The 57671-nt window shown below is 42.5% G+C and carries 48 protein-coding genes, 1 tRNA gene and 1 pseudogene; 31 read left to right on the top strand and 19 right to left on the bottom strand.

What is annotated here, in order from left to right; translation table 11 throughout:
* Positions 1-212 precede the first annotated feature (212 nt).
* Positions 213-1352, top strand: a complete 1140-nt coding sequence (locus BSAG_RS00975) for a PCMD domain-containing protein (RefSeq protein WP_004317273.1) — start codon at positions 213-215, stop codon at positions 1350-1352.
* A 17-nt stretch (positions 1353-1369) separates the two neighbouring features.
* Positions 1370-2155, top strand: a complete 786-nt coding sequence (locus BSAG_RS00980) for a porin family protein (protein WP_004317272.1) — start codon at positions 1370-1372, stop codon at positions 2153-2155.
* 108 nt (positions 2156-2263) lie between these two features.
* On the opposite strand, the gene BSAG_RS00985 is transcribed toward BSAG_RS00980, so the two are convergent.
* The 3 genes from BSAG_RS00985 to BSAG_RS00995 all read right to left on the bottom strand — a co-directional run bounded on the left by BSAG_RS00985 (position 2264) and on the right by BSAG_RS00995 (position 8045).
* The gene (locus BSAG_RS00985) at positions 2264-3313 is read right to left on the bottom strand and encodes a DUF4925 domain-containing protein (RefSeq protein ID WP_008770753.1); all 1050 of its coding nucleotides are present in this window, start codon (positions 3311-3313) and stop codon (positions 2264-2266) included.
* 360 nt (positions 3314-3673) lie between these two features.
* On the bottom strand, positions 3674-4663 hold the full coding sequence (locus BSAG_RS00990) for a DUF4925 domain-containing protein (protein WP_229096982.1): 990 nt from the start codon (positions 4661-4663) through the stop codon (positions 3674-3676).
* A 412-nt stretch (positions 4664-5075) separates the two neighbouring features.
* Positions 5076-8045 carry a PEP/pyruvate-binding domain-containing protein gene (locus BSAG_RS00995; RefSeq protein ID WP_004317269.1) on the bottom strand — a complete coding sequence of 990 codons (2970 nt, stop codon included), beginning with the start codon at positions 8043-8045 and terminating at the stop codon, positions 5076-5078.
* A 171-nt stretch (positions 8046-8216) separates the two neighbouring features.
* Here BSAG_RS00995 and BSAG_RS01000 point away from each other — a divergent pair, with 171 nt between their 5' ends.
* The 4 genes from BSAG_RS01000 (at position 8217) to BSAG_RS01015 (ending at position 14908) form a co-directional block, all read left to right on the top strand.
* Positions 8217-10328, top strand: a complete 2112-nt coding sequence (locus BSAG_RS01000; protein ID WP_004317268.1) for a prolyl oligopeptidase family serine peptidase — start codon at positions 8217-8219, stop codon at positions 10326-10328.
* Between the two features lie 216 nt (positions 10329-10544).
* Positions 10545-11882, top strand: a complete 1338-nt coding sequence (gene gdhA / locus BSAG_RS01005; protein ID WP_004317267.1) for an NADP-specific glutamate dehydrogenase — start codon at positions 10545-10547, stop codon at positions 11880-11882.
* 232 nt (positions 11883-12114) lie between these two features.
* The gene (locus BSAG_RS01010) at positions 12115-13278 is read left to right on the top strand and encodes a M24 family metallopeptidase (protein WP_004317266.1); all 1164 of its coding nucleotides are present in this window, start codon (positions 12115-12117) and stop codon (positions 13276-13278) included.
* A gap of 82 nt (positions 13279-13360) precedes the next feature.
* Positions 13361-14908 (top strand): arylsulfatase, encoded by a 1548-nt coding sequence (locus BSAG_RS01015; protein WP_004317265.1) that lies wholly within the window; start codon positions 13361-13363, stop codon positions 14906-14908.
* Positions 14909-15345: 437 nt separating this feature from the next.
* Here BSAG_RS01015 and BSAG_RS01020 read toward each other — a convergent pair whose 3' ends face one another.
* Positions 15346-16779 carry a CCA tRNA nucleotidyltransferase gene (locus BSAG_RS01020; RefSeq protein WP_008641195.1) on the bottom strand — a complete coding sequence of 478 codons (1434 nt, stop codon included), beginning with the start codon at positions 16777-16779 and terminating at the stop codon, positions 15346-15348.
* 163 nt (positions 16780-16942) lie between these two features.
* Here BSAG_RS01020 and BSAG_RS01025 point away from each other — a divergent pair, with 163 nt between their 5' ends.
* Positions 16943-17779: a hypothetical protein gene (locus tag BSAG_RS01025; protein ID WP_004314152.1), complete on the top strand. Its 837-nt coding sequence runs from the start codon at positions 16943-16945 to the stop codon at positions 17777-17779.
* A gap of 607 nt (positions 17780-18386) precedes the next feature.
* Here the strand turns inward: BSAG_RS01025 and BSAG_RS01030 are convergent.
* Together BSAG_RS01030 and ruvA are read right to left on the bottom strand one after the other, a co-directional pair.
* The gene (locus tag BSAG_RS01030) at positions 18387-19379 is read right to left on the bottom strand and encodes a DUF3843 family protein (protein WP_008770749.1); all 993 of its coding nucleotides are present in this window, start codon (positions 19377-19379) and stop codon (positions 18387-18389) included.
* Position 19380: 1 nt separating this feature from the next.
* Positions 19381-19983, bottom strand: a complete 603-nt coding sequence (ruvA, locus tag BSAG_RS01035; protein WP_004314150.1) for a Holliday junction branch migration protein RuvA — start codon at positions 19981-19983, stop codon at positions 19381-19383.
* A 187-nt stretch (positions 19984-20170) separates the two neighbouring features.
* On the opposite strand from ruvA, the gene BSAG_RS01040 reads away from it, so the two are divergent.
* The 3 genes from BSAG_RS01040 to rpiA all read left to right on the top strand — a co-directional run bounded on the left by BSAG_RS01040 (position 20171) and on the right by rpiA (position 23084).
* Positions 20171-21070 carry a diaminopimelate dehydrogenase gene (locus BSAG_RS01040; protein WP_008641193.1) on the top strand — a complete coding sequence of 300 codons (900 nt, stop codon included), beginning with the start codon at positions 20171-20173 and terminating at the stop codon, positions 21068-21070.
* Between the two features lie 299 nt (positions 21071-21369).
* Complete coding sequence (gene trhA, locus BSAG_RS01045) at positions 21370-22020, top strand: PAQR family membrane homeostasis protein TrhA (protein ID WP_004314148.1); 651 nt, start codon at positions 21370-21372, stop codon at positions 22018-22020.
* Positions 22021-22382: 362 nt separating this feature from the next.
* Positions 22383-23084 (top strand): ribose 5-phosphate isomerase A, encoded by a 702-nt coding sequence (rpiA, locus tag BSAG_RS01050; RefSeq protein WP_004314147.1) that lies wholly within the window; start codon positions 22383-22385, stop codon positions 23082-23084.
* Between the two features lie 526 nt (positions 23085-23610).
* Here the strand turns inward: rpiA and BSAG_RS01055 are convergent.
* Positions 23611-23832, bottom strand: coding sequence for a carboxypeptidase-like regulatory domain-containing protein (locus BSAG_RS01055; protein WP_008024747.1), 222 nt, complete (start codon positions 23830-23832; stop codon positions 23611-23613).
* 342 nt (positions 23833-24174) lie between these two features.
* On the opposite strand from BSAG_RS01055, the pseudogene BSAG_RS01060 reads away from it, so the two are divergent.
* A pseudogene (locus tag BSAG_RS01060) lies at positions 24175-27144 on the top strand (SusC/RagA family TonB-linked outer membrane protein); the annotation flags it as partial.
* A gap of 11 nt (positions 27145-27155) precedes the next feature.
* Positions 27156-28769, top strand: a complete 1614-nt coding sequence (locus BSAG_RS01065; protein WP_004314144.1) for a SusD/RagB family nutrient-binding outer membrane lipoprotein — start codon at positions 27156-27158, stop codon at positions 28767-28769.
* Between the two features lie 282 nt (positions 28770-29051).
* Here BSAG_RS01065 and BSAG_RS01070 read toward each other — a convergent pair whose 3' ends face one another.
* The gene (locus BSAG_RS01070) at positions 29052-29450 is read right to left on the bottom strand and encodes a response regulator (RefSeq protein ID WP_004314143.1); all 399 of its coding nucleotides are present in this window, start codon (positions 29448-29450) and stop codon (positions 29052-29054) included.
* A gap of 118 nt (positions 29451-29568) precedes the next feature.
* Between BSAG_RS01070 and BSAG_RS01075 the strand changes: the two genes are divergently transcribed.
* From BSAG_RS01075 to BSAG_RS01110, 8 genes are all read left to right on the top strand, one after another.
* A complete protein-coding gene (locus BSAG_RS01075; protein ID WP_004314142.1) occupies positions 29569-31206 on the top strand; it encodes an ABC-F family ATP-binding cassette domain-containing protein in 1638 nt (545 codons plus the stop codon).
* A gap of 88 nt (positions 31207-31294) precedes the next feature.
* Positions 31295-31876 carry a zeta toxin family protein gene (locus BSAG_RS01080; RefSeq protein WP_004314141.1) on the top strand — a complete coding sequence of 194 codons (582 nt, stop codon included), beginning with the start codon at positions 31295-31297 and terminating at the stop codon, positions 31874-31876.
* Positions 31866-32066 (top strand): hypothetical protein, encoded by a 201-nt coding sequence (locus BSAG_RS01085; RefSeq protein WP_004314140.1) that lies wholly within the window; start codon positions 31866-31868, stop codon positions 32064-32066. The genes BSAG_RS01080 and BSAG_RS01085 overlap by 11 nt, the downstream gene beginning before the upstream one ends.
* Before the next feature lie 17 nt (positions 32067-32083).
* On the top strand, positions 32084-32494 hold the full coding sequence (locus tag BSAG_RS01090) for a DUF6769 family protein (protein WP_008024755.1): 411 nt from the start codon (positions 32084-32086) through the stop codon (positions 32492-32494).
* A gap of 85 nt (positions 32495-32579) precedes the next feature.
* Positions 32580-33815, top strand: coding sequence for an efflux RND transporter periplasmic adaptor subunit (locus BSAG_RS01095; RefSeq protein WP_004314138.1), 1236 nt, complete (start codon positions 32580-32582; stop codon positions 33813-33815).
* A 143-nt stretch (positions 33816-33958) separates the two neighbouring features.
* Entirely contained in the window at positions 33959-37057 is a 3099-nt protein-coding gene (locus BSAG_RS01100) for an efflux RND transporter permease subunit (protein ID WP_004314137.1), read from the top strand.
* A 157-nt stretch (positions 37058-37214) separates the two neighbouring features.
* Positions 37215-38399: a TolC family protein gene (locus BSAG_RS01105; RefSeq protein ID WP_004314136.1), complete on the top strand. Its 1185-nt coding sequence runs from the start codon at positions 37215-37217 to the stop codon at positions 38397-38399.
* 258 nt (positions 38400-38657) lie between these two features.
* Positions 38658-39485, top strand: coding sequence for a hypothetical protein (locus tag BSAG_RS01110; protein ID WP_004314135.1), 828 nt, complete (start codon positions 38658-38660; stop codon positions 39483-39485).
* 15 nt (positions 39486-39500) lie between these two features.
* On the opposite strand, the gene BSAG_RS01115 is transcribed toward BSAG_RS01110, so the two are convergent.
* Positions 39501-41033, bottom strand: a complete 1533-nt coding sequence (locus tag BSAG_RS01115; protein ID WP_004314134.1) for a methyltransferase RsmF C-terminal domain-like protein — start codon at positions 41031-41033, stop codon at positions 39501-39503.
* Positions 41034-41141: 108 nt separating this feature from the next.
* Between BSAG_RS01115 and BSAG_RS01120 the strand changes: the two genes are divergently transcribed.
* The 6 genes from BSAG_RS01120 (at position 41142) to BSAG_RS01145 (ending at position 45577) form a co-directional block, all read left to right on the top strand.
* A complete protein-coding gene (locus tag BSAG_RS01120; protein WP_004314133.1) occupies positions 41142-41927 on the top strand; it encodes a DUF6249 domain-containing protein in 786 nt (261 codons plus the stop codon).
* A complete protein-coding gene (locus BSAG_RS01125; RefSeq protein WP_004314132.1) occupies positions 41924-42475 on the top strand; it encodes an RNA polymerase sigma factor in 552 nt (183 codons plus the stop codon). The genes BSAG_RS01120 and BSAG_RS01125 overlap by 4 nt, the downstream gene beginning before the upstream one ends.
* Positions 42456-42785 carry a DUF5056 domain-containing protein gene (locus BSAG_RS01130; protein ID WP_008024769.1) on the top strand — a complete coding sequence of 110 codons (330 nt, stop codon included), beginning with the start codon at positions 42456-42458 and terminating at the stop codon, positions 42783-42785. The genes BSAG_RS01125 and BSAG_RS01130 overlap by 20 nt, the downstream gene beginning before the upstream one ends.
* Positions 42786-42971: 186 nt before the next feature.
* Positions 42972-44243: a cardiolipin synthase gene (gene cls / locus BSAG_RS01135; protein ID WP_004314130.1), complete on the top strand. Its 1272-nt coding sequence runs from the start codon at positions 42972-42974 to the stop codon at positions 44241-44243.
* A 39-nt stretch (positions 44244-44282) separates the two neighbouring features.
* Positions 44283-45077, top strand: coding sequence for a thymidylate synthase (locus BSAG_RS01140; protein WP_008019458.1), 795 nt, complete (start codon positions 44283-44285; stop codon positions 45075-45077).
* Positions 45078-45082: 5 nt separating this feature from the next.
* Positions 45083-45577 (top strand): dihydrofolate reductase, encoded by a 495-nt coding sequence (locus BSAG_RS01145; protein WP_004315768.1) that lies wholly within the window; start codon positions 45083-45085, stop codon positions 45575-45577.
* 46 nt (positions 45578-45623) lie between these two features.
* Here the strand turns inward: BSAG_RS01145 and BSAG_RS01150 are convergent, their stop codons facing one another.
* On the bottom strand, positions 45624-46103 hold the full coding sequence (locus tag BSAG_RS01150; RefSeq protein WP_004315769.1) for an Lrp/AsnC family transcriptional regulator: 480 nt from the start codon (positions 46101-46103) through the stop codon (positions 45624-45626).
* Between the two features lie 152 nt (positions 46104-46255).
* Here BSAG_RS01150 and BSAG_RS01155 point away from each other — a divergent pair, with 152 nt between their 5' ends.
* Together BSAG_RS01155 and BSAG_RS01160 are read left to right on the top strand one after the other, a co-directional pair.
* Entirely contained in the window at positions 46256-47533 is a 1278-nt protein-coding gene (locus tag BSAG_RS01155) for an IgA Peptidase M64 (protein ID WP_004315770.1), read from the top strand.
* Between the two features lie 98 nt (positions 47534-47631).
* Positions 47632-48171 (top strand): GNAT family N-acetyltransferase, encoded by a 540-nt coding sequence (locus BSAG_RS01160; protein ID WP_008024780.1) that lies wholly within the window; start codon positions 47632-47634, stop codon positions 48169-48171.
* A gap of 112 nt (positions 48172-48283) precedes the next feature.
* Here BSAG_RS01160 and BSAG_RS01165 read toward each other — a convergent pair whose 3' ends face one another.
* The 9 genes from BSAG_RS01165 to BSAG_RS01205 form a co-directional block, all read right to left on the bottom strand.
* The gene (locus BSAG_RS01165) at positions 48284-48754 is read right to left on the bottom strand and encodes an ExbD/TolR family protein (protein ID WP_004315772.1); all 471 of its coding nucleotides are present in this window, start codon (positions 48752-48754) and stop codon (positions 48284-48286) included.
* Positions 48755-48757: 3 nt separating this feature from the next.
* Entirely contained in the window at positions 48758-49351 is a 594-nt protein-coding gene (locus BSAG_RS01170; protein WP_004315773.1) for an ExbD/TolR family protein, read from the bottom strand.
* A gap of 36 nt (positions 49352-49387) precedes the next feature.
* Positions 49388-49873 carry a hypothetical protein gene (locus BSAG_RS01175; RefSeq protein ID WP_008019454.1) on the bottom strand — a complete coding sequence of 162 codons (486 nt, stop codon included), beginning with the start codon at positions 49871-49873 and terminating at the stop codon, positions 49388-49390.
* Between the two features lie 6 nt (positions 49874-49879).
* On the bottom strand, positions 49880-50680 hold the full coding sequence (locus BSAG_RS01180) for a MotA/TolQ/ExbB proton channel family protein (RefSeq protein ID WP_004315775.1): 801 nt from the start codon (positions 50678-50680) through the stop codon (positions 49880-49882).
* Positions 50681-50754: 74 nt separating this feature from the next.
* Positions 50755-50842, bottom strand: a tRNA-Ser gene (locus BSAG_RS01185).
* Between the two features lie 120 nt (positions 50843-50962).
* Positions 50963-51739, bottom strand: a complete 777-nt coding sequence (locus tag BSAG_RS01190) for a TatD family hydrolase (protein ID WP_004315776.1) — start codon at positions 51737-51739, stop codon at positions 50963-50965.
* Positions 51733-52449, bottom strand: a complete 717-nt coding sequence (locus BSAG_RS01195) for a hypothetical protein (protein WP_008641167.1) — start codon at positions 52447-52449, stop codon at positions 51733-51735. Before BSAG_RS01195 ends, BSAG_RS01190 begins: the two co-directional genes overlap by 7 nt.
* Positions 52450-52464: 15 nt before the next feature.
* Positions 52465-53439 carry a polyprenyl synthetase family protein gene (locus BSAG_RS01200; protein ID WP_004315778.1) on the bottom strand — a complete coding sequence of 325 codons (975 nt, stop codon included), beginning with the start codon at positions 53437-53439 and terminating at the stop codon, positions 52465-52467.
* 69 nt (positions 53440-53508) lie between these two features.
* The gene (locus BSAG_RS01205; RefSeq protein WP_004306792.1) at positions 53509-54192 is read right to left on the bottom strand and encodes an energy transducer TonB; all 684 of its coding nucleotides are present in this window, start codon (positions 54190-54192) and stop codon (positions 53509-53511) included.
* Positions 54193-54261: 69 nt separating this feature from the next.
* Here BSAG_RS01205 and cmk point away from each other — a divergent pair, with 69 nt between their 5' ends.
* The 3 genes from cmk to pfkA all read left to right on the top strand — a co-directional run bounded on the left by cmk (position 54262) and on the right by pfkA (position 57155).
* A complete protein-coding gene (gene cmk, locus BSAG_RS01210; protein WP_004315779.1) occupies positions 54262-55095 on the top strand; it encodes a (d)CMP kinase in 834 nt (277 codons plus the stop codon).
* 8 nt (positions 55096-55103) lie between these two features.
* The gene (locus BSAG_RS01215) at positions 55104-55973 is read left to right on the top strand and encodes a 4-hydroxy-3-methylbut-2-enyl diphosphate reductase (RefSeq protein WP_004315780.1); all 870 of its coding nucleotides are present in this window, start codon (positions 55104-55106) and stop codon (positions 55971-55973) included.
* A 201-nt stretch (positions 55974-56174) separates the two neighbouring features.
* Positions 56175-57155 (top strand): 6-phosphofructokinase, encoded by a 981-nt coding sequence (gene pfkA / locus BSAG_RS01220; RefSeq protein ID WP_004297914.1) that lies wholly within the window; start codon positions 56175-56177, stop codon positions 57153-57155.
* Positions 57156-57671 lie beyond the last annotated feature (516 nt).

Below are 57671 nucleotides of genomic sequence, written 5' to 3'. Positions count from 1 at the left end.
CTTCTCCCAGTTGATTCATCTACTTCAAAAAACCAAATACAAGCCAAATACTATGAAAAGATACGAAACTTGAGCCTATTAATTGAATATTTAATCATTCCTTTCCTCTCCTTCCGAAAGGAAGTGCGGGAGTTTTTTATCAAAAATCACCTGAAGTTCATTCAAAATCCGTATCTTTGCTCCTCATAATTTACTAATTCATAATATATAAGATGAAATTTACAAATGTATTAGCCACAACCCTGTTATCTTTGTTGAGTACTGCATGCATACAAAACGAAGAACCGAATACCGAAGCAGACATTTTAAAATGTATTCTACCCAAAGAAATATTCGAATATGACAATACAAACTATTACGAACCTTACGATGAATCCATAAATGCTTATCCCCTTTATATCAGTGTAAATAGCAAAGCTACCCTTACACAATTGGCTCCAGAATTTGTATTAACAGAAGGTGCCACTATCGAACCTGCAAGTGGAAGTATCCAAGACTTCACTCATCCCGTACGTTATACCGTTACCTCAGCCGATGGTAAATGGCATCGCACCTATTCCGTCAGTATTTCAGATGATTTGCAAATTATCCCCGAGCAGTTTCATTTTGATAAACTGAGTTCCAAAAGCAGCAAATACCACATTTTCTATGAAGAGAACAAAGCAAAAGGTGAATTTATGGAATGGGCAAGTGCCAATCAAGGATATATGCTAGTATCCGGAAATAGTCCTGCTACAGAATACCCCACATCACAAGCCGACGGAGGAATTGAGAACAGTAAATGTGCCAAACTGGTAACTAAATCAACCGGAGGATTAGGAAGCCTTGTTGGCGCTCCCTTGGCAGCAGGAAATCTTTTCATCGGAACATTCAATTTCAATTCTTCTGTCAGCGATCCTTTAAAATCAACCGCTTTCGGAAGAATATTCCACAAAAAACCGCTCCGTCTAAAAGGATATTACAAATACAAGGCAGGTAGCACATATATGGATGGTACAAACGAAATACCAGAACAAAAAGACAATTTCATTGTGTATGGCATCTTTTACAAAACTGATGAAACACTTCGTACCATGGACGGATATCTAGCCATCAATGAATTCAAAGATCCACGCATGATAGCATTGGCACTTCTTCCAGAAAAAGAAAGAAAAGAAACTGATCAATGGACCGAGTTCAACATACCATTCGATTACAACAAATATGGAAAAGAAGTAGACATGGAAGCTTTATCACGCGGAGAGTATAAGATAAGCATCGTACTTTCTGCCAGTAAAGACGGAGATCGTTTCAAAGGGGCAATAGGGAGCACTCTTTATGTAGATGACCTAGAATTAGTTTGTGAAGAATAACCTAAAAACAGAAAAATATGACACAAAGAAACCTATATATAGCTTTTATATTTACAATTATTAGCGTGTATTCTGTCTCTGCACAGACCAACCGGACCAAAACCTTAATTAATGCAGCACTTCACGGTTGGGAGTATGAAGTTAGAGCCGGATTCAGTATCGGCGGAACTTCTCCTATTCCTTTGCCAGCAGAAATACGATCTATCAACTCTTATAATCCTTCATTAGCCATCAGTTTGGAAGGAAATATGACTAAATGGATAGAGCCAACGAAGAAGTGGGGTATCGTTACCGGAATTCGCTTGGAAAGCCGCAAGATGAAGACAGATGCTACAGTAAAGAATTATAATATGGAAATCATTGCTAGCGATGGCGGACGTTTAAAAGGGAATTGGACAGGAAAAGTTAGTACGAATGTAAATAATTCATATCTCACATTGCCAGTATTAGCCGCTTACAAAATAAACGACCGTTGGCACATGAAAGCTGGTGTATATGCATCATACATATTGGAAAGAGAATTTTCAGGAAATGTGTACGACGGATATCTGCGTGAAGAAAATCCCACTGGTGACAAAGTATCAATTGAGGGCGATAAAAGCGCAAAGTATGATTTCTCGGAAGAGCTTCGCCACTTTCAATGGGGAGTTCAGGCAGGAGCGGATTGGTTGGCTTTCAAGCATCTAAAAGTGTATGCCGATCTCACGTGGGGATTGAATGACATTTTCAAAAAAGACTTCACAACGATAAGCTTCGCTATGTATCCTATTTATCTGAATATAGGATTTGCGTATGCATTCTAACGAAAAATATCATCCTGTTTTATAGCACCATGAGAAAGGGCAGTCCATTTTTGAGGACTGCCCTTTTTATGATGCTATTTTTGTACAAAAGAAATTATTATTATATCTTTATTTCAAGATATTTGTTTCTGCTGATGGTTGCAGAGCGGTAAACATTATTCCAAACTTAACTTCTGTTGTACCATCTATTACCTTCGGAAGACTTTTTAATACTGGCTTCAAAGCTTTAACTAAAGATGCCATATCACCAGCTTGAGCCTCTAGCATTTCCAATAGTCCGTTTACAAACTCTTCATCCTCAAACAACGGTTTTACAGCTTTCAATAGAGGCAATAACACGTCTTCTCCAACATAGACTTTCATACCTCCATTTCCATCTTGCTCATAATAAAGAGGAATTCCTTCACTCAACATCGGAATCAATTTCAGTAACTCTTTAATGTCTACAGAAGATATTCCCGATGCTCGACTTAAAGTTGTAACTGACATAGCCGTATCCATTATTTGCGACAGATTTAAAAAGAGTTTAATCTGATTCTCCTGTTCTCCCATTCTATACATAGCCAAATTCAAATCTGAATCATTCCATTCCGCATCAGCAATACCATTTTTATAAACTGCCTGTATATTTCCATCGGGCAGGAAACGTACTTCCTTCAATATAGCTGATAACAATTGGGGGATTGATTTATTATCAACCACTTTAGCGGTAAAAATAGCTCTAACCAAAATACTCCCCCATATCGGATTTGCTGAAGTCTTCCAAACATAATATACAGGTTCGACACTCTTCTGTGGCACCAGATTCCATGAAGTATCAGCAAAGCCATTTTCAGGCAATGCCACGTTCAAGTCCAATTTCAAAAAGCTCTTTGTCGCTGAACCGTTATACCGAATAATACCTCCGTTCTGCTCCTCTTCTCCGGAAAAAGTCACCATGTCACCATCTATATTCAGAGTAACATGAAGTTCAGTTGTCTTTTCTCCCGGGATAACTCCCGGACTCGCAAACTTCAACAGATCTGTTATACCGGCTCTGCTATTCATAGCCACTGAACCTAAAATATCAGATAAATCCACCAAGGCTCCTGACAATATCAATCGGGCTTTGGTTGCATCTGCTGCATCCGGAATAAATTCTACCTTCTTCCCTAACATAGGCTTCCCACTATAAGTCAAAGCCAAACCACTTACATCTGTAAATGTGAAATTCTTTATTGGACACACTATAGTTTCGTCTTTATCGCTACAAGATACAAAACATATTGCCACGCATAAAAGAAAAGTCAAATAGCAAAATAATTCTTTTTTCATTTATTTCTATCTTACTAAAGGATTAATAATAAACAATTTTCCTCACCAAACATTCATTTTACAAAGTAACTAATTTTAATTTACCTACACAAATCTTATTTTTATCAATAGTTGTCAATACATTCCATAATATACCTAAAAACGAAAAAGGTTGGAAGACTAATGGCGTTTCCAACCTTTTTAATTATCACATAAATCCTACTATTATTGTTTCACCAAATCCAAACCAATATCAAAGGTCTTTGTCTCACTCCAGTAACCTGAAATTATTTGTATCAGTATAACCGCTTGAGCAGCCTCTGCTGGAATCAAATTAGCACTAACCAACGCCTCCCATACATAAAGCAAATCATTTTTCATAATTGGGGCTCCATAATCATCTTTTTCTCCTGTGTCACGGAGTATCATAAAAGTATCAAAAGCCGATTTATCCAAATACAAATAAGTTTTTCCACTTTCTTCTTTCTTATTCATCGGAATACCATTTAATGCCCATCCCTGCAACTGACGAATAGAAGCATCAGTTACATTCGCCAAATCAATCTGAAACAAACTTTTCAATAATTCTTTCAACACAGCAGGTTCTCCTGTCAGTACCTGATTGATGATGGTTTCCAAACTGCTTGCATCCTGACCTCCAAGAGCAGCACCCAAAATATTAGTAATATTTAGTTTTACTACTACTTTACCATTACTTTCAGACCATGTAGCAAGTCCGGCAGGTGAATTCACAAATCCCGAAGTGGCAGCCAATGAAGTAATCTCAGATTTTTCTGGAAACATTCCACCCATTAGTCCCGCCATAGCCCAATTCATCAATTTATCTGTACCCTGCAAAGTCGGTTTATCCACATAGGAAGCAATAATATTTCCGTCCTCACTCATCTCAATCGTATTCAACACCTGAGGAAGCATAGTCGCCCCCATCATACGAAACATTCCACTTGCTGCTACTGTAAACGGATCTTCTTTCTTTGCATCCCATTTTGCATACAAAGGACCTGCCTTCGGAAAATTTTTAATAGGGTCATCTCCTTCTGCCACCACAAAATCTGCTGTTTCATAATCACTCAAGCTATACACACCTACCAAAGGATTTACAGGATTGGGAGTGTCCTCATCATCACTACAAGAAATAAACAAAGTTGCTGTACACAATACGGTAAATAAGTAATAAAATAAATTCTTTCTCATTTCTATTCTGCTTTTAATTAATAAACACATCTGTGTGATATTCCCATCACACAGATAATAATATTTAAACGGTTGCAAAATAACTATTATTTTCAGATATCCACAAGGTCTATATTTCATGTTTCTGTTCTATTTTTAAGGAAATACATCTAACATCAACCATGAAAAACAAAACTTTCCGCTGATTATATTCTGTTTTTAATAATCAGCGGAAAGTTACCATTCAAATTTCACATATAAATATATCAATAGAGTCTATTCGTAAGCAATAGTTAGTTTTTCTTAATAGGTAGGAACATGTAAGGATATCACTTTCATTCTAACACCATATATTATAAAATTGTTATCAAGGGAAATGCAGTTGCTACACCCCAAATCTCTCTCACGATTTACAACTGGCCCCTATTCCACCTTAAGCCTCCGGCATCAAAACCACACCCTGCTTCTTCTTTCCATCCATCTTGACCACCATCGGTTTCTCAAAGCGGACATGACGAAGATATTTCGTTTCTTCCACCGCAGGTTGCGCATTGAGGAAGTCCTGATTATACACACCATCATTCATAAAGGCATTGATAGTGAAATATCCAACCCCGAACGAAGTCAGATTCTGAAAGAAATGTGTTCCTTGACTGGGATCTACCCGATAGTTGGTCAGTCCGGCTTCCACAATCACACGGGCAGCCGAGATATGAGGCCACTTCACAGGAATACCGAGCCATGTATCACTGCTTCCCCAACGTCCCGGACCGACAAGCACATAATTCTTTCCTTCATTCAAGAACTGTTGGTTGATCTTTTCTATCTCCCAAGCAATTGCCTGATTGTTAGAGGCACTATAATTATCGGTTTTTACATAGACCACATCATAAATATCATTCATGATACCGTGTCCCAACGAATTATATGAGCGGAGAATCACATCTTCATCCGGTATCTCGTTCAAATCTTCGTCCAGCATTTCTTTACTGTCTACGATAGGACGTATCTGTAACAGATAGAAGGTTCCGGATTTATCATGTTCGCGACTTAACGTTGCTGCAAATTCAATTTCAACCGGACGGCGCATCTCCTGTTCACCATATTTCAAGACCAACTGCAGAATACGAGCCAACGGGAAAACATCATGTTGCAGGATATTGGCAAAAGTAATCACCTTGCGCCCCCCAGGATACAGACCATCTCGGATAATCTGATCGTACGGATCATACGTAGAGGCAATATAACGCAGGGCACCATCGTTTTCCGCCTCTTTGACATGGAGTTTCAGTAAATTGAAACCATCGTCAATAGAAAAATCATGTCCGGCATTTTTTAAATCCAAAGCATAGAAACGGGTCTGGGTCTCTTTCAGAGCGATTTCCATTTCACTGGTTTGCAACACCTGATTGGGATGATAGGGAGAAAAACGAAGGGTCATACCACCGTCTACAATATATTTCCCTAATCCCAAAGCCAGATTAACCGTTCCTTCTTCGGCTTTTTCATCTCCTAAAGGATAATAATTCAGTGAACGAGCCACACCCGACATAGACGGATAATAACGGTCGCCATATTGATTGCCAACTACCTCCTGCAAGATAACAGCCATCTTTTCCTGATCGATCACATTCGAAGTAGCCTGCATATACGCTTTGCTGTCACGGAAATAGACTGATGCATACACCCCTTTGATGGCATCCGAAAGCATGCGCAACATTTCATACCGATCATCCAGATAAGGAATCATGTATGTGTTATAGATTCCTGCAAACGGCTGATAATGAGAATCTTCAAGCAAAGATGAGGAACGGATGGCAATCGGAGATTTCACTACATCGAAGAAAGTAAAGAAGTCCTCCACCAAGCGGTCAGGCAACTTTGCCTTCAGAAAGTATTTCAGAATCGTAGCATCATCCGCATCTGACAGCGCAATCTGATACAGATTATTAGTGTCCATAAATTCATCAAACACATCCGTACAAAGCACCACCGTTTTAGGAATAGCAATACGTGCGTTCTCAAACTCTTCAAACTCCGGATGACGCTTCACCATATTATCAATAAACGCCAGTCCACGCCCTTTTCCGCCCAAAGAACCATCCCCGATACGGGCAAAGTTAGAATAACGGTCGAAACGGTCTCGCTTAAACACAGCCACGACTCCCTGGTTCTTCATCTTACGATACTTCACAATCGCCTCAAAGATGATTTTCCGGTGAGCATCCACATCTTGAAGACTATTCCAGGTAATCGGTTTCAAAAACTCGGCTACCGGGAACATGGCACGAGAATAGAACCAACGCGACACGTGATTCCGGCTGATATGATATAAGAAAGACTCCGCAGGCACGGCAAAAAGAATGTTTTGCAATTCTTTCAGATTCCGGACACGGGCTATCTCTTCCCCGGTATCCGGATTCCGGAATATAAAATCACCAAAACCAAAATTATCGGAGACAATACGACGCAAATCAACGTCCATCTTTTTTGAGTTCTTATCAATAAAGCTGGCACCATACTTAGCGGCATAAGAAGAGTTTTCCGATTCGGACGACTGGATAATCAACGGAACAAACGGATCGTTCTTGCGTATCTCGGCACACAGCTTGATACCTGCCAGACCGTCTTTCTCCCCCCGCTCCACTTTCGGGAAACGGACATCGGTGATTACTCCTAATATATTATTCTGATACTTATGATAAATTTCCATTGCCTCCTGATACGTACGTGCCAGTACAATCTTAGGACGCCCGCGCATACGAAGCGTACGCTGGTGAGCATTCAAGGCCTCAGTAGAGAACTCCTGACTCTGCTTCAACACGAACTTATACAGATTCGGCAAAATAGAAGAATAGAAACGAATGCCATCCTCCACCAAAAGAATCAACTGCACACCGACTTCCTGCACATCGTGTTCCAGGTTCATCTTGTCCTCTATCAATTTGATAATAGACACCAACAGGTCGGTATTGCCTAACCAACAGAACACATATTCAAACGCACTTAAATCTTCATTGATAATCCGTTTGGTAATACCATGGCTAAAAGGAGTCAGAATGACGATAGGAATATGCTCATATTTCTCTTTGATATGACGACCAATATCAAAACTGTCATTATCTCCTGTGCTCGGCATACAAATCACCAGGTCGAACGACATATTTTCCAACTGCGCCAATGCTTCCTCCTCTGTGGATACCTGCGAGAAACGAGGCGGATAACGCAAAGATAAAGAGGTGTATTCATTGAAAATCTTCTCATCAATGCGCCCGTCATCTTCCAGCATAAAAGCGTCATAAGGGTTGGCGATTAACAACACGTTAAAAATTCGCCTTGTCATCAGGTTGGCGAACTGTGTATCTTTGAAGTAAAGCTGGTTTAATTTATATTTACTAAGCATAAAGTCATTCTCCTTTCTTATTTCAAATCGTCTATCTGCAGAATCACATTTTGCAAAGTTAATTCTTTAAATCTCATTTTCCATCATCTTCTTTATAAAGTTTACTTGTTTATCTCTTATTATTTTGTAGATTTGTAACTTTAAGTTTATTCAAAAAGACTTTTTATTCACATGAAAAAAGCAACTTTATTAATGAGTGGAATCATGGTGATGTCATGCGCTCCCCAACAAAAAAAGCTGGTCTACCCCGAGACGGCAAAGGTAGACACTGTAGATGTGTACTTCGGCACACAAGTTCCCGACCCTTACAGATGGTTGGAAAATGACACCAGCGCAGCCACTACTGCCTGGGTAGAAGCACAAAACAAAGTAACGAATGAGTATCTTAGCCAGATCCCGTTCCGCGAAAACCTGCTGAAACGATTGACAACACTGGCCGATTACGAGAAAATCAGTGCTCCGATCAAGAAACATGGAAAGTATTATTTCAGTAAAAATGACGGTCTGCAGAACCAGAGTGTATTCTATGTGCAGGACTCATTGGACGGCGAACCGCGTGTTTTCCTCGATCCCAACAAACTATCGGACGACGGAACAGTGGCACTGACCGGTCTTTATTTCTCAAACGACGGCAAGTACACCGCTTACAGTATTTCACGCAGCGGTTCGGACTGGTCTGAAATTTATGTAATGGATACCGAAAGCGGAAAACTACTGGAAGACCACATCGAATGGGCCAAGTTCACCGGTGCTGCCTGGCAGGGAGACGGTTTCTATTACAGTGCCTATGATGCACCGTCCAAAGGAAAAGAGTTCTCCAACGTGAACGAGAATCACAAAATCTATTATCACAAAATCGGTGAGCCACAGTCAAAAGATAAACTGATTTATCAGAATCCTGCTTATCCGAAACGTTTCTATACATCGAGCACCAGTGAAGACGAACGGATTCTCTTCCTAACGGAATCCGGCGCCGGAAGAGGTAACAACCTGTTTATACGGGATTTGAAAAAGCCGAATTCACCCTTCATCCAGCTGACTTCAGACCTCGACTACCAATATTACCCAATCGAAGTTATCGGCGACCAGATTTATATTTATACCAACTACGGTGCACCGAAAAACCGGATCATGGTAGCCGACATCAACCGTCCGAAGCTGGAGGACTGGAAAGAACTCGTACCCGAATCGGAAGCTGTTCTTTCAAATGCGGAAGTGATCGGTGGCAAACTGTTCCTTACTTATGACAAAGATGCCTCGAACCACGCATACGTTTACGGTCTCGACGGTAAACAAATTCAGGAAATCCAACTGCCGTCACTCGGTTCCGTAGGCTTTAGCGGCAACAAAGACGACAAAGAATGTTTCTTCGGATTCACTTCATTCACCATTCCGGGTGCTACATACAAATACGACATGGATCAGAATACCTACGAACTATATCGTGCCCCGAAAGTACAGTTCAACTCGGACGATTTTGTGACCGAACAAGTATTCTTCGCCAGCAAAGACGGCGTAAAAATTCCGATGTTCCTTACTTATAAGAAAGATTTGAAGAAAGACGGCAAAAACCCTGTATTCCTCTACGGATATGGCGGCTTCGGCATCAGCCTCAACCCGGGCTTCAGTGCCACACGTATTCCATTCCTCGAAAATGGGGGTATCTACGCACAAGTAAACCTGCGCGGTGGTAGTGAATACGGTGAAGACTGGCACGTAGCCGGAACTAAAATGCAGAAGCAGAACGTATTCGACGATTTCATCTCTGCTGCCGAATATCTGATCGATCAGAAATATACGAATAAAGATAAAATCGCCATTGTAGGAGGTTCCAACGGTGGTCTGTTGGTAGGCGCCTGCATGACACAGCGTCCTGACCTGTTCCGTGTAGCGATCCCGCAAGTAGGTGTGATGGATATGCTCCGCTACCATAAATTCACTATCGGCTGGAACTGGGCAAGCGATTACGGCACAAGCGAAGACAGCAAAGAGATGTTTGAATACCTCAAAGGCTACTCTCCACTGCACAACCTAAAACCGGGCACGAAATATCCGGCAACACTGGTCACTACCGCCGACCATGACGACCGTGTAGTCCCTGCCCACTCATTCAAGTTTGCCGCTACCCTGCAAGCCGACAACGACGGTACCAATCCGACACTGATCCGTATTGACAGCAAAGCCGGGCATGGCGCTGGCAAACCAATGGCCAAAGTACTGGAAGAACAAGCTGATATTTACGGATTCATCATGTATAATCTAGGAATGAAGCCAAAATTCTAAAGCGCCACTTCCTATTTGTAAACACATAGAAGCCCCGTAGCCTGTATTTTACATTACAGGCTGCGGGGCTTTGTGTTTTTCAGCAGAAGAATTTGACATTTTATCATTATTTAATCAAAATATCCGCATTAAAACAAGCAACCTTGAAAAATTTTCCTATATTTGCAGTGAGTTAGTTGACATTTTATCAGAATTAACCTTTTAAAACATAGTATCATGAACATCCAGAAAATCATGTCCTCTTTGGAGGCTAAGCATCCCGGTGAATCTGAATATCTTCAAGCAGTGAAGGAAGTTCTTCTTTCTATCGAAGATATATACAATCAACATCCTGAATTTGAAAAAGCTAAAATCATAGAAAGATTGGTAGAACCCGACCGTATCTTCACTTTCCGTGTGACGTGGGTGGATGACAAAGGCGAGGTGCAGACCAACCTCGGTTATCGTGTACAATTCAATAATGCGATCGGTCCTTATAAAGGCGGTATTCGTTTCCATGCTTCCGTCAATCTCTCCATTCTGAAGTTCCTCGGTTTCGAACAGACATTCAAAAATGCACTGACCACGCTGCCTATGGGTGGTGGAAAAGGTGGTTCCGATTTCTCTCCGCGCGGTAAGAGTGATGCTGAAATCATGCGTTTCTGCCAGGCCTTCATGTTGGAGTTATGGCGTCACCTCGGACCGGATATGGATGTACCAGCCGGTGATATCGGTGTAGGCGGACGTGAAGTAGGTTATATGTTCGGTATGTATAAGAAACTGACTCGCGAATTTACAGGCACATTCACCGGCAAGGGATTAGAATTCGGAGGCTCGTTGATTCGCCCGGAAGCTACCGGTTTCGGTGGTCTGTATTTTGTAAATCAGATGCTACAAGCAAAAGGTATTGACATAAAAGGTAAGACAGTCGCTATTTCCGGTTTTGGCAACGTCGCCTGGGGAGCAGCTACCAAAGCTACCGAACTGGGTGCCAAAGTGATTACAATTTCCGGTCCGGACGGATATATCTACGATCCGGATGGTATCAGCGGCGAAAAGATAGACTATATGCTCGAACTTCGTTCGTCGGGTAATGACATTGTTGCCCCTTATGCAGAACAGTATCCGAATGCTACCTTTGTAGAAGGCAAGCGCCCGTGGGAAGTGAAAGCAGACATCGCGCTTCCTTGTGCTACCCAGAATGAATTAAATGGAGAAGATGCTCAAAATCTCATAAAAAATGACGTACTTTGCGTCGGAGAAATTTCCAACATGGGATGTACTCCCGAAGCAATCGACCTCTTTATTGAACATAAGACAATGTATGCTCCGGGTAAAGCGGTCAACGCAGGCGGTGTTGCCACTTCCGGTCTGGAAATGTCTCAAAACGCAATGCACCTAAGCTGGAGTGCTGCCGAAGTGGACGAAAAGCTCCATGCAATCATGCACGGCATCCATGCACAATGCGTGAAGTACGGCACGGAACCCGACGGATACATTAATTATGTGAAGGGTGCCAACATTGCCGGGTTTATGAAAGTAGCTCACGCAATGATGGGACAAGGCGTTATTTAGAAGACTTTGTTTAGTTGTATTTGTATTTGTGGTTTGCGCTGCTCGCCTCCTGTGACAGGACGCGGGTAGCGCTATTTTTTTGAGATTAACAATATTTTCGCTGGAATTAATTATCTTTGTGGCATGATAGGTTAAATAATGGTTTGTGAATTTGTTATATCAGATAAATAACTCACAACTAATAATTTACCATTGATAGTTTTGTAATTAATAATCATGTAATAAATAAAAAATGCTACAACCCGAATTGAAATTTCGCCGTGACAAGATTCGCAGTCTGATGGTGTCACAGGGCATTGACGCCGCACTTATCACTTGTAATGCAAATTTAATTTACACGTATGGCTGTGTAGTCAGTGGCTATCTTTACCTCCCCCTTCATTCGCCTGCACTATTGTTTTTCAAACGCCCTAATAATATCACAGGAGAACATTCGTTCTCGATTCGCAAACCGGAACAAATCGTTGACCTGTTGAAAGAACAAGGATTGCCGATGCCAACCAAACTGATGTTAGAAGGTGACGAACTCCCTTATACGGAATATTGCCGTCTGGCCAGCCTGTTTCCGGAAGCAGAAGTTGTAAATGGCACCCCGTTGATTCGTCAGGCACGCAGCGTAAAAACACCTGTAGAAATCGAGATGTTCCGCCGTTCGGGCATTGCCCACGCCAAGGCATACGAGCAGATTCCAAGCGTATATCGCCCCGGTATGACGGACATTGAGTTTTCCATTGAAATAGAACGCCTGATGCGTCTGCAAGGTTGCCTCGGAATTTTCCGGGTATTCGGACGCAGCATGGAAATATTCATGGGTAGCGTACTGACCGGAGACAATGCCGGATACCCCTCGCCCTATGATTTTGCTTTAGGTGGACAGGGACTTGATCCTGCTTTGCCGGGAGGAGCAAATAAAACCCCGCTAAAGGAAGGTCAGAGCGTTATGGTGGACTTGGGAGGTAACTTCAACGGCTACATGAACGATATGAGCCGCGTATTCTCAATAGGAAAGCTGCCCGAAGAGGCTTACACCGCCCATCAGGTTTGTTTGGATATCCAAACAAAGATAGCTTCCATCGCCAAACCGGGCATTGCTTGTGAAGTGCTTTACGACATAGCTGTCGAAATAGCCAAAGAAGCCGGATTTGCCGACAAATTTATGGGAACAGGGCAACAAGCCAAGTTTATCGGCCACGGTATCGGACTCGAAATTAATGAAGCTCCGGTATTGGCTCCCCGCATGAAACAACAATTAGAACCGGGCATGGTCTTTGCCCTCGAACCGAAAATCGTTATTCCGAGTGTAGGCCCCGTAGGTATTGAAAACTCTTGGGTAGTAACCAATGAAGGAATAGAAAAGCTGACGAACTGCAATGAAGAAATCATTGAATTAAGTTAAACAGATGATGAAAAAGATGTGTCCGGCAAAGAACGGACACATCTTTTTCTACTAATAATAACACACTTACCCCCCAAAAACAATGAAACAACCTTTCATTCTAACCCTTATGTCCACTGTTGCCTGCGCTGCAACAGCCACTAACAAATCACCGGAAAACACTACACCGCCCCAATCAAATACTCCACCCAATATTCTTTTCATTCTCTGCGATGACATGGGATATGGAGATTTAGGCTGTTACGGTCAACCATTTATCCGCACCCCTCATATAGACACGATGGCGAATGAAGGTATGCGTTTTACACAGGCATACGCCGGCAGTCCCGTCAGCGCGCCTTCCAGAGCTTCATTCATGACAGGGCAACATTCAGGCCACTGCGAGGTGCGAGGCAACAAAGAATACTGGAAAAATGTACCGATCGTGTTGTATGGGCAAAACCAAGAATATTCGATAGTAGGACAACACCCTTATGATTCCGACCATGTAATCTTACCGGAAATAATGAAAGACAATGGCTATACCACGGGTATGTTCGGCAAATGGGCGGGAGGATATGAAGGCTCGCGTTCTACTCCCGACAAACGGGGAATAGATGAATACTACGGTTACATCTGTCAATTTCAGGCTCATCTCCACTATCCCAATTTCCTGAACCGTTATAGTAAAGCGTTGGGCGACACCGGAGTGGTGCGGGTGGTGATGGATGAAAACATCAAATATCCGATGTATGGTCCCGACTACCAGAAACGTCCGCAATACTCGGCCGACATGATTCATCAGAAAGCATTGGAGTGGCTGGACCAACAAGACGACCAACAACCGTTTTTCGGCATATTGACTTACACCTTGCCTCATGCGGAACTCGTTCAACCGGAAGATTCTATCCTGAATGAATACAAAGCCAAATTCAACCCGGACAAAGAGTTTAAAGGAAGCGAAGGCTCACGATACAATGCTATTACGCACACCCATGCTCAATTTGCAGGAATGATTACCCGTCTGGATTATTACGTGGGTGAAGTCCTGAAAAAGCTGAAAGAGAAAGGGCTGGACGAAAACACATTGGTTATTTTCTCCAGTGACAACGGCCCTCACGAAGAAGGCGGAGCCGACCCTACTTTCTTCGGCAGAGACGGAAAACTACGTGGATTAAAACGCCAGTGTCATGAAGGAGGAATACGTATTCCGTTTATCGCGCGTTGGCCGGGACACATACCGGCAGGTAAAGTGAACGATCATATCTGTGCTTTTTATGATTTAATGCCCACATTCTGCGAAGTGATCGGCATCAAGGACTACGAAAAGAAATATCGCAATAAAGAAAAAGAAGTCGATTATTTCGATGGGATTTCTTTTGCTCCCACACTGCTGGGTAAGAAAAAGCAAAAGAAACATGATTTCCTGTATTGGGAATTTGATGAAACAGACCAGATTGCCGTACGCATGGACGATTGGAAGATGGTGGTAAAAAAAGGAACACCGTTCCTCTACAACTTAAAAACGGACATTCACGAAGATACTGATATAGCACTCCAACATCCGGACGTTGTAGAAAAGATGAAAGCTATCATCTTCGAACAACATACGCCCAATCCATATTTCTCGGTGACGCTACCCAAACAGTAAACGTACGGATAAAGAAATAATGAGTAATCAGCAGTTAGAAAGCAAGGTTTCATTCATTTCAGTACAGTTTTTAATTAAATGGGAATTTATCGGTTAAATGAGAATTTATCGGTTAGGCTGAAAGCCTTACAATTATATATTTATTGGGATGCCCTGAAAGGGCTTAATTATATAGCGTAGGGCAACGCCCTACGAAAAAAACACACCAGCCACAAGCCCTGAAAGGGCGGAACTGTATACAATTATGCCCTTTCAGGGCGCAAATTCAGATTACCGTTTTTTCGTAGGGCGTTGCCCTACGCTATGTAATTAAGCCCTTTCAGGGCACTCCGCAAAATTATCATTTAGTTCATTTCAGTACAGTTTTACTCCAATTCAACTACTGATTCGTATAAACCCGTGTTTGAATACTATAATATATCTGTTCCGTCCTTCTATCAGCACACCGGCGTCAGCCCCATCTTCTTAGCCCGCTCCAGCATGAAAGCATGAGCAGCCTCATATTCGTTCGGAATCACTCCATCCAAGATAGCATCCTTTATAGCACTTTTCAAAACACCGACTTCACGACAAGGTTCCAAACCGAAAATCTCCATAATTTCTTCTCCGCTCACGGGTGGCTGGAAGTTACGGACACGGTCTTTCTCCTCCAAATCCTTCAGCTTTTGTCGAACCAACTGGAAGTTATTCAGGAAACGCTGCTTACGTTCCATATTCTTGGAAGTAATATCCGCTTCACAGAGCATCATCAAGTCGTCAATGTCATCTCCCGCTTCAAAGAGCAGACGGCGTACAGCCGAGTCTGTCACCACATCATCCGCGATAACAATCGGACGCATGTGCAGGCTAACCAGCTTCTGCACGTACTTCATCTTCTCATTCATCGGCAACTTCATCTTGCGGAAGATATGCGGAATCATCTTTTCACCGATAAAATTATGATTATGGAACGTCCATCCCGCTTTCGGTTCCCAACGTTTCGTGACAGGCTTGGCAATGTCATGCAGCAAAGCAGCCCAGCGTAACCAAAGATTATCAGTCTTCTTGCTGATATTATCCAGCACTTCCAATGTATGATAAAAATTATCCTTATGCGAACGTCCGTTCCGTGTTTCCACTCCCTGCAAGGCAGCAAATTCCGGGAAAATCAACGGCAGCAAACCGCTACGTTCCAAATCAATAAAACCTTTTGAGGGAATCGGAGACAGAATAATCTTATTCAGTTCGTCCGCAATACGTTCACGGGAGATAATTTCAATCCGTTCCTTATTCCGACAAAGCGATTCGAAAGTATCATCGTCAATGTAAAAGCCCAGTTGCGTAGCAAAACGGATGCAACGCATCATGCGTAAAGGATCATCGCTGAAAGTGATATCCGGGTCGAGCGGAGTGCGAATTGTCTTTTCCTTCATATCCTCCATGCCTCCGAACGGGTCTACCAGTTCGCCGAAACGTGCCTTATTGAGACATACAGCAAGAGCATTGATCGTGAAATCACGACGGTTCTGATCGTCTTCCAGCGTACCGTCTTCAACAATCGGTTTGCGCGAATCCCGTTGATAAGACTCCTTACGCGCACCTACAAACTCTACTTCCGTACCTCTGTATTTTACTTGTGCTGTCCCGAAATTCTTGAAAACAGAGACATGAGCACCACGTCCCAACCGTTTTCCAAGAGCTTCTGCCATTGCAATTCCACTTCCTACAACTACTACATCTATATCTTTAGAGGGACGTTGCAGAAAAATATCACGAACGTAGCCACCTACCACATAACACTCCATGCCGAGCGCATCGGCCGTTTCGGCTATCTGTCCGAAGATGGGTTCGCTAAAATGCTGCTTCAATTCCTCTTGAGTCAACTCTATCATTCTTTTTAGTTATAAGTTTTGAGGGGACAAAATTACAAAAATAAGGGATATATTTGTATTTTTGCCGCTAATAAAGTGAATGAAGAACAGAACGATGAACAGTGAATGACAAACGGACACTGCTTATTCATGTAAATAATAAAACTAGTAAATAGAATTTGTGATGAAAAAACTGATTATCCTCTTTTGTGGTACGCTGGCATTAGCTGCCTGCGGAAATGGCCTTGAGAAAAAAGCCAATGAAAAACTGATGGTTGCCAAGGCTGCCTACGAACGTGGCGACTATGAAGAAGCTAAGTTGCAAATTGACAGTATCAAGATTTTGTATCCCAAAGCGTTCGAAGCACGTAAGGCGGGACAGGCACTGATGCTTGATGTTGAAACAAAGACACAGCAAAAAACGCTTGCTTATCTGGATAGCGCCTTTCAGGCAAAAACGAAAGAATTCAACGCCATCAAAGACAAATTCACACTAGAAAAAGATGCCGAATATCAACAAGTAGGCAACTACCTCTGGCCTACACAAACCATTGAGAAAAACATGCACCGTTCGTACCTCCGCTTCCAAGTGAACGAGCAAGGCATCATGAGTATGACCTCTATCTATTGCGGTGCCGGCAATATCCACCACAACAAAGTGAAAGTGATTGCTCCTGACGGCAGTTTTGCCGAGACTCCAAGCTCCAAAGACAGCTACGAAACGACCGATATGAACGAGAAAATAGAAAAAGCTGATTACAAACTGGGAGAAGACGGTAATGTAATCGAATTCCTACATCTCAATAAAGACAAAAATATCCGTGTGGAATATATGGGCGACCGTACCTATAAAACAACGATGAGTCCCACCGACCGGCTAGCCGCAGCCAATGTTTATGAATTAGCGCAAATCCTCTCTGCGATGGAAAAGATTAATAAAGAACAAGAGGAAGCTAACCTGAAAATCGGATTTATCAATAAGAAAAAAGAACGGAAGGCACAGGAGGAAATTACCGATTAATAAAAAGGAAACTCCATTTGGCAAAAAGAAAACGATCTGTGCGAAAATGAGATAAATGATTTTTTTATTTTTAGACATAAGAACAAAAGAACATAAAGGCTGCGCTTTGAAAATTATTTTTGTTGCTTATTGAACTGCTATTTTATTTTTTGTTCTTTTGTTCTTCTGTCTGAATTATATTCCCATTTAACTAAAAACCGTCAAAAGAGAAGCTATTTAGCAGAAAAAAACATCGGTCAACAATAAAACTGACGGGAATAGTTGTTATTTTTCATAAACGACAACCATTCCCGTCAAATGTATAATAAGCCTCTTTATTCTCTGCATGGGAGAAAAGGCGTTTTCTGGTATGGAGAAAAGGCGTAGCCTGCCATCATAAAACGGCGTAGCCTGGTAAGCAAAAACGGCGTATCCTCCACATCCTTATTTAACTCTTCTATTCAACTGATTATTAGCCTTTTCCTGTTTTGATTTTCCAACCCGTTTTCCGGTTGTCTTCTTTTTACCGGCTGCGGACTTTGTCTTTCCGGCAAAGGGATTGTTATTTTTTTTGATTGGCATAGACAACACTTATATAAACAGTACTTATATCTGATTCTTGTTCCTCTTATTCTCCTTCGTAATATTCGCCCAGAAACCAGCGAGCCACAAAATCCCAGTTTTCCTGCAATAGTTCCTTTCCATTCTCAAATGGGAACTGTGCTTCTGGCAACAGTTCATGTTCCATTCCATATTTCAACAAATCAAACGGACACAAACCTTCTTCACAAAACAGCTCGTATGCTTCCTCTTCTGCCAGTTCAGCATTGTAGAGCGGGTTGCGTTTGTCCGCAAAATATGGGGCCACATCAGGCCCTATCAACAGACCTTTCGGATTGGCGAAAACCACGAAGTTATCAAATTCTCTTAAATCAGGCAATAGAGAATCTTCTTCATCCTCCCACTTCAATGATTGCACAAAGAAAAATTTCAGCGCATCGTAAGAGTTAAAGTACAAAAGCGGTTCACCTTTACTTGCTTCAAGGAAACGCTCAACGTTGGCAGGCATTTTTTCTCCCGGCAAAGCTATCGGCAGAGGCATTCGCTTCTTTTGCATCAATTCCGTTTCCAGCAGCCAGTCCGTCGCCAGGTAATCACTGATAGGAGCCAATTCGAACGCAGCATCCAAACGGTTGTATAATACATCTGCAAACTCCAGCAAATCTGCATCCATCGGGTTCTCCACTCCGTCAAAATCATCACCGACCGGTGAATTGATTGCCCACAAAAGGAAAACAACATCTTCACGGTTGATTTCGTCCGGCAGATATTCGTCCGTCAACGTGTAGAAAGGCAGGCAACGTCCGTAGTTTGCCTGATGCCAGTGGATAAATTGACGCCAGTTTCCTCCGTCTGCCACGCAATCTTCCAAGTACAAAGCACACGTCAGAGCCACTTGCTTCTGGTCTTCTTCCATCTCTTTCCCACCATATATATACGATTCGGCCACCAATGGCAATAGCTGATTAGCGAAATCCAGATACCATTCATCCGTATTCACTACCTTTGCACGACCGTGAGCGTCCAGCCATGCCTGCATATAAATTTTCTGTTGTTTCATACTACAAACGTTTCAAAGCCAGTTTGATAACCTTTTCTACCGGAGCATCCGGTTCTTCCTTCAAGATAGCCAGCACCACCTTCTGCGAAGGCGCGGCAGCAAAACCGAGCATTGTTAATGCAGACACCGCCTCTTCCTGCACTTCCGCATTGGCAGGTTGCAGCAACAGACCTGCGGAAGCACCTCCGCCGGCAGACCCACTCATCGTTTTTATCTTATCTTTCAGGTCGACAATCACCCGTTGCGCAGTCTTCAGCCCGATACCTTTCACCGTTTTCAGCATATTCGCGTTTTCGGTGCTGATTACGTTCACCAGTTCGGCAGGTGAGAGCGCCGAGAGAATCATACGTGCCGTGTTTCCCCCGATTCCGGAGACGGAAATCAACAACAGGAAAATCTCCCGCTCCTGCTTCTCGGCAAATCCGTAAAGCACATAAGCGTCTTCCCGAATCGCCTCGTGAATATATAGCTTACAGTTTTTCTTTCCCTGAATAGCCGAATAGGTATTCAAGGATATATTGGCGGCATATCCCACCCCGTTACAGTCAATCACTGCGGTTGCCGGACTTAGTTCGGCAAGTTCGCCTCTAATATATTCTATCATAACAGGGACAAAGATAAAACTTTCTCACCACAGATTACACTGATTTTCACAGATTATTCTTTTGTACATTAGATATGAAGAATATGAAAAAAATAAAAATATTAAAGCGGATGAACCAAAGTTAGTAGTAAATTGTTTACTTTTGCAAGCAAAAGAAAGAAATTTGTTCATTAAAACCAAGAAAAGAATGAAAAAAGTAAGAGCTGCCATCGTTGGTTATGGTAACATCGGACATTATGTACTGGAAGCGCTTCAGGCGGCACCTGATTTCGAAATAGCCGGAGTCGTTCGTCGTGCAGGAGCAGAGAACAAACCGGAAGAGTTGGCAAACTATGTAGTAGTAAAGGACATAAAAGAGTTGGGGAATGTAGACGTAGCTATTCTTTGCACGCCAACCCGCAGCGTTGAGAAATATGCAAAAGAATATCTGGCAATGGGGATTAATACGGTAGACAGTTTCGATATCCACACCGGTATCGTAGACTTACGCCGCACACTGGATGCTGCTGCCAAAGAACATAAAGCTGTATCGATCATCTCTGCCGGATGGGATCCGGGAAGCGACTCCATCGTACGCACCATGCTCGAAGCGATTGCTCCGAAAGGAATCACTTACACCAACTTCGGTCCGGGTATGAGCATGGGACACACAGTAGCCGTAAAAGCTATCGACGGAGTGAAAGCCGCTCTTTCCATGACTATTCCTACCGGCACGGGAATCCACCGCCGCATGGTGTACATCGAACTGAAAGACGGATATAAATTTGAAGAAGTAGCTGCTGCCATCAAAGCAGACCCTTACTTCGTGAATGATGAAACACACGTGAAACTCGTTCCGAGCGTGGACGCTCTATTGGATATGGGTCACGGTGTAAATCTCACTCGCAAAGGTGTATCCGGCAAAACACAGAATCAGTTGTTCGAATTTAATATGCGCATCAATAACCCCGCACTGACAGCACAAGTGCTAGTATGTGTGGCACGTGCTTCGATGAAGCAACAACCGGGATGCTACACAATGGTAGAAATTCCTGTTATCGACCTTCTTCCCGGCGACCGTGAAGAATGGATCGGACATTTGGTATAATATATTTTATACATAAAATAAAAATTAAATAGAGAAAGGTGTATCGCCTTTCTCTATTTTTTTTCTTTGTGAAGATACTACAAAAAACACAATTATGAGGAAACTGTTCATTCCATCAACCACGACGGTTTCCAACTGGACACCGAGCATTGGGTACGCATCAAAATTTTAAAACCGCAGGGAGTATCATACGCCGATATTTCTTTTAAAAAAGAATAAGGCGAAGAAACGCTTTACGGAAAATAAAGTATCTTTGCGACTCAATATTTTTTGTGACTTAACAATTCAAAAAAGGAACATTGAAGAACAAACGATACAATAATATAGAAGAATGGGCAAATACCCTTAGCCATGGAATAGGTATTCTGCTTGGAATCGTGGCCGGATATTTGTTATTGGAAAAGGCTTCCGAAAATATAGAGCCGCAGTGGGCAGTTGCTTGTGTATCTGTCTACTTGACGGGGATGCTTTCTTCTTATATCAGTTCTACGTGGTATCACGGCAGTCGTCCAGGAAAGCTGAAAGAGCTGCTCCGTAAATTCGATCATGGAGCTATCTATTTGCACATTGCCGGAACCTACACCCCTTTTACCCTGCTTGTTCTGCGGCATGCCGGCGGATGGGGATGGGGAATTTTTGCTTTCGTCTGGCTGTCGGCTATCGCCGGTTTCATTCTTAGCTTCAAAAAACTGAAAGAACATAGCAATCTCGAAACGGCTTGTTATGTAGGTATGGGCGCCTGTATATTGGTAGCCATGAAACCTTTGTTAGATCATCTGGGAGAACTGGGAGCCACTACCGCTTTCTGGTGGCTGATTGGCGGAGGAGTTTCGTATATCGTGGGAGCTGTTTTTTATTCGTTACGCAAACCATATATGCATGCCACTTTCCACTTGTTTTGCCTGGGAGGCAGCATCGGGCATATCATTGCCATCTGGCTGATTCTATAAGGAATAGTAGGGACAAAAAAAAGGCTATCTATCCCAGACAGCCAATCTTTGTTAACCTTAAATCTAATACTATGAAAAACACAGTACAAAGATACGAACTTTTCGGTTATCTCCAAATTTTCGGGGCAAAGCAGCCTAACTTATAACACGGTTTAATAAAAAGCAGAGGTTCGTTAACGTTTAACGCAACAAAGTTAAAAATTAACGAATCGTTTATTAACTATTTAAATAATTGAAGGCTGTTGAAGAGACTTTTCTCATCTAAAGAGACTCTTCCCATCCGAAATTGAAACGAACAAACAAACTGATTCGCTGATTCGTTATATATAGAGAAACTTAAAACAATTCTAGAGCGCAAACTTATGGACTGGGAAAATCATCTTATAAAGCACCTGCAATGGTCGGACTCCATTATCAACCGGGAAGCCAAAGAACACGTAGCCCGTGAAATTGCCGCCACGGCAAAAGACGGAGATGTGATAGGAGCCGGTTCCGGCTCTACAGTCTATCTAACTCTGTTCGAACTGGCGCGACGGATTCGTGAAGAGCACTTGCATATTGAAGTGATTCCCGCCTCTCAAGAAATCTCGATGACTTGCATACAGCTAGGCATCCCACAAACTATCCTTTGGAATAAGCGCCCCGACTGGACATTTGACGGAGCGGACGAAGTAGACCCGCAGCGAAACTTGATTAAAGGACGTGGCGGAGCTATGTTCAAAGAAAAACTGCTCATTAGAAGCAGCCGCAAAACGTTCATCATCATCGGCCCCAGCAAGCGCGTCAATCTGCTAGGAAATAAATTTCCCATTCCGGTAGAGGTCTTTCCGGACTCACTAACTTATGTAGACCATGAGCTGCAACGACTGGGTGCATCAGAAATCGTCCTGCGTCCAGCCCACGGCAAAGACGGGCCTGTCTTTACAGAAAATGGGAATTTCATCCTCGACACCCGTTTTAACTATATCGATTCTTCGCTCGAAGAACAACTCAAAACCATTACCGGTGTCATAGAGAGCGGTCTTTTCATAGGTTATGATGTCGAAGTTATCATGGCAGAGTAAAACAACGTAAACTGGAAAATCGCATTTTGTAGAGATATGAATTAAATTTGTTCTAGTACAAATAAATATAGTATAGCTCTGTATCTATTTCATTTAGCAGAATTGAGTTGTACGACACCCGGGTGTCGGTATGTATGAGACCCGGGTGTCGTACAAGTTATTATTACAGTATCTTGCATTCTTCTTTACTATAAGTCATAACTCCAATCACTGTCAGACTATAGCATTTAATTTATAACCCTTAAAACACAGATATTAAAACGTCATCAAACATATTTTTATTCAAAGCCGAAGATAATTGAAATAATAGGGAGAACACTGGGAAATTCATTAAAAATTCGGGTAGAATATTACCCCCCATCTCAAAATCAATGAGAAAAAGAGACTACTAAATAAACAAGAACAGATAAAGGAAATTTCAATAAAAGAAACCGGAAGAACCGGACAAATTGCGAAAATAGAAACAAAACAACTGAAAAACAATAAGATAGAAGAAGAAAACACGAAAAAACAGGAAGAAAAAAGATCAATAAGTCTTAGCAGAACTTGGTACATTTGCGATTGTAAACTTACCGTCAATATCAGTGATAGTACCAAGGGTAGTGCCATTCACCAATATTGAAGCACCTACGACAGGTTGTCCATCTTCTTCAGAAGTAACCAAACCGGTAACTCTGGATGTCTGCGCTGTCATCAGACCTATACCTATAAAAAGGAAGGTCATTAAGAACATCAATTTTCTTTTCATAAATTCTCTCTTAAATTTAACCTATAAACAGATTTTTTGTCTCTAACAGGTTGCAAAGATAATACTAATTATGACAAACCGGAAAAAGTGTTACGTATTTAACTAAAAAGTATTATTTTGCAAGCAGTTATCCAGCAAAAAGCAACAAACTATAACTATGAATATTCAATTTAATATATTTTAAAATAGAATTTCTATCATAAAGATATTGTCCAAAAAGATATTTTCAAGATAAAAAGAGCATTATTTCCTCCCAAATGGTATCTTTTTATCATTTTGCATCTCTCAAAAGACTAAAGAACTATTAACAATGATGAAAACTGAAACGACCATGCACCAAGTTCTGCTAAAACTTTGCGCATTTCTTATGTAGGAATGATTTCGCAGGACGTTTCCATCAAACCGGGAATAATAAAAGTCGTATTAAAAAGTGACGCGAAGGCACTGGATGAGGTTGTAGTGACAGCCATGGGTATCTCGCGTGAAAAGAAAGCACTGGGTTACGCCGTTCAGGACGTAAAATCAGATCAGCTGACGCAGGCTGCCAACTCCAATCTGGCAGGAGCGCTGCAAGGTAAAGTATCCGGTTTGGACGTTAAGCCTTCAAGTGGTATGCCAGGAGCTTCTTCACAGATCACCATCCGTGGTGCACGTTCCTTCTCGGGTGACAACACTCCGCTTTACGTTATCGACGGAATGCCAGTAACCAGTACGCCGGACGTTAGTACAGACATACAGAACAATGGTAGTGTGAGCGGAGCCGACTTCGCCAACCGTGCGGTAGATATCGACCCTAATGATATTGAAAGTATCAACATTTTGAAAGGACAGGCTGCTTCTGCACTTTATGGTATCCGTGCATCCAATGGTGTGATTATCATCACAACCAAAAGTGGTAAAGGACTGGAAAAAGGCAAACCGCAGGTTAGCTTCTCGTCTAATGTCAGCTTCGATGTAGTCGGTCGTCTGCCGGAGTTCCAGAAAACATACGCACAAGGTTCGGGTGGAGTATTCAGCACTACTTCGGGAACGTCTTGGGGACCTAAGATTTCCGAACTTCCAAACGACGCAACGTATGGAGGTAACACGGATAACGAATACACGCAGAAGTTCGGTAAGCAACAGGGAAAATATTATGTTCCCCAGCGTGCAGCAGCCGGTCTTGACCCGTGGGCTACTCCACAGGCGTATGACAATGCAAAAGACTTCTTCGACACAGGAATCACCTGGAGCAATTCATTGAATGTAGCGCAGATGCTCGACAAGAGCTCCTACTCTATCTCATTGGGAAATACACATCAGGACGGTATTATCTCAAGCACTGGTATGGACAGATATAATGTAAAGGTTAGTGCTGACACGAAACTGACCAACAACTGGAGTTCCGGATTTACAGCTAACTATATCACTACTTCTATCGACAAGGCAGTGACTTCCGGTAACGGTCTGTTAAGAACGGTTTACGCAGCTCCTCCCAGCTATGATCTTGCCGGTATTCCAAGTCACGTAGACGGTAACCCGTACACACAGAATTCTTTCCGTGGTAGCTTTGACAACGCTTATTGGGCGATGGAAAACAACAAATTCACAGAAGATACCAACCGTTTCTTCGGAAATGTATACGCAAGCTATCAGACTGATTTTGGTACAACCAACCACAAGTTGAACGCAAAATACATGGTCGGCGTGGATGCTTACACCACTCACTATGTAGACAGCTACGGATACGGTAGTAATACCGGTGGCGGTCGCGGACAGATCGAAAACTACGGCTGGACGAACGCTACATACAACTCTTTGCTGACCATCAACTATGACTGGCGCATCAACGAGGACTGGGGATTGAATGCTGTATTGGGTAACGAAATTATCCAAAGTAACAGAAAGAAGTATTATGAATATGGTACGAACTACAACTTCCCGGGATGGAACCACATCAACAACGCCACTACTCAACAGACAGAGGAAGAGACGTGGAAAAACCGTACAGTGGGATTCTTCGGTAACGTATCGGCTTCTTACAAAAATATGCTTTATCTGACCCTCACCGGACGTCAGGACTACGTATCTAATATGCCACGTAACAACCGTTCGTTCTTCTATCCTTCTATTTCGGCAGGCTTCATCCTGACGGAACTGGATGCATTGAAAAACAATGTTGTTAATCACGCTAAATTGAGAGTATCTTATGCGGAAGTAGGACAAGCAGGGGATTTCCTCGAAAACTACTACTCAACTCCGACATACGGAGGTGGTTTTTACACACTGACTCCGATCATGTATCCGATGAAAGGTACTACTGCCTATACTCCGTACTACACGATTTTCGACCCGAAACTGAAACCGCAGAACACACGTTCGTATGAAGTGGGTACTGACGTGAACTTCCTCGATAACTTAATCACATTCAGTTATACGTACTCACGCCAGAATGTAAAAGACCAGATTTTTGAAGTGCCTTTGGCTTCTTCTACCGGTGCCAGCAAACTGCTCACCAACGGTGGTAAGATTCATACCAACACGCACGAATTCACTCTCGGCTTCAACCCCATCCGGACGAAGAATATCAACTGGGATTTTGCATTCAACTGGACGAAAATCGATAACTACGTAGATGAACTGGCACCGGGTGTAGAAAATATCTCTCTGGGTGGTTATGTTACTCCGCAGGTACGTGCTTCGGCAGGTGAGAAATTCCCTGTAATCTATGGTGTAGGTTTCAAGAGAGATGAAAACGGTAATCGTCTGGTAGACGAAAACGGTCTTCCTATCGCTGGTGAAGCACAGGTAATCGGAAAGGTTTCTCCGGACTTCCTGATGGGTTTCAACACCACATTACGTTTATGGAAGTGTACAATCAGCGCAGTACTCGACTGGAAACAGGGTGGCCAGATGTACAGCAGAACAACCGGACTGGCAGACTACTACGGTGTCAGCAAGAGAACGGAAAACCGCGAAGGTACCATCATCTTCGACGGATACAAAACCGATGGAACTAAAAATGATATCGCTATCACAGGTGCAAACGCACAACAGGTATTTTACAGCCGCCTGAACGATATTGACGAATCTTCTGTATATGACAATTCTTTCATCAAACTGCGTGAAGTGGCTGTCAACTACAAAATTCTTCAAAAACGTTCGATAGAACTTTCTGTAAACGCATTTGCCAGAAATATCCTGATCTGGGCTCAATTGCCTGACCTCGATCCGGAAGCCAGTCAGGGTAACAACAACATGGCAGGAGCATTTGAAGATTATTCAATGCCGCAGACAGCTAGTTTCGGCTTTGGTTTCAACATTAAATTTTAATCTGCAAGACAATGAAAAAATATAAATCAATAGGAAAATTGCTGGCAGTTTCTTTCTTGACTGCTGCCATTGCTTCTGCTTGTACGGAAGACGCAATGGATAAAATCAATGAAAACCCTAACAATCCTCTGGATGCGCCTGCAAAATTTTTGATTACAGACTTAGGGGTAAGCACTGCATTCAGCACTGTGGGAGGGGATTTCTCGCTCTATTCTTCTGTTTACATTGAACACGAAACGGGTATATCCAACCAGCTTTACCGGGCGGAAGTACGTAGCGGAGAGCCTACAACGGCTACTACCTACAACAACGCATGGATCAACGTGTATTCAAATATCAAGAACGCTAAAATCGTTATCAAGAAGTGTGAAGAAGATCCTTCGGAAAAAGGAAACGTAGTGACGGAAGCAATTGCTAAAATCCTGCTCGCTTACAACGGAGCAGTGGCTGCCGATGTATTTGGAAATACACCGTACAGCCAGACTGGTATCCTCAATCCGGACGGCACACCAATGTATATGCAGCCCAAAATAGATACGCAGGAAAGCATTTATCAGGAAGTGATGCAGAATCTGGATGATGCCATCACTCTGCTGAATAACGGTACTGCCAAAGATGCAGGTCTGTCCGGCGCAGTCGGTTCTAAAGACTTGATCTACGGTTCAAACACCAGTACTCAAGCAAGTATGTGGCTCAAGACAGCTTATGCGTTAAAAGCACGCTATACAATGCGTCTGCTCAATAAAAGTGCCAATAAGACAACTGATCTTCAGAACATTCTTACTTATGTGAGCAAATCATTTGCTAATGCAAGTGAAGAATGTAAACTGGCTGTTTATGACGCTGATTCGCAGTTGAATCCGCTTTGGTCATTCAGCTATAGCCGTAACAGTTTGGCAGCCAGTGCCAGTCTGATTGAAAAGTTTGTTGAGCGCAATGACCCCAGAGCACCGCAAGCATTTCTGGAGCCCGATCCCACCGGCTATATTGCTTATGGATACGGAGGTACGCAAGCTACAGACATCGCAGGTATCAAAGCGGCTCCTAACGGAACTCCGCAAGAGTTGCAGAACAATTATGGTATGTCAATGATATCATGGGCAATGTCGGCTCCTACTCTTTTAATCAGTTATCACGAAGTGAAATTCCTCGAAGCAGAAGCATTATGCCGTTTGGGAGGCAGACTGAGTGAAGCTAAGAATGCTTTAAAAGCTGCAATCACTGCCGGATTCGAGAATCTGGAAAACTCAATTATAGATGCCGCCGACACTTGGGTATATGATGGTGACAGCGGTTTGGGGGCAGATGTAGCAGAAACCTATTTCACGGATGAAGTAGAACCGTTATTCGATGCCAACCCTCTGCAAGAGACAATGATACAGAAGTATCTCGCCTTCTTCGGTGCATCCGGCGAATCACTGGAAGCCTATAACGACTACCGTCGTTTGAAAGGTGCAGGAGAAAACTTCATTGTACTGAAGAACCCGCTGAACAACAATAAGTTCCCATTGCGCTTCGGTTATGGAGCAGACGACGTATTGGCAAATCCTGAAGTGAAAGCTGCTTTCGGTGATGGCCAGTATGTATATAGCGAAGCTGTCTGGTGGGCCGGCGGAAACAAATAATGAACTTAAAATCTCTCAAAGGAGAGACTTTACATAGAGTCGTTTCTGTACTCTAACAAATTAACAGAGGCGAACAAAAATAGGCCAACCGTGAGGTTCGCCTATTTTATTTTATCCAATTTCATCAGATGAATGCTCAAATATAATAGAGAAAAAGGAATATTCAACGGCATCTTTTACATACCATTTTTCTACCCAATCATACTCTTTTTCTACGCTATTCCGTATTTAACGTTTAAGCATCTTTTAAATAAATTAAAAAAATTCCCGTACCAATCAATTTCACCACTGCAAATCGGGTAGATATTTGCTTAAAGTAGTGCGGAGAATACTCAAAGTAATAGGTTTCACCAACACTTCAGTTGCTCCTGCGTTCATTGCGTTTTCCTTATCCGAGCTGAAAGCATAAGCTGTCTGCATGATAATAGGAATTTCGGTATTAGACTCACGAATTATCTTCGTTGCCTCCAACCCGTTCATCACCGGCATCTTGATATCCATCAGCATTGCTTTGGTTCTTTCCTGATGCTGTTGAAACAACTCCACCATTTCCTGCCCATTTTTAGCCCACTCGATATCACACTTTTTGCCTATGATAGCCTTGATTAATTTAAAGTTGCTGTCATCGTCTTCAGCTACTAAAATTAAGGGTCTGAATTCATTCATTTGTTCGCTTTCCATATCGCTTATATATTGTTTTTTTATCTGTTTTTTGAGATTAATCTCCCTTTTCAGCCCGCAAGTTATAAAAAAGATTCATATATTTCGCTATCTTTGCGCCTCAATTTAAAAGAATAGTATGATTTCTGTTGACGGACTAGCCGTAGAGTTTGGCGGCACTACTTTATTTAGTGATATTTCTTTCGTAATTAATGAAAAAGACCGCATCGCACTGATGGGTAAAAATGGGGCGGGAAAAAGTACGCTGCTGAAAATTTTGGCAGGCGCACGACAACCGACACGTGGAAAAGTTTCCGCGCCCAAAGATTGCGTAGTAGCCTATCTGCCTCAACATCTGATGACGGAAGACGGAAGAACAGTGTTTGACGAAACGGCACAAGCTTTTTCACATCTACATGAAATGGAAGCGCAGATTGAAAAACTGAACAAAGAGCTCGAGACACGGACGGATTACGAGAGCGACAGTTACATGGCGCTGATTGAAGAAGTGTCTGCCTTGAGCGAGAAGTTTTATTCGATTGACGCAACTAATTATGAAGAGGATGTGGAAAAGGCATTGCTCGGATTAGGGTTCACCCGGAGCGATTTTCAACGCCAGACGAGTGATTTCAGCGGTGGATGGCGGATGCGCATCGAGCTCGCTAAGTTGCTGTTGCAGAAACCGGACGTACTCTTGCTCGATGAGCCGACGAATCATCTGGATATTGAATCTATTCAATGGTTGGAAGATTTCCTTATTAATAACGGGAAAGCAGTTATCGTAATCAGCCACGACCGCAAATTCGTGGATAATATTACAACACGCACCATCGAAGTGACGATGGGACGTATTTATGATTATAAAGTGAACTATTCCCAATATCTGCAACTGCGTAAGGATCGCCGCGAACAGCAGCAGAAGGCATACGACGAGCAGCAGAAGTTTATTGCTGAAACGAAGGAGTTCATCGAACGATTCAAAGGAACATATTCAAAGACGTTGCAGGTACAGAGCCGCGTCAAAATGCTGGAAAAGCTGGAATTGCTCGAAGTCGATGAGGAGGATACTTCTGCATTGCGACTGAAATTCCCGCCTTCCCCCCGTTCGGGCAGTTATCCGGTTATCATGGAAGGTGTCGGAAAGGCATACGGAGAGAAAGTGGTGTTCCGCAACGCTAACCTGACGATTGAGCGTGGTGATAAAGTAGCTTTTGTCGGTAAAAACGGTGAAGGTAAATCTACACTCGTGAAATGTATCATGAAGGAAATCGAACATGACGGTACACTGACTTTAGGACATAATGTACAAATCGGATATTTCGCTCAAAATCAGGCTTCGTTGATGGATGAAAACCTGACGGTTTTCCAAACGATTGATGATGTAGCCAAGGGGGATATCCGGAACAAGATTCGTGATTTACTGGGTGCCTTCATGTTTGGTGGTCCCGAGGAATCAATGAAGAAGGTGAAAGTACTTTCGGGTGGGGAGCGTACCCGCCTTGCCATGATTAAATTGCTGTTGGAACCTGTCAACCTCCTGATCCTGGATGAGCCGACGAATCATCTGGACATGAAAACGAAAGATATCCTGAAACAGGCATTGCTGGATTTTGACGGCACGCTGATTGTTGTTTCACACGACCGTGACTTCCTCGACGGACTGGTGACCAAGGTATATGAGTTCGGTAATCAAAAGGTGACGGAACATCTTTGCGGCATCTACGAGTTCCTCGAAAAGAAAAAAATGGATTCGTTGCAAGAACTGGAAAAGAAATAATAAATAATAAAAAGAGGGTATCGGCTGCAGGCGGAATAAAAGTATTTGTATATTTGCAACATCATTTATAACAGGCAGTTAGAAAAAAATGGATGAAACAAGGCAGTTATACATTATAAGCGGATGTAACGGAGCTGGTAAAACAACAGCTTCCTACACTGTACTGCCTGAAATTTTATTATGCAAAGAGTTCGTTAATGCGGATGAAATCGCCAAAGGTTTATCACCGTTCAATCCGGAAAGTATGGCTATAGAAGCCGGCCGTCTGATGTTGAAACGTATTAATGAACTATTAGCTGCTAAAGTAAGTTTCTCTATTGAAACAACATTGGCAACCCGTTCATACACCCGGCTCATTCAAAGAGCACAAAATGCCGGATATAAAGTCAGCTTGATTTATTTCTGGCTGAATTCTCCGGAACTTGCCGTCAACCGTGTATTACAACGGGTCAATGAAGGGGGACATAATGTACCGATGGACGTTATCTACCGCCGATATCAGGCAGGCATTAACAATCTGTTTCAGATTTATATGCCGCGTGTAGACTATTGGCTGTTAGCCGATAACAGTATTTCTCCTCGAGTAATTGTAGCCGAAGGTTACCAACATGGCGAGGATCGAATATATGAACTTGAACTTTTTAAATGCATCAAGAATTATGTCAAATAATGAAATGCAAGAATTGAGCGATAAATTACGACGCGGTCTTCAGCTGGCAGAAAAGCGATTGCTGGAAAAAAATGCTCGCAATGGTAAACTCCTTAGTCAGGGAACACCAGATGGAAAAGTAATTTATGTATCAGCAACAGAATTGCTGGAACGTTTGCAAGAAAAAGAAAAGGAATCAATAAAAAAATAAATTCTCTAAAAGAAAGGATGAAAGGGAAGAAACGAATAATAGTAACTCTGCTATTTTTAATCAACATTATAATGTTGGTGGCAGCCGTTATTCCCCATCATCATCACCCCAACGGAATGATTTGCATGAAGCAGGACTTGCCTGTAGAACAACAATGTCCCACGCATCATCATCACCCGGGAAACGATTCATGTTGCAGCAGCGAATGTATGACTCGTTTCTACTCTCCCACTCCATCCGTACATACGGATAGCGGACCGGATTATGTATTCATCGCTACCCTGTTCACGGATGTAATCATCGAACATCTATTACGGCCACAAGAGAGACGGATTAAGAACTATTACGTCTACCGAGACTCTCTGCATGGCACGGATATACACCGTGCCACTCCTCTTCGTGCCCCTCCCTACTCTGTTTTTGCGTAAAAGCGTAAATGCAAATCAGTTGCATTTGCGTTACCTTATCTTTGTAGCGTAAAAAAACAGTAAAATTTAGTAGGAAAATATCATTATGAAAAAACTTATTTTCGTAGGAATCCTAGGCTTATTCGTGCTGGGTTCCTGTAATAATAGTACCGTCACACACACACACAATGAACACGATCATGCCACGGAAGGACATAATCACGAGGCAGAGGGTTCCGATCATTCTCATGAAGGCGAATGTAGCGGAGAACACAACCATGAAGCGACCGATGGACATAACGAGTCTGCCGAAGCGCACAGTGATGAAATCATCCTTCCGAAGGCAAAAGCTGAAGCAGCCGGTGTCAAGGTGAGCGTTATCGAACCTGCACCTTTCCAGCAAGTGATTAAAACCAGCGGACAGGTACTGGCTGCCCAAGGTGATGAATCGGTTGCCGTAGCTACAGTGGCCGGCGTTGTATCTTTCCGTGGAAAAGTAACGGAAGGAATGAGCGTCGGCAACGGCACGCCGCTAGTCACGATTTCTTCAAAAAATATCGCCGACGGTGATCCGGTACAACGTGCCCGCATTGCCTACGAGGTATCTAAGAAGGAGTACGAACGTATGAAAGAGCTTGTTAAAAACAAGATTGTATCTGACAAGGATTTTGCACAGGCAGAACAAAGTTATGAAAATGCCCGCCTTAGTTACGAAGCCCTTTCCAAGAATCATTCGGCTATCGGCCAAAGTATTACAGCTCCTATTGCAGGATATGTGAAAAGCATTCTTGTGAAAGAAGGCGACTACGTGACCATCGGACAACCGCTGGTGAGCGTGACGCAGAATCGTCGTCTTTTCCTCCGTGCCGAAGTGTCGGAAAAGTATTATCCATACCTCCGTACAATCAGTTCCGCCAATTTCCAGACTCCTTATAATAATCAGGTGTACGAGCTGAAAACATTGAACGGCAAACTTCTCTCTTTTGGAAAAGCTGCCGGAGACAACTCTTTTTATGTGCCTGTCACTTTTGAGTTCGACAATAAAGGGGAAGTGATCCCCGGATCATTCGTAGAGGTGTTCTTGCTTTCTTCAACGATGGAAAACGTACTGTCTCTCCCACGCACGGCACTGACAGAGGAACAAGGGATCTTCTTTATCTACCTGCAACTGGACGAAGAGGGTTATAAAAAACAGGAAGTAACGATAGGAGCCGACAACGGTAAAAGTGTTCAGATCCTGACCGGAGTGAAGGCTGGCGACCGTGTAGTGACCGAAGGTGCTTATCAGGTTCGACTGGCAAGCGCAAGCAATGCCATCCCGGCACATAGTCACGAACATTGATTAAATGAAGAATTAGAAATGAAGAATGAAGAATTTGGCTGCGCAATAATTGGTATATGTTTATTGCACGTGCTGCATAGTCATTCTTAATTCTTCATTTCTAATTCTTCATTCTTAATTCTTAATTCTTAATTCTTAAAGAAATGCTTAACAAAATTATACATTACTCCCTACACAACCGGTTGGTTGTAGTCTGCGCGGCCATCCTCCTGCTAATTGCGGGAACGTATACCGCCATGCATACGGAAGTAGACGTATTCCCCGACCTGAACGCACCTACGGTAGTCATCATGACCGAGGCCAACGGTATGGCTGCAGAAGAAGTTGAACAGCTCGTCACTTTTCCTGTTGAAACTGCCGTAAACGGAGCTACGGGTGTACGCCGTGTCCGCTCTTCTTCTACCAACGGATTTTCCGTTGTCTGGGTAGAATTTGATTGGGGAACCGATATTTATCTCGCTCGCCAGATTGTTAGCGAGAAGTTAGCAGTGGTCAGTGAATCACTGCCGGTCAACGTTGGTAAACCGACACTCGGCCCACAATCTTCCATCTTGGGCGAAATGCTCATCGTCGGTCTGACTGCCGACTCCACTTCGATGCTCGATCTTCGTACGATTGCGGACTGGACTATCCGTCCCCGTCTATTGTCTACCGGAGGAGTGGCACAGGTTGCCGTACTCGGAGGAGATATCAAAGAATATCAGATTCAGCTGGATCCCGAACGGATGCGTCATTACGGCATTTCGATGGGAGAAGTGATGGCTGTGACACAGGATATGAACCTGAACGCAAATGGAGGTGTGCTCTACGAATTTGGAAATGAATATATTGTACGCGGTGTACTTTCAACTTCTAAAACAGAGCAACTTGGCAAAGCGGTAGTAAAGACAGTGAACAACTTCCCTGTCACGCTGGAAGATATTGCGGACGTAACCATCGGACCAAAAGCCCCGAAACTGGGAACTGCTTCAGAGCGTGGAAAATCTGCCGTACTGATGACTATTACCAAACAGCCGGCTACCAGTACGCTGGAACTGACGGATAAATTGGAAGCATCTTTGAAAGACCTGCAAAAGAATCTGCCACCGGACGTAAAAGTTTCAACGGACATATTCCGTCAAAGCCGCTTTATCGAAAGTTCCATCGGCAATGTGAAGAAATCACTCTTTGAAGGAGGTATTTTTGTAGTAATCGTACTCTTCCTGTTCCTGGCAAATGTGCGCACTACATTGATTTCATTGGTAACGCTGCCTCTTTCCCTGCTTGTTTCGATTCTGACACTACACTACATGGGACTGACAATCAACACCATGAGCCTCGGAGGTATGGCGATAGCCATCGGATCATTGGTAGACGACGCCATCGTCGATGTGGAAAACGTGTATAAACGACTGCGGGAGAACCGTCAGAAAGCAAAAGCGGAAAGGTTAAGTACACTCGAGGTGGTATTCAATGCTTCGAAAGAGGTGCGGATGCCTATACTTAATTCTACGCTGATTATCGTTGTCAGCTTTGTACCGTTGTTCTTCCTTAGCGGAATGGAAGGCAGAATGTTGGTTCCGCTGGGCGTTGCCTTTATCGTAGCATTGTTCGCGTCGACAGTAGTTGCTCTGACGCTGACTCCGGTGCTCTGTTCTTATCTATTAGGAAGCAATAAGACAAACAAGAAACTGAAAGAAGCTCCCCTTGCCCGTTGGATGAAAGGGATTTATGAAAAGGCACTGACTTGGGTGCTGGCACACAAACGAGTGACACTTGGAAGTACAATCGCACTCTTTGTGGTTGCACTCGGAGTGTTCTTTACACTCGGACGCAGTTTCCTTCCTTCCTTTAATGAAGGATCGTTCACCATCAATATCAGTTCTCTACCGGGTATTTCACTGGAAGAAAGCAATAAAATGGGACATCGGGCAGAAGAGTTATTGATGACGATTCCCGAAATACAAACCGTAGCCCGGAAAACGGGACGTGCCGAACTGGACGAGCACGCGTTAGGGGTAAACGTTTCTGAAATAGAAGCTCCGTTTGAACTGAAAGATCGTTCGCGCAGTGAACTGGTAGCTGATGTACGTGAAAAGTTGGGTACTATCACCGGGGCAAATATAGAAATCGGACAACCAATCAGCCACCGTATCGACGCTATGTTATCGGGTACGAAAGCGAATATCGCTATCAAGCTGTTCGGAGACGATCTGAATAAAATGTTCTCACTCGGTAATCAAATTAAAGGAGCTATCAGTGATATTCCCGGTGTTGCCGACCTGAACGTGGAGCAACAGATTGAGCGTCCGCAGCTGAAAATACAGCCTAAACGGGAAATGCTGGCTAAGTTCGGTATTACTCTGCCGGAGTTCTCGGAATATGTGAACGTAGCCTTGGCTGGAAAAGTAATCTCGCAGGTTTATGAGCAAGGCAAGAGTTTCGATCTGATCGTGAAAGTGAAGGATGATGCCCGGGATGAAATAGAAAAAATCCGCAACTTGATGGTAGATACGAATGACGGCCGCAAAGTTCCTTTGAGCTATGTAGCAGAAGTGGTATCAGCCATGGGACCGAATACGATCAACCGCGAGAATGTAAAACGTAAAATTGTGATTTCTGCCAATGTGGCCGACCGCGATTTGCGTAGTGTTGTCAATGATATTCAGAAGCGCATCGACACATCGGTGCAACTACCCGAAGGCTATCACATCGAGTATGGCGGACAGTTTGAAAGTGAGCAGGCTGCCAGCCGGACACTGGCGTTGACTTCATTTATCAGCATTGTAGTAATCTTCTTGTTATTGTATAATGAGTTCCGCAGCGTGAAAGAGTCGGGCGTCATCTTGCTGAATCTTCCGCTGGCACTGATCGGTGGTGTATTTGCTTTGGTGATTACAACAGGAGAAGTCTGTATTCCGGCTATCATCGGTTTCATTTCCTTGTTCGGTATTGCAACGCGTAACGGTATGTTGCTCATCAGCCACTACAATCATTTGCAAAAGGAAGAAGGTTTGAATGTATACGATAGTGTGATCCGAGGTTCTCTCGACCGGCTGAATCCGATTTTGATGACGGCATTGTCTTCTGCACTGGCACTGATTCCATTGGCACTCGGCGGCGACTTGCCGGGTAACGAAATTCAAAGTCCGATGGCAAAAGTGATTTTAGGAGGGTTATTAACGTCTACTTTTTTGAACGGTTTTATCGTTCCGATTGTTTATCTGATGATGCATCGGAAAAAGGCCCAGGAAAGCCTGTAGCGGGTGATGTTTTTCCTCGGTGAGGAAACCATCGTTCCCCGGTGAGGAACCAAGTGTTTCTCGGTGAGAAACGGGTCGCTCCTCGGTGCCAAACAAATAGATGTCTTATCATAAAGTATCTATCAACAATAGCTTGTAATAAATAAAGAAATTAGAAATGAAACAAATCATGACCATAAGCGCTGCACTTCTTTTCTTAACCATAGGCGAAGTGCAAGCCCAAAACGGAATTGAACAGGTATTGAAGAATATCGAAACGAACAATAAGGAGTTGCAGGCAAACGAGCAACTGATTACTTCGCAGAAGCTGGAAGCTAAAACGGATAATAACCTGCCTGATCCTACTCTTTCTTACGCACATCTATGGGGAGCGAAAGATAAAAGCGAAACAATCGGCGAACTGGTTGTTTCACAGAGCTTTGATTTCCCTAGTTTATATGCTACACGCAACAAGTTGAATCGTCTGAAAGCCGGAGCTTTTGACAGTCAGTCGGATGTTTTCCGTCAAGAGAAGCTGTTACAGGCGAAAGAACTTTGCCTGGATATTATCATGCTTCGTCAGCAAAAGCATATTCTGGAAGAACGCCTCCGCAATGCGGAAGAACTTGCAAAGATGTATGCCAAGCGTCTTCAAACGGGAGATGCAAATGCTCTCGAAACCAACAAAATCAATCTAGAACTGTTGAATGTCAGAACAGAAGCGTCTCTGAACGAAACAGCACTCCGCAACAAACAGCAGGAACTGAATACGCTGAATGGTAATATTCCGGTAGTTTTCGAGGAAAACCAATATCCGGCTATACCTTTCCCTACTGATTATCAAATATTGAAGTCGGAAGTCATGGCAACTGACCGTACTCTTATGGCACTCGGCAACGAAAGTCTTGTTGCCCGTAAACAGATTGCTGTCAATAAATCACAATGGCTACCCAAACTGGAACTCGGCTACCGCCGGAACACAGAAACAGGCGTACCTTTCAACGGTGTAGTGGTAGGTTTCTCTTTCCCACTTTTCGAAAACCGGAATAAGGTAAAAATCGCTAAAGCACAGGCTCTTAACATTGACTTGCAAAAGGATAATGCTACCCTGCAAGTGGAGTCCGAATTGGCACAGCTTTACCGGGAAGCGAAAACACTGCATGCTTCGATGGAAGAATACAGCAAGACTTTCCAGTCGCAACAAGATCTGTCACTGCTGAAACAGGCTCTGACAGGTGGACAGATTAGTATGATTGAATATTTCATTGAAGTTTCTGTCATCTACCAAAGCCATCAGAATTATCTGCAACTGGAAAATCAGTACCAGAAAGCAATGGCACGGATTTACAAGAGTAAGCTGTAAATAGTACATAAAATCCTTTAGACATGGATTACGCAGAACATACTAATTTCTATTTTAAGTGATGTAAGTATGTTTATATAACAATTTCAGGCACGGATTACACAGATTTCACGTTTTTCAGCAATATGATTACCATAAAGCAACAGCGTAATCCGTGTAATCCGTGCCTGAATATATCTCCCCTCTCATTTTCTTCAAGTTCCAACTAAATATTTCAAAATAATATGTTACATTTGCAACGAACATAAAATACAGATTATGAGACCTAAACAATTCTATCTATTCATGTTATGTTGCATCCTTACACTATTCAGTGGATGTAAAGAGGATGAAGAAAATCCACTTCGTTTTTACAACAGTGAATATGAAGTGCCCATGGGTGGCAGACGTTACCTTGGACTGGAAAGCGGAAATGGTAATTACTCACTTGAAGTTAAAGACACACGCATCGCAAGCGCAGGAACCGAAACCGGCTGGACCGGAGTACCTGCCGGACGTATGATTTATGTTACCGGTATTCTCACCGGGCAAACTTATCTGACAGTAACGGACAACGCCACACAAGAAACCTGCACCCTGCCAATCAAGGTTGTCGACAATTACGAGGATATAAAGTTGCTCCGCAGCTACTTGTCTAACTTACCAAACGGAGACGCAAATCTTCTACCCGGCATTTCCGACATTTTTCTAATTAACAATCACGCACGGGATGCTTATTTTTTCAAACAGGGAGAACAAACAGCTTTTTCATCCGGACTAACCTTAATAACTCGAGGAAGTTACAAACTGGAAAAAGAAGAAGGAAATAATGAGAAAGCTATACTGACTCTCACTTTTTCGGAAGATGCAGCAACACCTATTCCCAATCATAAATTCATCTTGTGGGGAAACGCATACGTATTTCACCGCTTGGATAAAAGCTTAAATCTGAATTGGAATACTCCACCCATTGGAGAAACGCGGACATCACCTGCACCACCTCCTTCCTACACGCTGGAAGAAATCGCTGGAGGCGAACCAGGCGCAGGCAAACAAATTAGTTTTACCCTTTCCGAACAGGAAATACCTGCCGGAATACTGCCTTAATCAGCAGGGTCTTCTTTAATCAACTGTACTTTCCGATAATATGCGTATATTTTCCGGCAAGTATCCGCTACGAATACGCCACTCTTGCGGATAAAGATTATTGGCACGATTACCGATGTTCTTCACAAATCCGAGAGGAATATGCCGGTACGTAAGCAAAACATATCCACGAGGGGCTGTTACCGGCAAGGTAATGGCCTCTTTTCGTAAATAAGTGATAGCCTGTTTATAACTTATTTCTTCCGTAGCGAAAGCTTCCCGGCATAAAAGTGAACTACACATTGCCAATGCATGGTCAGGTATCAAATCCTTTCCTTTCACTTCTCCTATCTCCACTCCTGCCGATACGATTTTCAAGCATTGTTTCATTGCCATTAATTCATCAGCATAATGCTTTGAAAAAGCCCGGATACTTGTTCCTTCTGCCGACAATATATACTTGTCCGAATTTTCATCATTCAGCCAGCTTTTTGCAATATTCAGCTGTTCTTTCGAAACAGGAGAAGATACTGCTCCTCCTTTCTTATCTTTCTTTTTAGAAGTCTTCTCCTTAGCGAAAGAAGATACCGGAATCCCGTCTCCTGTCTCGGGCTTCCGAAAAGCTGCCAGGAAAAAGCCTTCGCCTTTCGTCTTATGAGGGAAAAAATGATAGACAGGAATAGAAGATTTAGAACCATCACAATTATCCGGTAAAAGATCTCCTGTTATATTCCAGTTTTCCTGTACCTGCACAGTTAACGGCTCGGCTCCATACTCTTGTTGAATCCAACGTGCATTCTCTTCGTCCTCTTTTGTATTAAATGTACACGTACTATATATAAGAATTCCCCCAGGCTTCAACGTGTCCCAAATATCTCCAATAATCCGCCGCTGCCGCTGCCAACAGATTTCTACATTCTCGGGACTCCACTCTTCTACAGCGACAGGGTCTTTACGGAACATACCTTCACCGGAGCAAGGGACATCTGTAAGAATCACGTCAAAGAAAGACGGCAAAGCCGCAAAATCTGCCGGATCATTATTGGTTACTACTACATCCGGATGTCCCCACTTCATTAAATTCTCCGCAAGAATCTGCGAACGATTTCGGATGACTTCATTAGCCACCAGTAAACTCCCTTCAGGAAGCACACTACGGGCATGAGTAGACTTTCCACCGGGAGCCGCACAAAGATCCAGCATCTTTACCGGTCCGGTGACATACTGCCGGAGCACCTGTTCCACAAACATAGAAGAAGCCTCCTGAACATAATAACAACCTGCATGAAACAATGGATCAAACGTGAAAGTGAGACGCTCATCCAAGTAAAATCCTTCGGAAGACCAAGGGACTTGATTAAATTCAAAATTGAAAGCAGAAAGTTGAAAATCAGTAATACAGCCTGCTTGCGGTACAATTCTGCATTTTCCATTTTCAATTTTTAATTTCCCATCATTCAACCGGATGCTGACAGGTGGTTCTTGTTGGATGGCAACAGCTAATTTGTCGTATTCTTCATCGCCCAGCAGGGAACGGGTATAGTCTATAAAAGAAGCGGGTAATTCCATTTTTCGTTATTAATTTCCGCAAATATCAAAAATATTTCGTCTCTTTGCAACTTTCTATGATATTAACTACGTCTAACAGACAAAGAAATAAATAAAAAAACTATTGATATGAAAAATTTTCTATTAGCATTGATGGTTGTACTGACCACTTGCACACTGGCTATTGCCCAAAACCAAACTACTGTTGTCCGCGATTCCGTCGGAAAAGTAAAGGTAACTGTGACCAAAGACAATAAAGCAAAAACAAACAATACTGCTGTCACAGTCATCGGTGTAGATACAGCGGACACTGATTCCACAGAAGTAGATGCAAACTCAAGTAATGTCAGTACTGGTCATGGTAAGGCCAGTTTTACATTCGAATCGGATGACGACGATTTCCCATTCCACGGCTTTGGTATCAACGGAGGAATTCTCGTAGCAATCATATCAATCATTGCCGTTTTCGGATTTCCGGTATTCATTCTGTTTGTAATCTTCTTCTTCCGTTATAAAAATCGGAAAGCACGCTATCGTCTTGCCGAACAGGCACTCGCTGCAGGTCAGCCATTGCCAGCAGAATTTATTCGTGAAAATAAAACGGTTGACCCACGTTCACAAGGCATCAAAAACACCTTTACAGGTATCGGTCTTTTCATCTTCCTTTGGGCAATCACCGGTGAATTCGGAATTGGAGCGATCGGTTTACTCGTTACATTTATGGGTATCGGACAATGGATCATCGGTAGTAAACAACAGGCTCAAGGTACAGATGCTCCCCGGACGTATACTACCCATAAAGATGAAAAAAAGAATCAGGATAACGTCAAAAACGATAGCTTCGAAATCATCCCTTCCGCACCCGGAGAGAAAGATAATGGAATAAACGAAGCAAAGAACGACGAGAATAAATGAGCCAACTCAATGATATATCGTTAGTCGCGCAGGTCGTGGTGTTCAAGAACACCAGGGCCTTCGACCAGTTGGTGGAGAAGTACCAGTCGCCCATCCGGCGATTCTTCCTGAACCTGACTTGCGGCGACAGCGAATTGAGTGACGACCTTGCACAAGATACATTTATCAAAGCATATACAAACATTGCCTCTTTCCGAAACTTGTCAAGTTTCTCTACGTGGCTGTACCGTATTGCTTATAATGTTTTTTATGATTATATTCGCAGCCGGAAAGAGACAGCCGACTTGGATACAAAAGAAATAGACGCCATCAACAGTACCGAACAAGAGAATGTAGGACAGAAAATGGATGTTTATCAGTCACTCAAAATGCTTAAGGAAGTGGAAAGAACCTGCATTATGTTGTTCTATATGGAGGACATTAGTATTGACAAAATAGCAGGTATTGTAGGAGTACCGTCAGGAACGGTGAAAAGCCACCTGTCACGTGGAAAAGAAAAATTAGCAACGTATTTAAAACAAAACGGTTATGACAGAAATAGACAATGATAAGCTCTTGCGCGATTTCTTCGCAGAAAACAAGCAGGAAATAGCAGACAACGGATTCAGTCGCCGTGTCATGCACCATTTACCCGGTCGTAGCAACCACCTGGCTCGTATCTGGAGTGCCTTCGTAATGACTGTGGCTGCCGTACTTTTTGTATGGTTAGGCGGATTGGAAGCAGCTTGGGGAACAATAAGAGAAGTATTTATCAGTATGATTAATCATGGTACTACCGGCCTTGATCCAAAGTCAATTATTATCGCGGCTGTCGTATTATTATTTATGGCTACACGAAAGGTTGCTTCTATGGCATAAACAAAATAAATACAGATTAAAAGTCCAAAGCATAAGTTTCCCGGATTTTTATCTTTATGAGTCAAAGAACTCTTTATCCCTCTCTTTTAGTGTTAAACAATAATAAATCTACCCTTTACTCCAAGTAAGCCCAAACATAGATGTTGTATATTTGTTGCTCTGTAAACTAAAATAGAGAGAAGAGTTTTGAAACTACGTATATTTATTTTATTTCTATTCCTGCCTTTATTACATGTTCAGGCAGATGTCATCGACAGTCTGATGACGCAGCCCAGAGACTCAATCGGACTAACAAGCGATTCCCTAGTACTGCATTTCTTGGAAGAGTCGGGAATCCCTATATCTGATAATAATAAAGTCAAACTGCTAAAAAGCGGACGGGAGAAGTTTATCGATTTATTTGAAGCCATCCGGGAAGCTAAACACCATGTTCATCTGGAATATTTCAACTTCCGAAATGACTCCATTGCCAATGCTTTGTTCACTTTATTAGCCGAAAAAGTGAAAGAAGGTGTTGAAGTACGAGCTATGTTTGACGCTTTCGGAAACTGGTCGAACAACAAGCCCCTTAAAAAGAAACACCTCAAGAAAATACGTGAACAAGGAATCGAAATCGTCAAGTTTGACCCGTTCACCTTCCCTTATATCAATCATGCCGCCCACCGCGACCATCGCAAAATTGCTGTTATCGACGGAAAAGTGGCATATACAGGCGGAATGAATATCGCCGATTATTATATCAACGGACTACCCAAAATCGGAACCTGGCGTGATATGCACATGCGTATCGAAGGGGATGCAGTCAACGATTTGCAGGAGATTTTCCTGACGATCTGGAACAAAGAGACTAAACAGAACGTAGGAGGAGAAGCTTATTTCCCCCAACATGAGGGACAGACAGACAGCACGAATATCGTTGTAGCAATTGTAGACCGTACCCCGAAAAAGAATAGCCGTATGTTGAGTCATGCCTATGCCATGAGCATTTATTCGGCACAAAAGAATGTTCATATCGTCAATCCTTATTTTGTACCGACTTCTTCCATCAAAAAGGCGTTGAACCGGACAATTGACCGGGGAGTAGATGTAACCATCATGGTTTCCTCTGCTTCCGATATCCCTTTTACTCCGGATGCCGCACTTTATAAGTTACATAAACTGATGAAAAGGGGAGCTACTGTCTACATGTACAACGGGGGATTCCATCACTCGAAAATTATGATGGTGGACGACTTGTTCTGCACAGTCGGTACTGCCAACCTGAACAGCCGCAGCCTACGATATGACTACGAAACAAATGCCTTTATTTTTGATAAAAGAATAACGGGGGAATTAAATAATATGTTCCGAAACGATATCGAGCATTGCACCCAGCTGACACCGGAGTTTTGGAAAAAGCGTTCTCCCTGGAAGAAGTTCGTCGGCTGGTTTGCTAATTTATTCACTCCATTTTTGTAATTTTGTACGGAGAATCATTTTCACTGCAAATTATTCATTATGAAACAATACCTGGATTTACTCAATCGCGTGCTAACCGAAGGCACGGAAAAAAGTGATCGTACCGGAACCGGAACGATCAGTATCTTCGGTCATCAGATGCGTTTTAACCTTGATGACGGTTTCCCGTGCCTGACAACCAAAAAACTGCATCTGAAATCAATCATATACGAATTGCTTTGGTTTCTGCAAGGAGATACAAACGTGAAATACCTGCAGGAACATGGAGTACGTATTTGGAACGAATGGGCGGACGAGAACGGTGATTTGGGTCATGTCTACGGTTATCAATGGCGTTCATGGCCTGATTACAACGGCGGCTTCATCGACCAGATCAGCGAAGTAGTGGAGACGCTCAAACACAATCCGGATTCACGCCGTATCATCGTTAGTGCGTGGAACGTAGCAGATTTGAACAATATGAATTTACCTCCCTGCCATGCATTCTTTCAGTTTTACGTAGCAGACGGGCGGTTGAGCCTGCAACTATATCAACGCAGTGCCGATATATTTCTCGGTGTTCCCTTCAACATTGCTTCATACGCATTATTACTGCAAATGATGGCACAAGTGACAGGTTTGAAAGCCGGCGATTTCGTTCATACTTTCGGTGATGCTCATATCTACCTGAACCATCTGGAACAAGTGAAGCTCCAATTATCACGGGAGCCTCGTCCATTGCCGCAAATGAAAATCAATCCGGACGTAAAAAACATCTTCGATTTTAAATTTGAGGACTTCGAATTAGTAAACTATGATCCGCATCCGCATATTGCAGGAGCAGTAGCCGTGTAAAAAATATGAGTAAAGTATCCATCATTGCTGCCGTAGACCGCCGCATGGCTATAGGCTTCGAGAATAAGCTTCTTTTCTGGTTACCGAATGATTTGAAACGTTTCAAAGCATTAACTACCGGAAACACCATACTTATGGGACGCAAAACTTTCGAGTCATTACCGAAAGGCGCATTGCCCAATCGAAGAAATATCGTTTTATCTTCCAATCCGGACACGGTATGTTCCGGTGCGGAAGTGTTTCCTTCACTCGAAACGGCTTTGAGAAGTTGCCGGGAGGATGAACATATTTATATTATAGGAGGGGCGAGCATTTATCAGCAGGCTCTGTCTTTTGCTGACGAACTTTGCCTGACAGAGATAGACAGTACAGCTCCCGAAGCTGATGCCTATTTTCCGGAAGTATCTTCAAAGGTATGGCAGGAAAAAAGCAGAGAAGCCCATCCTGCGGATGAGAAACATCTCTGCTCTTATGCTTTCGTTGATTACGTAAGAAAGTAAGAAAATTGTTTCTTACTGTGATCCAACCACGAATACTGACTAATGATTAATCTTCATCTTCTATGTCGACCATAATCGGCATCTGCCGCTTAATGGCTTCATGGAAGGAGATTAATGTTTCGGTACGCGCCAAGCCCAATGGTTGTAACTTATCGTGAATAATACTCAATAAGTGGTGGTTATTCTTCGCGTAAATTTTGATAAACATATCGTATTTTCCGGTAGTGAAATGACATTCCACCACTTCGGGGATAGCCTCTAAAGCTTTTGTTACCGAGTCAAAGGATTCGGGGTCTTTTAGATATATACCAATATAAGCGCAAGTCTCATATCCGATTTTCTCGGGGTCGATAACATACTCCGAACCTTTTAATATTCCTAGATTAGTAAGCTTCTGAATACGCTGATGGATCGCAGCACCGGAAACATTACATGCTCTTGCCACTTCCAAAAAAGGAATACGCGCATTCCCTGCAATCAGTCTCAGAATTTGCTCATCTAAAGCATCTAATTGATGATGTCCCATTTTTGAATCAAATTGTTTTTATCAATGAATCTTTTATGCAAAGTTAGCGATTTTTCGACAACAAATACTATAATCTATTACTTTTATTTGCAGAAAGCGGATAAGTCAACAATAGTTCGTACCTTTGCGAAAAACATAAATATACCATTTATATGAAACATATTTGCTGTATCATTCTGTGTTTCTACACTTCTATAGGAAGTTATGCCCAGAATTTTGCTGATTATTTTCAGAACAAAACAATGCGAGTGGATTATATCTTTACCGGGGATGCTACACAACAGTCTATTTATCTGGATGAGCTTTCACAGCTTCCCACCTGGGCAGGCCGTCAACACCATCTCTCCGAACTTCCCTTGGAAGGCAACGGACAAATTATTGTGAAAGACCTTGCCAGCAAACAGTGTATCTACAAAACTTCTTTCTCTTCTTTATTTCAAGAATGGCTGTCAACAGACGAAGCCAAAGAAACAGCTAAAGGGTTTGAGAATACCTTTCTTCTTCCCTATCCTAAACAGCCTGTGGAAATAGAAGTGACTTTATATTCTCCGCGAAAGAAAACAATGGCTACTTACAAACATATCGTGCGTCCGGATGACATATTGATTCATAAACGGGGAGTATCACATGTTACTCCACACCGGTATATGCTGCAAAGTGGCAATGAAAAAGACTGCATAGATGTTGCTATCCTGGCAGAGGGATATACAGAAAAAGAAATGGATATATTCTATCAGGATGCACAACGTACCTGCGAAAGTTTGTTTTCGTACGAGCCGTTCCGTTCCATGAAGGGTAAATTTAATATTGTTGCCGTAGCCAGTCCTTCAACGGATAGCGGTGTCAGTGTTCCTCGCGAAAATCTGTGGAAAGAAACGGCGGTTCATTCTCATTTCGATACCTTTTATTCAGATCGCTATCTGACTACCAGCCGGGTAAAGTCTATCCACAATGCATTGGCAGGCATCCCCTACGAACATATCATTATCCTCGCTAACACAGATGTATATGGCGGAGGAGGAATATACAATTCTTATACGCTGACCACAGCTCATCACCCCATGTTCAAACCGGTGGTAGTGCACGAATTCGGACACAGCTTCGGCGGATTGGCCGACGAGTATTTTTATGAGGATGATGTGATGACGGATACTTATCCACTGGATGTCGAACCGTGGGAACAGAATATTTCAACACAGGTAAACTTTGCTTCCAAATGGAAAGATATGCTTCCGTCAGACACTCCGATCCCTACTCCTATTGCTGAAAGAAAGAAATATCCGGTAGGAGTATATGAAGGAGGCGGCTATTCCGCTAAAGGTATTTATCGTCCTGCCTACGACTGTCGCATGAAAACAAACGGATACCCGGAGTTTTGCCCGGTTTGTCAACGTGCCATCCGCCGAATGATTGAGTTTTATGTTCCTTAATTGAATAACAATCATCGATGGTAACCAATGGTAAATACTCATCCAAAAACAAAATCAATATACAATCATATTATTGTCAAACTTAAAACCCAAACCTCATGATTAGACTTCAACCAATCAGTACGTCGGACCTGCAACATTACAAATTCATGGAAGAGCTCCTGATTGATGCATTTCCACCGGAAGAGTACCGTCAGCTGGAACAACTGCGCGAGTACACTGACCGTACGGGCAACTTTCATAATAACATCATCTTCGATGATGACTTGCCAGTCGGCTTCATTACCTATTGGGATTTTGACAGTTTCTACTATGTAGAACACTTTGCAACCAATCCTGCCCTGCGAAATGGAGGTTATGGAAAACGTACACTGGAATACTTGTGCAATTATTTAAAACGCCCGATCGTATTGGAAGTAGAACGTCCGGTGGAGGAAATGGCCAAACGACGTATCAGCTTTTATCAACGCCAGGGCTTTACACTATGGGAAAAAGACTACTGTCAACCTCCTTACAAACCCGGAGATGATTTTCTTCCCATGTATTTAATGGTACACGGAGAGCTGGATTGTGAAAAGGATTTTGAAACAATCAAAAAGAGAATACATAAAGAAGTATATGGAGTAAAAGACAATTAAAAAAGAATCCCGATAGAAAGAGTTGTACAAATGTGTAATATTAATATATAAAAAAGGAAGGGTGTCCAAACCGATTTGGACACCCTTCCTTTTTATATATCAAATTAACTAATTACTTTTCACCACGTTTAGTAGCTGAATAGTTAATCTTCAAAGCATAAGATTTTCTAAGAGCATTTTTTACGTCAGTAATAATACCCATCTTTGTCTTTTGGTCTACTTTCAGAGATACAGTCATTTTAGCTGCATCACCTTCATTCATACTTGCACGTTCCTGGAAAATGAAGTCCTGTACTTCACCCACTTCAGCATAGCTGTCGTTGAGCTGAATACGACTTTCAGTACCCATTTTTGCGCGATATTCCTGTGTAGGTTCTCCTACATAGATGAATGTTACCAGCGATTTCTTCTCCAGTTTTTCGAGTTCAGTACCTTGCGGAAGTGTAAACTGTACCTTTAACGTTACCTCACGCATTGTTGTTACAATCATAAAGAAGAACAACAAGGTAAAGATAAGGTCAGGCAACGAAGAAGTATTCAATGCCGGCATTTCACGTTTACCAGTCTTATTAAATTTTCCCATTACTTACTTCTTTTTTTCTCCGTATTTTTTAGGTTCTGCTTCAGAAATTCGTTGCGGATAAATTTCACGAATCGCTTTTTGCTGATCGTCATTCAATTCCGCATATGTAGTTCCAAATTTCTGTTCAGCCAACTCGTCTCTCAATTCATTGTATGCAGCCACCAATTCGTTCTGCACGCTGATATAAGCCTGATAAGAAGATCCACGGTCATTCTGCAAAGAAATTACGTGCTTGTCATTAACCAGATATGTGCCAAAGAATTCTACATTCTTTTGTGTTTTTTCAGGCATATGTTCTGCGTTAGCAACGTTAGCAATAAATTCTTTAGCTTTCTCTCTCAACTGATCAACACCGATATAATCATTACCGCACATCAAAGCATCATCTTTATTCAAGTATACCTGCAATACGTTACGTTCTTTGATTTTATCAGTATTATCCTGATCTTGATCTTCGGGCGGTGGAGGCAAAAGTCTTGCCAAACCACGGTCCGTATCCATTGATGTTGTAATCAAGAAGAAGATCAGCAACAAGAAAGCGATATCCGCCGTAGAACTTGAGTTAATATCAGGAACTTTTCTTTTTCCTCTTGCCATTGTTATTACTTATTTAATTGAGAATTACTCAATTGATTAGGATAATTTCTTCTTTATGCCACTCACGATGATTGCAACAACTGTTACAAACAACAGGATGTAAATAGAATAAAGGAACATATCAGTTATTTTCAGCCAAAAAGGAACGTTGTCTGTACCGCTATAGCCCTGAATCTGCATTGGTGTTCCGTCACCCATAGACCAAGCAACAACTAAAACAACAACTAAAAGAACCAAACCAAGTAAAGATTTGATAGCATTTGCCGGATTATCTTTCAAGGCTGCTCCAAATTGGAATATTGCACCAAGTATAGTAGCTGCAATGGCAATGCCAAACAAAGCATACATCAAATAAAGTAAGGCGTCTGTTTGAGCCGGCTGCCACATCTCGGGATCTACTCCCGCAATCACTGCATCGCCTGTTGCATCTCCTCCCAAGAAGAAAAGGCACAATACGATCAGGATGATGGCAAACATCGCATAAAGTGCATAATACGATGCTCTATATGTTAACTTACTCATCTTCGATTATTTTTTGTATTTCAAGTTATATTTGATTACCATGTCTAACAAAGAGATAGAAGAATCTTCCATTTCGCTAGTCAGAGCTTCAATCTTAGCAAGTACATAGTTGTAGAATACCTGAAGGATCAATGCTACGATCAAACCGAAGATAGTTGTAATCAAGGCAACTTTCATACCACCTGCAACAACCGTCGGAGAGATATCACCTACCTGCTGGATTTTATCAAATGCCTGCACCATACCGATTACAGTACCCAAGAATCCGAGTGACGGAGCCATTGCGATAAACAGTGTGATCCAAGAACATCCTTTTTCAAGGTAACCAGCCTGTACACCACCGTAAGATACAACTGACTTCTCAACTACATCAATACCCTGATCAATTCTCATCAGACCTTGATAGTAAATAGAAGCAACCGGACCTCTGGTGTTACGAGCAATGTCTTTAGCAGCTTCAACATCACCTTTTTCCAAAGCAGCTTCGATAGATGCCATGAATTTTTTTGTGTTGATTTCAGCCAAGCTCAAATAAATGATACGTTCGATACAGAAAGCCAAACCGATCACCAAAGCGATAGCTACCAAACTCATGAAAGATGCAGTACCTTCGATGAATTTAACTTTGATTTCCTTGTGAATACCACCTTCTTCTGCAGCAGGAGCAGCAGCAGTAGTAGCTTCAGCGGCAGGAGCAGCTTGTTGTTCAGTTTGTTCTGCTGCAGGAGCATCTTGAGCCTGAGCAAGTTGAATTGAGCCAAAAGTGAAGGCCCCAATCACAGCAACAATTGCAAATAACTTTTTCATTGTGTGTCTAATTTTTAAGATTAATTAATTGATTATTATTATTGTATTTACTTCTCTTCTCTTTTTCATGTCTGCGGAGAGACGGGGATTCGAACCCCGGATACACTTTTGGCGTATACACGCTTTCCAGGCGTGCCTCTTCAACCACTCGAGCATCTCTCCCTGCATGTTTTCTGCATTTTCAGCTACAAATGTATTCTTTTTTTTCTTTTCTTGAAGCATTCTCCCTCTTTTATCTTGAATAAATACTGCAAATTAATATAATTTAAAACCTTTCGAACCTTATTTGCGGATTCCAAACACTTTTAGCGCATTAACAGAAGTGACCTCTGCTACGTGCTCTGGAGTTATCTGATAAATCTCCGCCACCTTCATAAGTGTGTCTTTTACATTGGCGCTCTCATTTCTCTTCCCCCGGTTCGGTACAGGAGCTAAATAAGGGGAGTCGGTTTCGAGCACAATGCGTTCTAAAGGAACTGTCGTCAGTGTTTCCGGTAAAGTCGATTTCTTAAAAGTAACGACTCCGTTAATGCCTAACATAAATCCTTCGAATTCCAACAATTTCGCCGCTTCTTCCGATGTCCCGGTGAAACTATGAAAAATGCCGGTCAATGGCGTCTTTTTATAGGGCTCCATTACCTTATATATATATTCAAATGCTTCTCTTGAATGAATTACAATCGGAAGGTCATACTCTAGTGCCCACTCTATTTGCTTTTCAAAAGCCAAAATTTGTTCTTTCAGAAAAGTCTTGTCCCAATAAAGGTCGAGGCCTATTTCTCCGATAGCCACAAATTCATTAGAAGTCGACAAGTACTTGTGTACAACTGCTAATTCCTGTTCATAGGATTCATTGACGGAAGTCGGGTGCAGCCCGATCATCGGATAGCAAAAACCCGGATAATCCCTACACACTGACAACATAGCATCAATGGTGGTACTGTCTATATTGGGCATGAAAATATAGGAAACTCCCGCTTTCCGTGCACGTTCCATCACCTGCGGCAGGTCTTCGGTAAATTCTTCAACAAAAAGGTGAGAATGAGTATCTATCAGCATGATATTTCTTTTTCTTCTTTTACTTTCTCGCTGGAGCGATAATAATATATCAGTCCGTAGTCGCGACATTTTTCTAACCTGGTATCATTGGGAGTGATATCCTGATATTTAGCTTCTACCTGGTTCCAGATATCCAGAATCAATTCATCTGCACGCCCACGCATGGATGCCAGTTCATCAAGACTGCGGTTGGTTAATGCCTGATAGTTTTTCTGTCGTTCGTAGCTTTCCAGAAAAATATCATAATGCACTTTTACACGTGCAATAGTCGGATTATAAATAGGTATGCCGCCTTGAGTTGTTCTTTGTTGTTCGCCTTCAATTATTTTCTTCCCCCACTCTACCAGTGCGGCTTCACTCAACAGGTCCGGCACTGTGTTTGAAGCAGGCAGGCCATATAATTCTTTATGCGCCACTTTGATTTCATCCCGAAGTACTGCCAAATTGAGTACCTGGATAAAATGAGAGATATACAACCGGGCGGTCTTCACGTTCATCTGATGCTTACGGCTGGCACGCGACTGGTTGTTGTAACACTGTGTATAATAAATTTGCGCAGCCTCGAACCGATGTAAGAAATTACGTGCCTCAAATAATGTCTTTAATGTAATAGCCAAGTCACGTACGTTATACATCTCCCCCTTTTCGACTGCCGCTTTCAACGCCCGAACTCTTGCTTGATCTGTATTTGGTAATCGTCTGTAAGGCATATCTCTGACACTTAGCTACATTTCACGATACATTAATAATTTCACAAGATTCTTCAATTCTTTTTTCCTGTCTTCTGCAACGGCGACTGCAGCCAGACTTTCCATAGCAAGGGTGTAATATTCGCGCATTTTGTTTTCGCAGACATTACGGATATTCAACTGATTATAGATTTCAGTTACCGCTTCTATTTTTTCTGCTGGTTGAAAAGTTTCTGCATTCAACCAACGATTCAATTCTTCCCGTTGCTTTTCATCCGCACGGTTCAGTGCTTTGATAAGCATATATGTTTTTTTATTGCAAAGAATGTCTCCGCCTATCTTCTTCCCGAACACTTCCGGGTCTCCATATACATCCAACAAATCATCCTGCAATTGGAACGCAACTCCGATATGCATCCCAAAATGATAAAGATTCTCTGCATCTTCAGCAGTCGCTCCTGCCAAAATTGCACCGATTTTAAGACTAGCAGCAAGCAACACTGCCGTTTTCAAACGAATCATTTCAATGTATTCGTCTTCTGTCACATCACAGCGGGACTCAAATTCCATATCCAGCTGCTGCCCTTCACAGATCTCAAGTGTAGTCAGACTGAATAAATCCATCACTTCTTTCAGATGTTCCTGCGGACATCCCGTCATATAGCGAAATGCCAGAATCAACATAGCATCTCCCGAAAGAACAGCAGTGTTATCGTTCCATACTTTGTGTACAGTAGGTTTGCCTCTGCGCACATCCGAGCGATCCATCAAATCATCATGCAACAAGGTGTGGTTGTGGTAAACTTCAATTGCAGTGGCAGGATCGTATATAGACGCCACATCCTCCCGATACAAGTTATATCCCATCAACATTAATACAGGACGTATCCGCTTCCCACCCAGAGAAAGGATATATTCAATCGGTTCATAAAGTCCTTTCGGCGTCCGGGTAAACTGAATTTCAGAAATATGATGATTTATCTTATCAAGTAATTGAGAAGCTGTAAACATGATGAATAAAAAAATTAATGAATAAAAAGAGGCTGCCGAAAGCAGCCTCCTAATTTATATTATTACAAATTACTGCAATCTAAACATCACAGGAACCGTAAATTTAACACGTACCGGTTTTCCGCGCTGCATACCTGGTTTCCACTTCGGCATGGTATTAATCACACGGAGGGCTTCTTTATCCAGATACGGGTCAACGCTACGTACAACCTTCGCATCTACGATACTACCGTCTCTGTTAACAACGAACTGTACGATAACACGTCCTTGAGTTCCGTTTTCCTGTGCGATAGTCGGATATTTAATATTCTTTGCCAGATACTGCATCAAAGCTGCTTGTCCGCCCGGGAAGTCCGGCATGTTTTCTACAACCTCGAAAATAGTCTGTTCTTCCGGTTCTTCTTCAACAACTTGTACAGGCACATATTTTACTTCTACACGAGCTTGGTTATCTTCATTGATAATAGTTGTTGTTTCCTCAATATCAGCTTTATCATCCACAATCTCCAGCAATTCTGCTACTTTTGGAGCTTCAGGTGGTGGTGGAGCTGCTTGTTCAGGGGTTTCGGTAATAGGAATAATTTCCTCTTCAAACACGACATCAGCTACTGCCTGGCTTGTATCAATCTTCACGTCACGCTGGGTCCATTCGAACGCCACGAACATGAAAGCTAGAACTACCACGTAACCAACGAGCAACCATGTAGACTTCTTGCCTTCCAGGTCTGCTTTGGGTGATTTTTTAACTTCCATAAATTTATTAATATAATGATTAAAAAAAGTGTCCTTTCATGTGTCTCCGGGCAAATATAGTACATTTTCATGTATTCGTTCCCCTCTTTGCCTCTTTTTATCCAGCTTTTTAACTTTTTTAATTCTTTCGTACTTGTCTTGCTCCTTTTAACGGCAAACTTATGGTTGATTTTCAAATTTACCGTATCTTTGGCGGACAAATCAGATGAACTGAATATGAAAAAGATAACAATTGCAATCGATGGTTTTTCCTCTTGCGGAAAAAGCACAATGGCTAAAGATCTGGCCCGTGAAGTGGGCTACATTTACATTGACAGCGGAGCCATGTATCGTGCGGTCACTTTATATAGTATAGAAAACGGAATTTTCGACGGAGACGTTATCGATACGGAGAGGCTGAAAAAAGAAATTAAGGACATTCATATATCGTTCCGGCTGAATAAGGAAACCGGACGTCCCGACACTTATCTCAACGGTGTGAATGTAGAGAATAAAATCCGTTCGATGGAGGTTTCTTCCAAAGTGAGTCCTATCAGTACGCTCGACTTCGTACGTGAAGCAATGGTAGCTCAACAACAAGCAATGGGAAATGAGAAGGGGATTGTCATGGATGGCCGGGACATAGGTACCACTGTTTTCCCGGATGCGGAACTGAAAATATTTGTAACCGCCACTCCCGAAATCCGTGCTCAACGCCGTTATGACGAACTGAAAGCAAAGGGACAGGAAGCCAGCTTCGACGAGATTCTGGAAAATGTGAAACAACGGGATTATATCGATCAAAACCGTGAAGTAAGCCCGCTGCGCAAAGCAGAAGATGCGCTGCTCCTGGATAATACCGACTTATCGATTGAAGAGCAGAAAAAATGGCTTTTCGAACAATTTAATAAGGTAAGTAAATAGTTTGTTTTATGATCAAGGTAGAGATAGACGAAGGTTCCGGCTTCTGCTTTGGTGTGGTGACAGCCATTCATAAGGCAGAAGAAGAGTTGGCAAAGGGAGAAACACTCTATTGCCTCGGAGACATTGTGCACAATAGCCGGGAAGTGGACAGGCTGAAAACGATGGGATTAATCACCATCAATCGGGAAGAATTCAAGCAATTGAAAAATGCAAAAGTATTGCTCCGGGCGCATGGAGAGCCACCGGAAACTTATATAATTGCCCGTGAAAATAATATCGAGATTATCGATGCGACCTGTCCGGTTGTATTACGTTTGCAGAAACGCATCCGGCAAGGCTATCTGGCAGACAGTGACGAAGAAAAGCAAATTGTCATCTACGGCAAGAGCGGACACGCTGAAGTGCTGGGACTGGTAGGACAGACAGACGGAAAAGCAATTGTGATTGAAAAGGCAGAGGAAGCCAAAAAGCTGGATTTAAATAAAAGTATCCGCCTTTTCTCACAGACAACCAAGTCACTGGACGAATTTCAGGAAATCGTAGAATACTTCAAACAACATATTTCACCGGAGGCGACTTTCGAATATTATGATACGATCTGCCGTCAGGTTGCCAACCGTATGCCTAAGCTCCGGGAGTTTGCGGCTACACACGATTTGATCTTCTTCGTCAGCGGCAAAAAGAGTTCGAACGGAAAGATGCTGTTTGAAGAATGTTTGAAGGTGAACGCTAATTCGCATTTGATAGATAACGAGAAAGAAATCGATCCTTCTCTTCTTCAAAACGTAAAATCGATTGGTGTATGTGGGGCGACTTCTACTCCGAAATGGTTGATGGAGAAGATTTACAATCACATTCGGACGCTTATCAAAGAATAATTGCTTTATTCATATAAAGAATAATAGCAAAGCAACATAAGAAAAAACGGCAAAGTAACACGAATGAATAAAAAGAAAGCAAGAAAGGGCTATTTGAACATTTTTAATGTTTTCTTCATACGAAAAAAAACTTCATAACCACTGCTTTCAACTTTTTATTGTACATTTGCCGCGTCAAACTAATTAATGAGAGATTGTTATATGGGAACAGTTAAGTGTATCGGAATTTTGACCTCCGGAGGTGATGCTCCGGGAATGAACGCTGCTATACGTGCAGTGACACGTGCAGCTATCTACAATGGATTGCAAGTCAAAGGTATATACAGAGGCTATAAAGGTCTGGTCACAGGTGAAATCAAAGAATTTAAGAGTCAGAATGTGAGTAATATCATCCAGTTGGGTGGTACTATCTTGAAAACAGCCCGTTGTAAAGAGTTCACGACTCCGGAAGGTCGCCAGTTGGCTTATGATAATATGAAAAAAGAAGGCATTGATGCCTTGGTTATCATTGGTGGAGACGGTTCACTGACAGGTGCACGCATCTTTGCACAGGAATTTGATGTTCCATGTATCGGACTGCCGGGAACTATTGATAATGACCTTTACGGTACAGATACTACCATCGGATATGACACTGCATTAAATACGATATTGGACGCTGTGGATAAGATTCGTGACACGGCCACTTCACACGAACGTTTGTTTTTTGTTGAAGTGATGGGACGTGATGCCGGTTTCCTTGCACTGAACGGAGCCATCGCTTCGGGAGCGGAAGCTGCTATTATTCCGGAATTCAGTACGGAAGTCGACCAACTGGAAGAGTTTATCAAGAACGGATTCCGTAAATCAAAAAACAGTAGTATTGTATTGGTAGCCGAAAGCGAACTGACCGGAGGAGCCATGCATTATGCCGAACGTGTGAAAAACGAATACCCGCAATACGATGTACGTGTGACGATCTTAGGTCACTTGCAACGTGGTGGTAGCCCGACTGCCCACGACCGTATCCTGGCAAGCCGCCTCGGTGCTGCTGCTATCGATGCTATTATGGAAGATCAACGTAACGTAATGATCGGAATCGAACATGATGAAATCGTTTACGTACCGTTCAGTAAGGCTATTAAGAATGACAAACCAATCAAGAGAGATCTTGTCACTGTATTGAAAGAGCTTTCAATCTAATCTTTTCATTTTTAGGAGTTCAGCTTATATCAGTATATAATATAAGATAAAGAGCGGTGGATGAACGGGAGATTTCCTTATCATTCACCGCTCTTCTTTCATTTATTCAATGCTTCTTTTCACCACAGAGGACACGGAGGACACAGAGGTGAATTTGTTTTATGACTTACGGTTGCGACCCTAATTTTGATGCGTAATCCTCCTACTATAAAGTTGAAAAAGGTTCTTCGTCAAATTTGGTGGTAATCTCTTTTTTATTTCGACGGTTTCCCTCTTCTTCTTTCTTAATCCTATAAAAAGTTGTAGATATGTTTGCTTTTTAGTAACTTTAAAGACACCACATCATTAAGAGTTACAATGCAACAAGCCATATCTACAACGTACAAATATACATCAAAAAAAGAAAATACTCCTACAAATAGGGGATTATTCCATGATTTCAGATTCAGTCTTGGCTACGATAATCTGCAACAAGATGGTATCTCTGAAGCTGTTGGCTCATTGACGGTCTTTTTA

It is taken from the genome of Bacteroides sp. D1, assembly GCF_000157095.2.
In the GTDB taxonomy this organism is placed as follows: Bacteria; Bacteroidota; Bacteroidia; order Bacteroidales; family Bacteroidaceae; genus Bacteroides; species Bacteroides xylanisolvens.
The sequence above is the reverse complement of the archived record's forward strand: the minus strand, read 5'-3'. Positions and strand labels throughout refer to the sequence as shown.

Bases quoted from the DNA above. Each gene is read 5' to 3' on its own strand.
- BSAG_RS00975 (WP_004317273.1), top strand. From the start codon at position 213: ATGAAATTTACAAATGTATTAGCCACAACCCTGTTATCTTTGTTGAGT.
- BSAG_RS00980 (WP_004317272.1), top strand. From the start codon at position 1,370: ATGACACAAAGAAACCTATATATAGCTTTTATATTTACAATTATTAGC.
- BSAG_RS00985 (WP_008770753.1), bottom strand. From the start codon at position 3,313: ATGTTAGGGAAGAAGGTAGAATTTATTCCGGATGCAGCAGATGCAACC.
- BSAG_RS00990 (WP_229096982.1), bottom strand. From the start codon at position 4,663: ATGAGAAAGAATTTATTTTATTACTTATTTACCGTATTGTGTACAGCA.
- BSAG_RS00995 (WP_004317269.1), bottom strand. From the start codon at position 8,045: ATGCTTAGTAAATATAAATTAAACCAGCTTTACTTCAAAGATACACAG.
- BSAG_RS01000 (WP_004317268.1), top strand. From the start codon at position 8,217: ATGAAAAAAGCAACTTTATTAATGAGTGGAATCATGGTGATGTCATGC.
- gdhA (WP_004317267.1), top strand. From the start codon at position 10,545: ATGAACATCCAGAAAATCATGTCCTCTTTGGAGGCTAAGCATCCCGGT.
- BSAG_RS01010 (WP_004317266.1), top strand. From the start codon at position 12,115: ATGCTACAACCCGAATTGAAATTTCGCCGTGACAAGATTCGCAGTCTG.
- BSAG_RS01015 (WP_004317265.1), top strand. From the start codon at position 13,361: ATGAAACAACCTTTCATTCTAACCCTTATGTCCACTGTTGCCTGCGCT.
- BSAG_RS01020 (WP_008641195.1), bottom strand. From the start codon at position 16,779: ATGATAGAGTTGACTCAAGAGGAATTGAAGCAGCATTTTAGCGAACCC.
- BSAG_RS01025 (WP_004314152.1), top strand. From the start codon at position 16,943: ATGAAAAAACTGATTATCCTCTTTTGTGGTACGCTGGCATTAGCTGCC.
- BSAG_RS01030 (WP_008770749.1), bottom strand. From the start codon at position 19,379: ATGAAACAACAGAAAATTTATATGCAGGCATGGCTGGACGCTCACGGT.
- ruvA (WP_004314150.1), bottom strand. From the start codon at position 19,983: ATGATAGAATATATTAGAGGCGAACTTGCCGAACTAAGTCCGGCAACC.
- BSAG_RS01040 (WP_008641193.1), top strand. From the start codon at position 20,171: ATGAAAAAAGTAAGAGCTGCCATCGTTGGTTATGGTAACATCGGACAT.
- rpiA (WP_004314147.1), top strand. From the start codon at position 22,383: ATGGACTGGGAAAATCATCTTATAAAGCACCTGCAATGGTCGGACTCC.
- BSAG_RS01055 (WP_008024747.1), bottom strand. From the start codon at position 23,832: ATGAAAAGAAAATTGATGTTCTTAATGACCTTCCTTTTTATAGGTATA.
- BSAG_RS01065 (WP_004314144.1), top strand. From the start codon at position 27,156: ATGAAAAAATATAAATCAATAGGAAAATTGCTGGCAGTTTCTTTCTTG.
- BSAG_RS01070 (WP_004314143.1), bottom strand. From the start codon at position 29,450: ATGGAAAGCGAACAAATGAATGAATTCAGACCCTTAATTTTAGTAGCT.
- BSAG_RS01075 (WP_004314142.1), top strand. From the start codon at position 29,569: ATGATTTCTGTTGACGGACTAGCCGTAGAGTTTGGCGGCACTACTTTA.
- BSAG_RS01080 (WP_004314141.1), top strand. From the start codon at position 31,295: ATGGATGAAACAAGGCAGTTATACATTATAAGCGGATGTAACGGAGCT.
- BSAG_RS01085 (WP_004314140.1), top strand. From the start codon at position 31,866: ATGTCAAATAATGAAATGCAAGAATTGAGCGATAAATTACGACGCGGT.
- BSAG_RS01090 (WP_008024755.1), top strand. From the start codon at position 32,084: ATGAAAGGGAAGAAACGAATAATAGTAACTCTGCTATTTTTAATCAAC.
- BSAG_RS01095 (WP_004314138.1), top strand. From the start codon at position 32,580: ATGAAAAAACTTATTTTCGTAGGAATCCTAGGCTTATTCGTGCTGGGT.
- BSAG_RS01100 (WP_004314137.1), top strand. From the start codon at position 33,959: ATGCTTAACAAAATTATACATTACTCCCTACACAACCGGTTGGTTGTA.
- BSAG_RS01105 (WP_004314136.1), top strand. From the start codon at position 37,215: ATGAAACAAATCATGACCATAAGCGCTGCACTTCTTTTCTTAACCATA.
- BSAG_RS01110 (WP_004314135.1), top strand. From the start codon at position 38,658: ATGAGACCTAAACAATTCTATCTATTCATGTTATGTTGCATCCTTACA.
- BSAG_RS01115 (WP_004314134.1), bottom strand. From the start codon at position 41,033: ATGGAATTACCCGCTTCTTTTATAGACTATACCCGTTCCCTGCTGGGC.
- BSAG_RS01120 (WP_004314133.1), top strand. From the start codon at position 41,142: ATGAAAAATTTTCTATTAGCATTGATGGTTGTACTGACCACTTGCACA.
- BSAG_RS01125 (WP_004314132.1), top strand. From the start codon at position 41,924: ATGAGCCAACTCAATGATATATCGTTAGTCGCGCAGGTCGTGGTGTTC.
- BSAG_RS01130 (WP_008024769.1), top strand. From the start codon at position 42,456: ATGACAGAAATAGACAATGATAAGCTCTTGCGCGATTTCTTCGCAGAA.
- BSAG_RS01140 (WP_008019458.1), top strand. From the start codon at position 44,283: ATGAAACAATACCTGGATTTACTCAATCGCGTGCTAACCGAAGGCACG.
- BSAG_RS01145 (WP_004315768.1), top strand. From the start codon at position 45,083: ATGAGTAAAGTATCCATCATTGCTGCCGTAGACCGCCGCATGGCTATA.
- BSAG_RS01150 (WP_004315769.1), bottom strand. From the start codon at position 46,103: ATGGGACATCATCAATTAGATGCTTTAGATGAGCAAATTCTGAGACTG.
- BSAG_RS01155 (WP_004315770.1), top strand. From the start codon at position 46,256: ATGAAACATATTTGCTGTATCATTCTGTGTTTCTACACTTCTATAGGA.
- BSAG_RS01160 (WP_008024780.1), top strand. From the start codon at position 47,632: ATGATTAGACTTCAACCAATCAGTACGTCGGACCTGCAACATTACAAA.
- BSAG_RS01165 (WP_004315772.1), bottom strand. From the start codon at position 48,754: ATGGGAAAATTTAATAAGACTGGTAAACGTGAAATGCCGGCATTGAAT.
- BSAG_RS01170 (WP_004315773.1), bottom strand. From the start codon at position 49,351: ATGGCAAGAGGAAAAAGAAAAGTTCCTGATATTAACTCAAGTTCTACG.
- BSAG_RS01175 (WP_008019454.1), bottom strand. From the start codon at position 49,873: ATGAGTAAGTTAACATATAGAGCATCGTATTATGCACTTTATGCGATG.
- BSAG_RS01180 (WP_004315775.1), bottom strand. From the start codon at position 50,680: ATGAAAAAGTTATTTGCAATTGTTGCTGTGATTGGGGCCTTCACTTTT.
- BSAG_RS01190 (WP_004315776.1), bottom strand. From the start codon at position 51,739: ATGCTGATAGATACTCATTCTCACCTTTTTGTTGAAGAATTTACCGAA.
- BSAG_RS01195 (WP_008641167.1), bottom strand. From the start codon at position 52,449: ATGCCTTACAGACGATTACCAAATACAGATCAAGCAAGAGTTCGGGCG.
- BSAG_RS01200 (WP_004315778.1), bottom strand. From the start codon at position 53,439: ATGTTTACAGCTTCTCAATTACTTGATAAGATAAATCATCATATTTCT.
- BSAG_RS01205 (WP_004306792.1), bottom strand. From the start codon at position 54,192: ATGGAAGTTAAAAAATCACCCAAAGCAGACCTGGAAGGCAAGAAGTCT.
- cmk (WP_004315779.1), top strand. From the start codon at position 54,262: ATGTATTCGTTCCCCTCTTTGCCTCTTTTTATCCAGCTTTTTAACTTT.
- BSAG_RS01215 (WP_004315780.1), top strand. From the start codon at position 55,104: ATGATCAAGGTAGAGATAGACGAAGGTTCCGGCTTCTGCTTTGGTGTG.
- pfkA (WP_004297914.1), top strand. From the start codon at position 56,175: ATGGGAACAGTTAAGTGTATCGGAATTTTGACCTCCGGAGGTGATGCT.